Raw genomic sequence first — 57,160 nt, 5'->3', positions numbered from 1 at the left:
CATCGGCTGCTCGCGGATGCTTCGATTCATACGACGCGGATCCAGCTTGGCGCGGGATTCTGGATCATGTGGCTGGCGGCGGCACTGCTGTTGCTCGATCGTCTGCGTGGGGCGCGTCGTGTCGTGCAGTTGGCGATATGGACCGGCGTTGTCGTCGCGTTTGTCGTGGCTGGCTGGAGCGGTGCGTTCGCCGATCTGGCCCTCGTGCGCGAATACGTCGCGCAGCGCGACGTCTTCGCTACCGCGTTGCGCATCCATCTCCTGCTGACCCTGGGGACGCTGGGACTCGCGCTGGCGATCGGTCTGCCGCTCGGCTGGATCGCGTGGCGGCGCCGGCGGGCAGGCAACGGCATCCTGGGCGTGCTGTCGCTGGTGCAGACGGTGCCGTCGATCGCGCTGTTCGCGCTGCTGATCGGCCCGCTGGCCTGGCTTGCGCAACACATGCCCTCGCTTCAGGCCATGGGATTCGGTGGCACGGGCGCGGCGCCGGCGGTCATCGCGCTATGTCTTTACGCCTTGCTGCCGGTGGTGCGATATACCCTCGCGGGTCTGGATGGCGTGCCGCGCGATGCGGTCGAGGCCGCCCGCGGCATGGGCATGACGCGCTGGCAGGTGCTGGCACGCGTGCAATGGCCGCTGGCGTGGCCCGTTCTGCTGGCGGGTCTGCGTATCGTCAGCGTACAGGCGATCGGCATGGTTGCCGTGGCCGCGCTGATCGGCGCGGGCGGTCTGGGGCGATTCGTATTCCTCGGCGTGGGCCAGGGTGCCATCGATATGGTGTTGCTCGGTACGCTGGCGATCATTGCGCTGGCCTTGCTGGCGGACCTCGTGTTTCAGGCGGCACTGATGTTGACGGAGCGGCACGGATGATCGAACTCGACCATGTGACCAAGCGCTACGGCGAGACGGCGGTTATCGACGATCTTTCGCTGCGCATCGAAGGCGGCGAACTCTTCGTGCTGGTGGGGCCGTCGGGGTCTGGCAAGTCGACCCTGTTGCGCACGATCAACCGGTTGGTTTCCATCGACGACGGGGCGATCCGCATCGACGGACGCGATGTGCGCGAGGTTCCGGTGGCATCGCTTCGCCGCGGGATCGGATACGCCATCCAGTCGGTCGGCCTGTTTCCGCATCGAACAGTGGCGGAGAACATCGCGACGGTACCGCGCCTGCTCGGCTGGCCGGCGGCGCGTATCCGTGCACGAGTGGACGAACTGATTGCTATGCTCCAGCTCGATGGGGAAAGCGTTCTCGATCGCTATCCGCATGCCTTGTCGGGAGGTCAGCAGCAGCGTGTCGGGGTGGCGCGCGCGTTGGCGGCGGAGCCCGCGATCATGTTGATGGACGAACCTTTCGGTGCGCTGGACCCGCTGACCCGCGATGCCTTGCAGTCCAGTATCCAGGCGATCCATGCGCAGACGGGAACGACGATTGTCTTTGTTACCCACGACATGGACGAAGCGCTTCGCCTGGGCGAGCGCATCGGTCTGATGGAGAGCGGCCGGTTGCTCCAGGTCGGTACGCCGCTGGAACTGCTGCGCGATCCCGCCTGCGAGCGCGTGCGCGCTTTCGTGGGTGGTGAAAATCCGGGGTTGCGCGAGCTTTCCGTGCGTCGTGTTCGTTCGGTGCTGCGTCATGGCGAGGCATCCGCCGCTCCCGCGGTCGATGCCGATGCGACGTTGCAACAGGCTCTGGCAACGATGCTGGAACACGGACGCGATGTCTTGCGTGTGCGCGATGCGAAGGGTGCAACGCTGGGCGTGCTGCATCTCACCGATTTGCTGGCGCGCAAACCGTGACGATCGCCGGACGCGGCGCGTGGCGCATCGCATGGCCGTGTCTCGCGCTTGCCGTGTTGCTTGTCGCGCTGCCGCGGATGGCGCCGGTCTTCCATGCCTGGATGCCCGAACTGCGTGCGCCGGTTTATACGCGTACGAGTTTCGTCGCGTTGACGGCCGCGCATGTCGGCCTGGTCGGTCTGGCTACGCTGATCGCGGTGGTGCTTGGACTGGGTATCGGGATCCTCGCGACGCGTCCGGCCACGCGGTCGCTGTTGCCGACGGTACGCGCGGTCGCGGTGATCGGGCAGACGTTTCCGCCGGTGGCCGTTCTGGCGATCGCGGTGCCGCTGCTTGGCTTCGGCGCGGCACCGACGTTGCTCGCTTTATGTCTGTACGGGGTGCTCCCGGTACTGGGGCAGACGGTGGCGGGAATCGAGAATGTCTCGCGCCCCGCGCTGGATGCCGCCGACGGCATGGGCTACGGACGATGGCGAAAATTATGGGAGGTCGAGCTGCCTCTGGCTGCTGGGCCGATCATGGCGGGTGTCAGGCTTTCGGCGATCGTCAGCGTCGGCACGGCGACCATCGGCTCGGCGGTCGGTGCATCGACGCTGGGCGCACCGATTATCGAGGGACTGGTTTCCAACAACACCGCATATGTCGTACAGGGTGCGCTGCTTGTCGCGGCGCTGGCCATGTCGATCGATGCCGTGCTGGCATGGATCGAGCGGTACGTGCGCAGAGGGCTTGTGTAGGAGTGCTCGAGAGCGCTCCTGCAACAGCGGGTTACAACGGAGGCGCGGGCAGCCCGTGCCGGCTTTTCCATGCCGCCAGGCGCTCGCGATAACGCTCCATGGCCTCGTCGTAGACGTCGTAAACGCAGCGCACGCAGCCTTCGCCGCAGCATGCTTCCGCGTCGGGTTCCGGCGGCGGCTGGGGTTCGGGATCGTCGGTCGAAGTCATGGCGATATAGCTTACGTCCTGCGAAGATCGGTGGTTTCACCGGAAGGGGCTGGAACATGCGTCGTCGTTGGATTTACCTGCGCATTGTCGCGCTTTCGCTGGTTGCCGTGCTGCTTGCCGCGTGCGCGAGCGTGTCGCCGCAACCGGCGGCTTCTTATCGCATCGTGGGCTATATCGCGCGTTTCGATGGGCTGGAAGCGCTGGACGTGAGCCATATCGATACGTTGATTTTCGCCTTCGCCAAGGTGCAGGACGGCGCCGTCACGCTGGATGACGCGGGGCGAGCCAACCTGGCGAAAGTCGTTGCCCTGAAGCGCCGGCAGCCACGGCTTGGCGTGGTGGTGTCCGTCGGTGGCTGGACCGCCGGCGGTTTCTCGGAGGCGGCGATGACGCCCGCGACGCGGCAGCGTTTTGCCGACAGCGCGGCGGCGCTGATCGTTGCGAACGGTGCCGATGGCCTGGACGTGGACTGGGAATATCCCGGGCATAACGAGGGCGGCATCGCATCGAGTCCGCTCGATCGTGCGCACTTTACCGAGCTGCTGCGCGCGATACGTTCCAGCCTCGATCGTGCTGGCGACGGAAAGCACTACACGCTCAGCATCGCGGCCGCGGACGGTCCCTTCGTCGACGGTATCGACATAGCCGCGGTGAATCCGTTGCTGGACTGGTTCAACCTGATGACCTACGACTTCCACAACAGCATGACGCCTACCAGCGGACATCATGCCGGTCTGCATGCGTCGGCGCTTGCCGCAGCCGATTCGCGTACGACCGATCGCGCGGTGCGTCAGTTCGAAGCCGCCGGCGTGCCGGCGCGCAAGCTGTTTATCGGTGCGGCGTTCTATGGCCGCGAGTTCGCGGATGTGCGCGACGCGCATAACGGTCTGTACCAGACCTATGGCCACTATCAGGGCGAGCACGACTGGCCGGAACTGAAACGCGACTTCATCGGCCGCAACGGGTACATCCGCTATTGGGATGCGGAGGCGAAAGCGCCGTACCTGTGGAACTCCACGACGCATCGGTTCGTCAGCTACGACGATCCGGAATCGCTTGCCGCGAAGGCGGCCTATGTGAAGGCCGAGAAGCTGGGTGGGGTGATGTATTGGGAGCAGAGCCATGACGAGCATGGCGAGCTGGTGGATGCGATCTGGAATGGGTTGAAGTAGTCAGCGGTTCCGCGTCGCCGCTTCGTTGGCTTTCGCCGACGAAGTCGGCTCCCACCGATCGATACCTGGTGGGAGCCGATTCCGTCGGCGAGAGCCTGTGCAATGATGAAGCCGAATCCTCTTACCAGATTTTCACCCGCTGCTTCGGATCGAGATAAAGCTTCTGTCCGGCCTTGGGCGAAAACGCGTCATACCACGCATCGATATTGCGCACCGTCTGGGCGCGGAAGCGACCCGGCGCATGCCCGTCGCCGATGATCTGCGCACGGAGCGCCGCGTCGCGGGTCTTCGAGCGCCAGGACTGCGCGAAGGCCAGGAAGAAGCGCTGGTCGCCGCTCAGGCCGTCGATCACCGGTGCTTCCTTGCCGCCCAGCGACTTGCGATAGGCCGCATAAGCGATAGCCAGGCCCGATACGTCCGCGATGTTCTCGCCCAGTGTCTGCTGGCCGTTGACGTGCAGGCCCGGCAGGGCTTCGTACTGGTTGTACTGCTCGACCAGACGCTGACCCGCTGCCTTGAAATGCTGTTGATCGGCGTCGGTCCACCAGTTGGCCAGACGGCCCTGGGCATCGAATTCGGCACCCGTGTTGTCGAAGCTGTGGCTGATCTCGTGACCGATGACGGCGCCGATCGATCCGTAGTTCGCGGCGGCATCGGCCTTCGGGTCGAAGAACGGCGCTTCGAGAATCGCCGCCGGGAAGTTCAGCGCGTTCTGTAGCGGCAGGTTCACCGCGTTGACCGTCTGCGGCGTCATCCACCATTCGTTGCGATCCACCGGCTGGCTGAGCTTGGCGACCTGGTGGTGGTATTCGAATGCCTCGGCGCGCAGGTGATTGCCGAGCGCGTCGTCGGGACGGATATCCAGCGACCCGTAATCGCGCCACGTATCGGGATAGCCCACACCGACCTTGACGGTTGCGATCTTGGCCTTGGCCTTCTGCTTGGTCGCGGGAGTCATCCAGTCGATCGTGTCGACGCGGTCGTCGAACGCTTTGAGGATGTTGTCCACCATCGTCTGGACTTCCGCGCGGGACGATGCCGGGAAGTACTTCTTGACGTAGATCTGGCCTACCGCATCGCCGAGATCGTTGTTGGTGCGGGCAAGACCGCGCTTCCAGCGATCGCGTTGCTTCGGCGTGCCTTGCAGCGTATGGCCGAAGAAGTCGAACGAAAGATCGTCGTAAGCCTTGGGCAGCAGTCCGGCGTTTTCGCTGATCGCGTGGAAACGCAGGTAAGCCTTCCAGGTGGCGACTGGCTCGCTGGCGACGAGGGCGGAAAGCCTGGTCACCGTGTCCGGCTGCCAGACGATGAAGGTTTTCTGGGTATCGAGGCCAGCGGCCTTGAAGTAAGCGGACCAGTCGATACCGGGGGCCTTCGTGGCGAATGCGCCGATCGGCCACGGGTTGTTCGCCTTATGGATGTCTTCGCTTTCGACGATGCTCTGCTGTGCTTTAGCGATCTTCGTTTCCAGCGCGAAGATGTCGCGTGCCTTGCCTTCCGGGTCGGGCGTGCCGGCCTGCTTCAGGATCGCGACGATATAGGCCTGGTACTTCTCGCGCGCCGCAACCATGTCCTTGCCGCTTTCAAGGTAGTAGTCGCGATTGGGCATGCCGAGGCCGCCCTGCAGCAGGTAGGGCAGGTTGTGCGACGGATCTTCCAGGCCCTGTGCGACGAACAGGCCGAACAGATGATCGGTGTGCAGGTTGGTGGCGTTGATCGGATCGACGTCGGCGCGCAACTGGTCGCCGAGTACGCGCGAGAGGTCGGCCGGCGTGCCGATGGCGTCGATGGCGCCCAGCTCCGCGGACAGCGGCTTCAGGCCGGCCTTCTCGATGGTGGCTTCGTCCATGAACGCCTTGTAGTAGTCGGCGATCAGTCGCGCCTGGCTGCCCTTGGCCGGATTGCCTTCGCCCGCGGCTTTCACCAGTTCGGCGTTGCGCTTCTCGGCCTTCTCGAACACCTGCAGAAAGATGCCGGTGCTGGAGCGGTCGGCGGGGATGACCGCCGTTTTCTGCCAGTGGCCGTTGGCGTAGGCATCGAAATCGTCGCCGGGCTGGACGGCGCGGTCGATACCGGCCAGGTCGACGCCGCCGGGCTCGGGGGCTGGCGAGGGCGCGGGACTGGCCGCGAGGGCGGACGCGCCGCAGGCGACGGCGGTAGCGAAGATCCAGCGATAACGGGCCATGGGCGCGCACCTTCTTAAAAGGTCGGATTGGGGCGCCCACGATAGTCCCCGCCGGGCCCGTTGTGACTATGACCAATGGCCCAGAAGCGATTTTCGGCACGATTTTTCTGAAAAACGCGCCATTAACCGCGTCGCGCCGCCCGTTGGCGAGCTGTTGTGCAGTAATGACCGTCCGGCGCCCATCCCGCGCCGGAAGGGTGCCGGCCACGGGTCGCCCGGGCCGGCTTCCGCGTCACATCTCACTAAGCAGATAACAGACCTGGAGATCTATATGAACGCTCGTTTCGAACTCACCGGCCCCCTGATGGACATCTCAAGCTATCCCATCTGGGCACAGGATATGGTGTCGTCCTGTTCGGATGCGCGTCGTGGCATCGTGGAACACGAGATGTGGGACGCCATGCGCGCCGCTCGTCTCGACCCGGTATCGACCCGCAACTTCATGGTGGGCGTGTGGCCCGTCATCGAACGTTTTCCCGCCTATATGTCGCATAGCCTCCTGAAAACCCGCTATGGCCGCAGTCAGGGCGACGACATGGCCCGCCGCTGGCTGGTCCGCAACATCCGCGTCGAGCAGAACCACGCCGACTACTGGCTCAACTGGGCCGAAGGCGCGGGTGTAGCGCGCGAGGAGGTGCTCAATGGAGCGGCACCGACGGGATCCCAGGCGCTGGCCCATTGGTGCGAGGAGGTCAGCAGTCGCGACTCGCTGGCTGCGAGCATCGCCGCGACCAACTATGCCGTGGAAGGGGCGACCGGGGACTGGTCCCAGTTGATCTGGGAAAGCAAGGCCTACGCCGAAAGTTTGCCGATTATCGGCCGTAAAGCCAGCCTGCGGTGGCTACAGTTACACGCAGCTTATGACGATACCCATCCGTGGGAGGCTCTGGAAATCGTCTGCGCGTTGCTTGGAAACAATCCACCGATCGACGAGGTGGAGCACATTCAGGAGTGTGTCCGCCGTAGTTACGTCAGTATGAGCATTACCCTCGACAGGTGCGTGGATGCAGCGGCAACGTTCGACAATATGAACGAAGTTGCGGCATAACGGGGCGTCGCCTTGGCAAAGTGGCGCATTATTGACGTGAGCTTTGGTTGAGCGAGGGCCGCGATGCGCAGAACCCATGCTGGCATGCAACAGCCCCTGTTGCGGCGCCTCAGGCCCCTGGCCTATGCGCTCGTGGCCGTCGTTGCCCTGATTCTCCTGCTCACGTGGGGTGCTTTGCAGACTCAGGTCATTCTCGCCGGTTTTCTCAACGGCGAGAGTGTCTGGGCCAAAGCGCAAAAGCAGGCCGTGATCGACCTGGACGACTACGCGGCCACCGGCGACGCGATGCATCTCCAGGGCTTCCACACCAATTACTCCATCCTTATTGCCGACCGCTGGGCGCGCGATGCCATCGCCACCGGCGATTTCGACCGGAAGGAAGTGGAAGACTCCTTCGCCCGTGGCGATGTCATTCCCGTGGCTATTCCCGGCATGGTGTTCATGTTCGAACACTTTTCCAGCCTTCCTTACATGAAGGAAGCCAATGTCGCGTGGCGTTCCGTGGACGGCAGTCTGGAGGAACTGAACCAGATCGCCGACCGGCTTCAGCACGACTATGCGAAGGGGGCGCCTCCGCCAGCGGATATTCGCGCCGTACGCGCGAGGATCTCCGCGCTCAACCGTTATATCGAACCGCGAGCGAAGCTGTTTTCCCTGCAGATCGCCAATGGCGCCGTGTGGCTGGGACAGGTGTTGTTCTTCGCCGTCCTCGGCGTGGCCGCGCTGGCGTCGTTGCTGTGGCTGCGCATGGCCGGCCGGATTCTTTCCAGCATTCGCGGTACGGAAGAGCGTTACAGCCTACTCTTCGACAGTGCGGCGGACGCGATCTTCATCGCAGACGAGGCCACGGGGCGTATTCTCGACGTCAATCAGCGGGCCGCTTCGTGGATAGGCTGCACCCGCGCGGAATTATTGGGGATCGACCTCGGCAGTCTGTTCGCCGAAGGATCGCCGCAGTCGGGCGTCGGCTCGCTGCGCATGCCCGAGGGCGGCACGCTGCCCGTGGAAACGCAGAGCAGTCTGGTCGTATGGGGCGATCGCCGCGTCTGTCAGGCGATCGTGCGCGATATCTCCGAGCGTGTGGCCATCGAGCAGGAACGCCGCATCGCCGCCGAGGCACTGGCCAGCATCGCCGAGGGCGTCATCATCGCCGACGCCGACCGTCGTGTGACGACCGCGAACGAGGCCCATACACGCCTGACCGGTATCCCGGCCGAGGCGCTCCGGCATACGCGCTTCGATGCCACGCGCACGTTGCCCGACGGGCGTCCGTTGCCGCAGATCATCTGGGACGATGTCGCCGAAGGCGCGAACTGGGTGGGCGAAGTGGAAAGCCGTCGCTCCGACGGTACGACCTATCCGGAAATGCTCAGCATCAGCGCCATCCGCGACGGCATGGGACGGCCCCAACATTATGTCGCCGTGTTCACCGACGTCACCGCGCGCAAGGCGGACCGGCAACGTCTGCAACACCTGGCGACGCACGATCCGCTGACCGGTCTGGTTACCCGGTCGGAATTCGAGCGCCTGTGCAGCGAAGCGATAACGCGCGCCACGCATAGTCGGGGTGCGATCGCCGTGATGTTCGTCGACCTCGATGCCTTTAAGGTCGTCAACGACAGTTATAGCCATGCGATCGGCGATACATTGCTGGTCCGCGTGGCCGACCGCATCCGTGCGCAGCTGGCGCGCAAGGATGTCGCGGGACGTATTGGTGGCGACGAGTTCACCATCCTGCTTCCCGATCTGCGGTCCCGCGAGGAAGCATCGGAGGTGGCGCAGGCATTGCTCGGTGCATTGGCCCGTCCGTTCGATCTGGGCGACTACGAAATTTTTCTCAGCGCGAGCATCGGCATCGCGGGTTTTCCGCTGGACGGCGGCGACCCCGTAACGCTGATCGCGAACGCCGACGCAGCGATGTATACGGCCAAGTCCGAAGAGCGCAACGCGCTCAGGTTCTACACACCGAAGATGCATGCCGATGCCCGCAGGCGTCTGCAACTGGCCGCCGATCTTCGGCAGGCGCTGGCACGTAACGAGTTCCATCTGGTGTACCAGCCCAGCGTCGAGCTTCGCACGGGCCGGATCGTCGCCGTCGAGGCGCTGATCCGCTGGAATCATCCCGATCGCGGCAACGTCACGCCGGACGAGTTCATTCCTATCGCCGAAAGCCTCGGACTGATCCGGCTGATCGACCGCTGGGTGCTGGAAACCGCCTGCGCGCAGGTATGCCGCTGGGACGAAGCCCACCTGCCGCCCATCCGCATCGCGGTGAATGTCTCCGCGGGATCGCTGGGTCATCCCGATTTCGTTGCCGGCATCAGTGCGGTGCTTACGGCTACCGGTTTGCCGGCCAAACGTCTGCTGCTGGAAATTACCGAAAGCGCGATTCTTCATTTGGGCGAAGACACTCAGCGCACGATGCTCGCGTTGCATGGACTGGGTATCGGTGTCGCTATCGACGATTTCGGTACGGGTTATTCGTCGCTGGCGTATCTGAAGCTACCTTCCGTCAAATTCCTGAAGATCGACCGTTCGTTTATTACCGGCTTGCCCAATAGTTCCAACGATGCCGCCATCACCGAAGCGATGGTGGCCATCGCGCGCAGCCTCGATCTGAACACGATTGCCGAAGGCATCGAAACCGAGGGGCAGCATGAATTCCTGCTGCGTGCGGGATGCGCCGAGGGGCAAGGGTTTCTCTACTCGCGCCCGCTGCCCACGGAAGAAATCGAGCGGCTGCTCGCGCCGAACGCGAAACAGCCGGCCAAGAAGCTGACGCTGGTGCCGCCGAAGAGGGCGTGAGGCAGGGCCTCTTTTGTAGGAGCTCGCTTGCGGGCGAAAGCCGATGGAGCGGCGATGCGGAGGATTGCATCCGCAGCCAGGACAGCGGGCTCGCGGATGTGAGCACCAGCTTCCTCGCCCTGTCGGCTTTCGCTCGCAAGCGAGCTCCTACAATTAAGAGCGAAACAAGCAAGCCGGTTACGTGCCCGGGCGTTAGAATAGCCGGCAGTCACCCATCGTCAGGCCCCCACCGTGCCGAATACCGACTCCATCGTTTTCCTCTTCGATGTCGATAACACCTTGCTCGACAACGACCGCTTCAGCGCCGACCTTGCCGCACGCCTCGAGCGCGATTTCGGTCCCGAAGGCCGCGACGCCTATAACGCCATCGATCGCGACCTGCGCGACCAGTACGGTTATGCGGATTACCTCACCACGTTGCAGCGCTTCCGTATCGGACGCGAGACACACCCAAAGCTGGCGGAAATGTCGTTCTTCCTGCTCGACTACCCGTTCGACGAACGCGTATTTCCGGGCACGCTCGACGCCATCACCCACCTGCGCGGCATGGGCCGGCCCGTCATTCTTTCCGATGGCGATGTCGTGTTCCAGCCGCGCAAGGTGCGCCGCGCGGGGCTGTGGGATGCGTTTGCCGGCGACGTGCTCATCTACGTGCACAAGGAAGACATGCTGGACGATATGCGCGCCCGGTATCCGGCGATGCACTACGTCATGATCGACGACAAGCCGCGCATCCTGGTCGCGCTGAAGAAAGTCATGGGCGACAGCGTCACGACGGTCTTCGTGCGTCAGGGGCACTACGCGGCGGCGGCGGGCAAGGAACTGGAAGAGACGCCGCCCGATATCGTGCTCGATGCCATCGCCGATCTGCGCGGGCTGGACGCCAGCGCCTTCGGGCCGCGCAACGCTACGGTCTAGGGGGCAGCAGCTTTCCGGGATTGAGGATGCCGTCGGGATCGAAGGCATCCTTCACGTTGTGCATCAGGTGCAGCGTGGCGGGCGACAGCGCCAGTGGCATGAATTCGCGTTTGGCGATGCCGATGCCATGCTCGCCCGACAAGGTGCCATCGAGCGAAATGACGAGCGCGAAGACATCGTGCAGGCAGGCCTCGGCCCGCGTGCGCTCGGCGTCGTTGCGTGGCAGCAGGTTCACGTGCAGGTTGCCGTTGCCGGCATGACCGAAGCACACGATCAGGACATCGTGCGCGGCGGCCAGTCGCTTCACGCCATCGACCAGCTCGGGCAGGCGACTGACGGGTACCACCACGTCCTCATTGATCTTGTGCGGCGAAATCGTGCGCTGCGCGGGAGACAGTGCTTTGCGCGCGGACCATAACAATGCGGTTTCCTCGTCGGTGCGCGCAACGCTGAGTTCGATCAGGCCGTCGCCCCGCGCCGCCGCTGCCACCGCATCGGCGGCAGCGGGCAGGGCATCGGGTTCGCCGTCGACCTCGATCATCAGCATGGCGCCGGCGACGGGCACGGTGTCGCCACCATGCGCCCGCGCAAGCCCGAGTGCGACATCGTCGATGAACTCCAGCGCACACGGCGTCACCGGCTGCGCCATGATGCGCGCGACGGCGCGCGCGGCTGATCCGACGTCTTTATAAGTCGCACGCATCGTGCGCAGGGCCGACGGTTTCGGGGTGAGCTTGAGCGTCGCCTCCGTCACCAGCGCCAGCGTTCCTTCCGAGCCGATCAGCAAGCGCGTGAGGTCGTAGCCCGTAGCGCCCTTCGTCGTATAGGTGCCGCAGCGGAAACCTTCTCCGCTGCCGGCCACTGCGCGCAGGCCCAGTGTGTTGTCGCGCGGGCTGCCGTATTTCACGGCGCGCGGGCCGGCCGAGTTGCACGCCAGATTGCCGCCGATGCTGCACCAGGGCGACGAGGTCGGATCGGGTGGCCAGAAAAATCCCAGCGGCGCCAACGCTTTCTGCAGATCGCCGTTCAGTACGCCGGGTTCGACGACGGCGAGGCGGTTGTCCGGGTCGATTCTGACGATGCGGTTCATGCGCTCGAAACTGACAACCACGCCACCTTCGACGGGCACCGTGGCGCCTGTGGTGTTCGTGCCACGACCCCGGGCGATCACCGGCACGCGATGGCGCCGGCAGGCACGTACAAGCGATTCGACCTGCTCGTGGTTACGAACGAATGCGACCGCGTCGGGCAGCGCCTGCCGCCGCGAATTGTCGTAGGAGTAGCTGAGGCGCTCGGCCTCGGCCATCGAAAAATCGTCGCCGAGGAGATCGCGTAGCTCGGCGCCCAGCGCGGTCGGAAAGGGGGTGGTCATGGGGTGGATGATAGCGCTGCGGTATCGCGGGATGTTTCACGGTTACACAGCGTCGAACGCGCCGCGGTGCCAGTCGGGTGAGGCATCCCCTTCGAACGCCACCACGTCGAATCGGCACGGGCGCTGCGCGTCGCGTGGGTATCCGAGCAGATAAAACGATGCGGCGCGGATAAGCTTTTTCTGTTTCGACGCTGTCACCGAAGCAGCGGCGCCGCCAAAGGCCCGGCCGCTCCGATAACGCACTTCGACGAAGACCAGCGTGTCGCCTTCGCGCATCACCAGATCGATTTCGCCGCAGCGTGTCTGGTAGTTGGCTTGCACGAAGGTCAGGCCCTGGCCTTCGAGAAAAGTCCGGGCGCGTGCCTCGCAGCGGTCGCCGGCGGCACGTCGCGGTGTGACGGGTGGTTTCTGTTTCACGCGGACGTCCCTGTCTGCGATGGGTGAATGGGATCAGCCTTCGCCGGTATCCACGGTGGGCGATGCGGCGGGAGCTTCGAGTTCGAGGCTGCCCGCGATCGGATGGGCCACGCCGTCCTGGAAACGGGCCCAGATCAGCACGCGCCGCACGCGGCCGAACTCATCCGCGACCAGTTGTCCCGTGGCGCCGGGAAAGTAGCTGCCCGGATGCGCACGCAACCACTCCAGGTAGGGCACCAGGCCCCAGGCGTCCATGCCGAACGCGAAGAGCCGTGCCGACACGCCGCGCGTAGGCGGCATGCTGCCCGTAAGATCGCTGCGGCGGGGCAGGCCGGGCTGGGCATCGAACAGCCATGGTGCGTCGCAGAATTCCACGCCGTCCAGATCGCGATCGGATGCCGCATCGTCGACTCCGCCGTACACGTGCGAGGTGGCGAAGATCGGCAGGGTGTTCTTCGCAAGCCGCAACTGGGGGACGAGCAGGCGTGCCTGCTGCGGCTTCATGCTGATGAAGATGCCGTTGGTGACCGGGTCCTTGTCGGTGGACTCGTGCAACTGGGACGCATAGTCGACGGTGGCGGTGTTCAGCGTGATCTGGCTATCGAGAACGCCGCCGCGTGCTTGCCACTCCGCTTTGAATGCGTTGCCCGCGCGTCGCGCGAAGTCGTCCGTGGACACGATGACGCTCGCGTTCTTGATGCCGCGATCCGCCATGTGATCGGCCACCTGCGCGCCCTCGGTTTCGGGAAGCAGGCCGAATTCGTTGGCGCCGGCGGGGGGCAGGTTGCGGTTGTCGTTAGGGTAGTTAAGCGTGAGGATCGGCGCCGGCAGTGCGCCTTTGGCGAAAATCGCCGAGACGCCGTCGCGATTCAGTGGGCCGACCACCAGCCGTGCGCCTTCGGCAACGGCCTTGTCGTAAGCGGCGACGGCGTGCTGGGCGTCGTTGCCCGAATCGTAGACGGCGACGGCCGGACGCGGGGCGTCGTTGCGGCCAGCGTCGATGTAGGACGTGAAGAAGCCGTCGCGGATGGTGGTGCCCGCAGAGGCAAGGGGGCCGCTCAGCGGCAGCAGCAGGGCGACCTTGGTCGGCACCTTATAGCCTTCGCGCACACCCTTTTCGCCGCCGGTGACCGTGCCGACCGCCTGATCGAGAACGGCGGGCGGACGCGACACGCTGACACCCAGTTGGGTCTGTGCTTCGTTGATCCACGGCAACATGCGATCGCCGGGGGGCAGGCCTGCCGCGCGACCGGATAGATCGGCGGCGCCGAGGCCCGATAGCAGGGTGACGATCTGCCGGCGGTTCTGCTCGCGGTCGAGGCCTTGCAGCTGACCGTCCATGTCCACGCGCGTACCGGCCGCCTTCCAGGGATCGCCCGCGGCAGCCTGCGCACGGGCGCGAAGTTCCGTCAGTCGGAGCATCAGGGCGGGCGATACGCGGGACGTGGGCTGTCCCGTCAGGGAGAGCGCGGTGGCGGGATCGTTGTTCTTGAGGGCGATTTCGGCACGCAACGCGTCGAAGTGCAGGGCATCCTCGCCTTCCAGTTTCGAGCGCCGGATGTCGGCGAGCAGCGGCGCGCCGCGTTCGATCGTGCCTTCTTGCCGGTAGGACTCCGCCGCGAGCAGCTTGTAGTAGTCGCGGTGGCTGGGGTCCTGACTGGCCAGGTCGAGATAAGCCTGCGCTGCCTCGCCGAACTGACCCCGGGTATACAGCGCCTGCGCCGCCTGTGTCGCCGCGCCGGATGGCGCGCTCGTGGTGCGCTGGGCGCCCGGCGTGACGCAGCCGGCGAGTCCGGCGGTGAGCAGAAGGCCACAGGCCATGGTGCGAAACGGACGCATGGGGGAATTCCATTGAAGGCAGCGCCCGGGATCATAGCCGATCGGTTTGAATGGTCGCTGTGAGGTACGCCCGCTACGGCTGAAGGCGCTCATGGTGGGTAGGCGCCCGCCGGGGCTTGCATCGCTGGCCGTGCCCGTACAATGGCGAGTCGCTTTAAAGGAAATGCCCCATGTCCACGCCCAAGCAAGGCACTCTCTTTGTCGTCGCCACGCCTATCGGCCATCGCGACGACATGACGGTGCGGGCTATCGAGACGCTGAAGCGTGCCGATGTGGTTGCCGCCGAGGACACCCGGCATACGCGGCCGCTCCTGCAGCATTACGCTATCGATACTCCGCTGATGGCCTTGCACGATCACAACGAACGAACCGCTGTCGATGGTCTTGTGACCCGGATGCTTGGCGGGGAAAACGTGGCGCTGGTGTCCGACGCCGGTACGCCGCTGATCAGCGATCCGGGTTTCCGCCTCGTTCGTGCGGCTCGCGCAGCGGGTATCCGCGTCAGTCCGATCCCCGGTGCGTGCGCGGCGATTGCCGCCCTGTCGGTGGCGGGTCTGCCCAGCGACCGGTTCGTATTCGAGGGATTTCTTTCCGCGAAAGCGGGCGCGCGACGGTCGCGCCTGCAGGAACTCGTCGGCGAGACGCGTACCGTTATCTATTACGAATCGTCGCATCGCGTCCTCGAATGCCTTGAAGACATGCGCGAGATCTTCGGCGCGGAACGCGAGGTCGTGCTGGCGCGCGAGCTGACGAAGATGTTCGAGACGGTACTGGGCGAGCCGCTGGGTACGCTGGTGGAACGCGTCGCCGCCGATCCCAATCAGCAGAAGGGTGAGTTCGTGCTGATGGTGGCTGGGCACACGATGGACGAAGACGCCCGCGTGGGCGAAGGACTGCGGGTATTCGCGATTCTCCGCGAGGACATGCCGCCGGCGAAGGCGGCCAAGCTGGCGGCGGCAATCACGGGTGCGCCGAGGAAGGCGCTGTACGGGGCGGGCTGATCGAAACGTGGGCGCGGGTTCCTACAAATATCCGTGGACCCATCCCGCGACGTGTACAATTCGCGGTGGAGTCGGCCGGGCAGTCGCGTCGCGCGCAAGCGCATCGAGGAAAGTCCGGGCTCCATAGGGCAGGGTGCCAGGTAACTCCTGGGCAGCGTGAGCTGACGGCCAGTGCAACAGAGAGCAGACCGCCGATGGCCCCGCAAGGGGATCAGGTAAGGGTGAAAGGGTGCGGTAAGAGCGCACCGCGTGCGGGGCTAACGCCGCATGGCACGGTAAACCCCACCCGGAGCAAGACCAAATAAGGGGACTATGACGCGGCCCGTGTCGTCCCCGGGTAGGTTGCTGGAGCCTGACGGTGACGTCAGGCCGAGAAGAATGACTGTCGCGTCGCAAGACGTACAGAACCCGGCTTATAGGCCGACTCCTTTCATTCGCAACAACGGGATGCGCCCGACGTCGATCATGACGTCGGGCGTTCTTGCGTTCGGGTATTGCGATTGTCTGAACACCCGCTTCAGTTCCGCCCGATTCTGCCCGAGACACAGCTCACAGTTCGTCGTCGGTGCGCACAAAAAAACCCACTGATTCAAGCACCTTGCGGCCCTTCCTCATAAACGGCTGGAAATACGCATGAACCGCAGCTTTCTCTTTGATTCTCAAGAAAAATTTCTTGACAGTCTCAGGGGGCGAGACTATCGTGGGCTCCGGTGTCAAATCGTGGGATTTGGTGGGGTAATCAGCGAATGTTCCAAGGCGAAACAGCCATCACGGTCGACGACAAAGGTCGTCTGACGATTCCGACGTCATATCGGGATCTGGTCGTGAGTGCGTGCGCCAATCGTCTGGTCATTACCTACAACCCCTTCGACATCGGTTGCCTCTGGATATTCCCTCACGACGAGTGGGAGAAGGTCCGGGATCAGGTGAACGCATTGCCCAGTGTAAAAGCCGTCCACCGCGCCCTGCAGATGAAGCTGGTGGGTGCCGCGGCGATGGTCGAACCCGACGGTGCCGCGCGAGTCCTGCTTCCCGCAAGTCAACGCGCGGCGGCGGGCATAGAGAAAAAAGCGGTACTGCTGGGCATGGGTAACAAATTCGAACTCTGGAGCGAGCAGGCCCACCTCGCGAAGATTCGCCAGACCATCGGCGAAGACGATATCAGCGACGACATGACCGAACTGCGTTTGTAATGACTTGAGGTGACAGTGAAACGGGAGCGGGGTGCAGCGATGGCGGGGCGCGAATTGCGGCACATCCCGGTGATGCTCGATGAAGTACTGGAGGGACTCGCCTTGCAGTCTTGCGGGCGCTATCTGGATGGGACCTTCGGTCGCGGTGGGCATGCCCGCGCGATTCTTTCCCGTCTCTCCGAGTCGGGCCGCCTGTTCCTGATGGACCGCGATCCCACGGCTATCGCCGAGGCAGAAGCCAGCTTCGCCGCCGATCCGCGCGTCGCCATCCGTCACGACAACTTCGCCACCATGGGCGACTGGTCCGAGCTTGCCGGCGGCCTCGACGGCATCCTGCTCGACCTGGGCGTGTCCTCGCCCCAGCTCGACGACACCACGCGCGGCTTCAGCTTCATGGGCGACGCTCCGCTCGACATGCGGATGGACACGACGCGTGGCGAAAGCGCCGCCGACTTCCTCGCGACCGCCGAAGAGCGCGAGATCGCGGACGTCCTTTGGCAGTACGGCGAAGAGCGCTTCAGCCGCCGTATCGCGAAGGCGATCGTCGAACGCCGCGCCGAGCAGCCGATTACGCGCACCTCCGAACTCGCCGACCTGGTCGCCGGTTGCGTGGGCCGTCGCGAGCCGGGCAAGAATCCGGCGACACGCAGCTTTCAGGCGCTGCGTATCCGCGTGAATGCCGAACTCGAATCCGTCGAACATGGCCTCAACGCCGCGCTCGAACTGCTGAAGCCCGGCGGTCGGCTTGCCGTAATCAGTTTCCATTCGCTGGAAGACCGCGCGGTGAAGCAGTTCATCCGCAAACACGAAGGTCGCGTGCAGGGCAGCCGTCGCGCGCCGCCGCCGACCGAGACCCGGGTTGCCACGCTGGCGCCTGTCGGCAAGGCCCGCTTTCCTTCCGATGCCGAGATCGCGGCCAATCCGCGTTCGCGTTCCGCCGTGCTGCGCATCGCGGAGAAGCTCGGATGAAAACGTTCGGCGCCATCTGCCTCACGCTGCTCCTCCTCGCCGTGCTCGGTAGCGCGATCGGCGTGGTGTGGACGCGGCACGAGAGCCGGGTGCTGTTCATGGAAATGTCCCGTCTGCAGAACCAGAAGGACGAACTGGGCGTCGAATACGGCCGCCTCGAGCTGGAGCAGGCGACCTATGCCGAACCGGCCCGTATCGATGCGGATGCGCGCGGCAAGCTCGGTATGCTCAATCCGCGTCCGCAGGACATCCAGTTGGTGCGTCGATGAAGGGTCGCTTCGCCAACGCCACCGTGCCCAGCCGCCGTCGCGGCCAGGGTCCCAGCCCGCGCAAGCGCATGACTGTCGTCGTCGTGTTGCTGGGCGTGTGCTCGATGGGACTGGTGGTGCGTGCGTTCGATCTTCAGGTCGTGCGCAAGCAGTTCTATCAGGATCAGGGCGACGCGCGCTTCCTGCGCGAAATGCCGATCGCCGTGTCGCGCGGCACGATTTTCGATCGCAACGGCGAGCCGCTGGCCGTATCGACGCCTGTCGCGTCGATCTGGGCCAACCCGCCGGAACTGCTGGAGAACGAAGACCGCATTCCCGAACTGGCGAAGGCGCTGCACGTTGACGCCGAAGATCTGAAGCAGAAGATCGTCCAGCGCAGCGACAAGGAATTCATGTACATCACGCGCCAGATGCGTCCGGAAGATGCGCAGGCGATCATGGACCTGAAAATTCCGGGCATCAATTCGCAGCGCGAATACCGTCGTTACTATCCGTCGGGTGCAGTGAACAGCCATATCCTCGGCTTCACCAGCATCGACGACCGCGGTCAGGAAGGTCTGGAACTCGCTTTCGACGAATGGCTGGCCGGCAAGCCGGGCGCCAAGCGCGTGATCCGCGACCGCATGGGCCACGTCGTCGAAGACGTGGAGCTGGTGCGCGAACCGCAGGCCGGTCGCGACATTACGCTCAGCATCGACCGTCGCATTCAGTACCTGGCCTATAGCGCGCTCAGTCAGGCGCTGGAAAAGAACAAAGCCGATTCCGGTTCCATCGTCGTGATGGACGTGCACTCGGGCGAAGTGCTGGCGATGGCGAACCTGCCGTCGTTCAATCCGAACGCCGTGCGCGGCAGCACGCCGCAGGAGCGCCGCAACCGTGCACTGACCGACGTCGTCGAGCCGGGCTCGACGATGAAGGCCTTCACCATGGCCGCGGCGCTTACCAGCGGCAAATACACGCCGACCAGTCCGCTGATCGAAACCTCGCCCGGCACGTGGATGATGGGCGGTCACCCGGTGCGCGATACGCATAACTGGGGCACGCTGACGCCGACGGGTGTGATCACCAAGTCGAGCAACGTCGGTGCGGCGAAGATTGCCATGACGCTGGACACCGACTTCCTCTACGGGATGTTCAAGTCGTTCGGTATCGGTAACAGCACGGGCAGCGGTTTTCCTGGCGAGGCCGCGGGTTACCTGCCGGTCGGCCGCACCTGGAAGCCGATCGAAAAGTCGCGCATGGCGTACGGCTATAACCTCAACGTCACGCCGTTGCAGCTGGCCGTAGGTTATTCCGCGATCGCCAACGGCGGTCAGCTGCGCGCGCCGAGCTTCATCAAGGGAGCCGACAATCCGCCGACCCAGGTTATTACCCCGGACGTCGCGCATGAACTCGTGCGCATGCTCGAAACCGTGGTGAGCCCCGGTGGTACCGGTTTCGGTTTTGCTTCGGTCGCCAATTACAGCGTTGCCGGTAAGACCGGTACGTCGCACAAAGCGTCGGTCGGCGGTTACTCCGCGAAGAACTACATCTCCCTGTTCGTCGGCATGATTCCGGCGAGCGACCCGCGCCTCGTCACCGTCGTTGTCATTAACGACCCACAGAATGGGCGCTACTACGGCGGTTCGGTGGCTGGTCCGGCTTTCGTCCAGGTCATGGAGGGTGCGGTGCGACTGCTGGATATCGCGCCGGACAATGTCGGGCGCTGGTATGCGGGCGGCCCGAGCCAGGGTGGTCTGATCGGTACCACCAGCGCGCCGCCACAGGTTGACGACAGCGCCGCCGAAGAGGTGGTGCCGTGACGCGCAGCATGACGCTCGACACGCTGCTCGACGGATTCGCCGGTGCCCAGGGCTCCGGCGATATCGTCGTTTCGGGTCTCAGTCTCGACTCGCGTGCCGTCACTGCGGGCGATGCGTTCGTGGCGCTGCGCGGCGGCAAGAATCACGGTCTCGAATTCGCCGCGTCCGCCATCGAGCATGGTGCGATCGTCGTGCTGGCCGAGACACCGTTCGACGCCGTGGAGCTGGCCGTGCCGACGATCGCCGTCGACAAGCTGCGCGACAGGGTCGGCGACATCGCCGCGCGTTTTTACGGCAATCCGTCCGAAGCGCTCGACGTGATCGGTGTCACCGGCACCAACGGCAAGACCTCCATCGTGCAGCTGATCGCGCAGGCACTGGCCTTCCTCGGCAAGCGTCCGGCCACGGTCGGTACGCTGGGTACCGGCATGCACGGTGCCGTTGTCGAAGGTGAACGCACCACACCCGATGCCATCAGCATGCAGGCGGTCCTCGCGGATTTTCGCGAGGCGGGCGCCACGCATGTCGCGATGGAAGTGTCCTCGCATGCTCTCGATCAGGGCCGCGTCAACGCGATTGCGTTCGACGTGGCGGTGTTCACCAATCTCACCCGCGACCATCTGGACTATCACGGCACGATGGAAGCGTACGGCGAGGCCAAGGCGCGCCTGTTCGCGTGGCCGGGCCTGAAGAGCGCGATCGTCAATATCGACGATCCGTTCGGCGCGAAGCTGTCCAAGCACCTCGGCGAAGGCATCAAGCGCTTCCGTACCAGCATGGTCGCGGACAACGATGCCGACATCAAAGCGGATATCGTCGTGACGTCGGCCAGGGGCCTCTCGTTCAACCTCGTGACGCCGTGGGGTATGCGCACGGTGCGCAGCCACCTGATCGGCCGCTTCAACATCGCCAATCTCCTGGCCGTGGCCGCGACGCTGGGCGCGCTGGGCGAGTCGTTCGACCGCATCCATGCGGCACTCGAAGCGCTGGAGCCGGTCAACGGTCGCATGAGCCGGCTGGGCGGCGAGGGCAAGAAACCGCTCGTCGTCGTCGACTATGCGCATACGCCCGACGCGTTGAAGCAGGCACTGCTATCGGTGCGTTCGCACACGAAGGGGCGGCTGATCTGCGTCTTCGGCTGCGGCGGCGAACGCGATCAGGGTAAGCGTCCATTGATGGCGCAGATTGCCGAGCGCCTCGCCGATACCGTCATCGTGACCGACGACAATCCGCGCGGCGAAGACGGCGATCTGATCGTCAACCAGATTCTCGAAGGCTTCGCGCACCGCGACGCGGTGATCGTCGAACGGGACCGCGCGCAGGCCATCGCACTTGCCATTGCCGACGCGAAGGCCGACGACGTCGTCCTCGTGGCCGGCAAGGGCCATGAAACTTATCAGGAAGGTCCGGAGGGCAAGCGTCCCTTCGACGACCTCGCCATCGCCCGCGAGGCGATGGGCACCGGCACTAAAGGAGTGCGCGCATGATGCGCCTGTCCGCCGTTGCGCTCTGGACCCGCGGCCGCCTTGTTGGCGCCGACGTCGAGATCGCCGGCTTTTCCATCGACACCCGGACATTGCAGGCCGGCGATCTGTTCGTCGCGTTGCCCGGCGAGCATCACGATGCGCACGATTTCGTCGCCGATGCCGCCGCGCGCGGTGCCGTTGCCGCGTTGGTTACCCGTCCCGTCGATGTACCGATCCCACAGGTCGTCGTGGACGATACGCAGCTGGCGCTGGGCGATCTGGCCAGCGCCGTCCGCGCCCAGGGCACCGTTCGCGTGATCGGCATCACCGGTTCCAATGGCAAGACGACGGTCAAGACGCTGACCGCGTCGATCCTGTCGCGCCACGGCCGCACGCACGTCAATTCGGGCAACTACAACAACGAGATCGGCATGCCGCTGACGGTACTGGCGATGCCCGAATTCACGGAATACGCGGTACTCGAAATGGGCGCCGGCAAGCCGGGCGACATCGACTATCTTGCCGCCATCGCGCGGCCCGATATCGGCCTCGTGAATTCCATCGCTCCCGCTCATCTTGAGCGGATGGGTAGCGTGGAAGGCGTGGCGGAAACGAAGGGTGCGCTCTATCAATCGCTGCCACCCGACGGCATCGCCATCATCAACGCCGACGATGCATTTGCCGGATATTTCGCCAATCTGGCCGGCGCGCGTCGCGTGCTTCGCTATGCCCTCGACCATAAAGCGGACATCGGCGCGGATATCGTCGAACTGCGCATGGACGGTACGCACTTCGTACTGAGCACGCCGCATGGCGACGCGGATGTCGAACTGCCGCTGGCCGGTCGTCACAACGTATCGAACGCTCTCGCCGCCGCCGCGATCGCCTGTGCGCTGGACGTCCCGATGGAGACCATCGTCGCGGGCCTGGAGAACGTTCCCCGCGTGACGGGACGCCTGAACCCGGAACGCATGGCGGGCAGTTGGACGCTGATCGACGACAGCTATAACGCGAATCCCGGTTCGACCGCCGCTGCGATCGACACGCTGTCGCTGGCGAGCGGCGAGCGCTGGCTCGTGATGGGCGATATGGCCGAACTCGGGCCGGATGCCGCCACGCTGCATTCCGCCATCGGAGAAATGGCCCGCGAGCGTGGCATCGATCGTCTGTTGGCAACGGGACCGCTCAGTGCGGCGGCCGTCGCGGCGTTCGGCCATGGCGGCCAGCATTTCGCCAATCAGGCCGAACTGATCGGCGCGGTGTGCGCACAGATCCACGAAGGGGTGACCTGCCTGGTCAAGGGCTCGCGTTCGGCGGGTATGGAACGGGTGGTTGCCGCGCTTAAGAAACACGCTGAAGGAGCATCCGATGCTGCTTGAACTGGCGGAATGGATGGGCCGGCACTTCACGTCGCTGCATCTTTTCCAGTACATCACGTTCCGCGCGATCATGGCCGCCCTGACGGCGCTGGCTGTGTCGCTGCTGCTCGGCCCGGCGCTTATCCGCAAGCTTGCCGCCCTGAAGGCGGGGCAGGTCGTGCGCAGCGACGGTCCGCAGACGCATCTGTCCAAGGCGGGCACGCCGACGATGGGCGGTACGCTGATCCTGTTCGCCATCGGCGTTTCCACGCTGCTCTGGGCCGATCTCGGCAACCGTTATGTCTGGGTCGTGTTGCTGGTGACCTTCGCGTTCGGCGTCATCGGTTTCTACGACGATTACCGCAAGCTGGTACTCAAGGACAGCCGCGGGCTGGCCAGCCGCTGGAAGTATTTCTGGCAGTCGGTGTTCGGCCTCGCCGCCGCGTTGTTCCTGTACTACACGCACCAGCTGCCGGCCGAGACGGCGCTGTACGTACCGCTGTTCAAGCAGGTCGCTCTGCCGCTGGGCGGGTTCTTCGTCGTGATCGGCTATTTCATCATCGTCGGCTTCTCCAACGCGGTGAACCTGACCGACGGCCTGGATGGCCTGGCAATCATGCCGAGCGTGCTGGTGTCGGGTGCACTGGGCATCTTCGCTTACCTCGCGGGCAACAAGCTGTTCTCCGAATACCTTGGCATCCCGGCGATTCCGGGTGCCGGCGAACTGGCGATCTTCTGTAGTGCGCTGGCGGGCGCGGGCCTTGGCTTCCTCTGGTTCAACACGTATCCGGCGCAGGTTTTCATGGGCGACGTCGGCGCGCTGGCCATCGGCGCCGCGCTGGGCTGCGTCGCGCTGATCGTGCGTCAGGAAATCGTGCTGCTGGTGATGGGTGGCGTGTTCGTGATGGAAACGGCGTCGGTGATGCTGCAGGTCGCGAGCTTCAAGCTGCGTGGCAAGCGCATTTTCCGCATGGCCCCCATCCACCATCACTTCGAATTGAAAGGCTGGCCCGAACCGCGGGTCATCGTGCGCTTCTGGATCATCAGCGTGGTGCTGGTGCTTATCGGTCTTGCAACGTTGAAGGTGCGCTGAGAATCATGTTCGGCTTCGGTAACAGCCAGGCAAAACGTCGGCAAGGGCCGCGGGGGAGTTTCGACCTCCTGCTGCTGCTGGCCGCGTTGTCGCTTGCGAGTCTGGGCGTCGTGATGGTCGCCTCCAGCTCGATCGCCGTGGCCGACGGTCAGCATATCGGTCCGTTCTATTTCCTGAAGCGTCACCTGGTTTTCCTCGTGCTGGGCAGTTGCCTCGCCGGTGCCGCGATGCGCACGGAACTGAAGACGCTGGAGAAGTACAGCGTGCCGTTGCTGCTCTTCGGTATCGCCATGCTGCTGGCTGTTTTCCTGCCGGTGTTCGGCATGCGCATCAATGGTGCGCGCCGATGGCTCAACCTGATCGTGACCAGCTTCCAGCCTGTCGAGGCGGTGAAGCTGATCCTCGTTATCTATCTGTCGAGTTATCTGGTCCGTCATCGCGAAGGCGTCGAATACCACCTGTTCGGCGTGGTGAAGCCGGTGGCGGTCGCGGGCATGATCGTGCTGCTGCTGCTCGCGCAGCCCGACTTCGGTTCCGCCGCGCTGGTCGTCGCCACGACGGTCGGCATGGTCTGGCTGGCCGGCGCGCGCATGCGCAACCTGCTTCTGCTGGGTACGCCGCTGGTGCCGCTGCTGATCTACGCGGCGACCGCCGAGGACTACCGCATCAAGCGCCTGACCTCGTTCCTCGATCCCTGGAAAGATCCGTTCAACGACGGCTTCCAGCTGACCCAGGCATTGATCGCCGTGGGTCGCGGCGAATGGCTGGGCGTGGGTCTGGGTTCCAGCGTGCAGAAGCTGTTCTACCTGCCCGAGGCGCATACCGACTTCATCCTGGCCGTGCTTGCCGAGGAACTGGGTCTGGCCGGCATCTGTCTGGTCATCGGTCTTTATATGCTGTTGGTCGGGCGTGGCCTTTACCTGGGTCTGAAGGGCGTGGAACTGGGGCAGCGTTTCTCCGGCTACGTCGCCTTCGGTATCTCGCTGATGCTGGGATTCCAGGCGATGGTGTCCATCGGCGTGAATCTCGGTGTGCTGCCGACGAAGGGCCTGACCCTTCCGCTGATCAGCTCGGGCGGTTCGAGCGTGTTGCTGACCTGCGCGATGGTCGGCGTGCTGCTGCGCGCGACGTTCGAAATCAACCGCGCCGAGGATGCCCGCCAGATGGCGACGCGCATGCCGGCGATGGGCGTTCCCAACGCAGCGGCTCCGATGGAGGCCACCGCATGAGCGCGCCTGTCCTCATCATGGCTGGCGGTACCGGCGGTCACATTTTTCCGGGGCTTGCCGTGGCCGATGTGCTGCGCGCCCAGTACGTGCCGGTCGTCTGGCTCGGTGCCGATGGCGGTATGGAAACGCGCGTGGTGCCGGAACACGGCATCGAACTGCATACGATCGCCGTGGGCGGTTTGCGCGGAAAGGGCTTGAAGACGCGCGCGCTTGCGCCGCTGATGCTCGCCCGCTCGCTCGGCGAGTCCATGGCGCTGTTGCGCCGGGTGCGGCCGCGTTGCGTGCTGTCGATGGGCGGTTATGTCGCCGGTCCGGCGGGTATCGCCGCGTGGATCGGTCGCGTGCCATTGCTCGTACACGAGCAGAACGGCGTGGCCGGTTTCACGAATCGCATGCTAGCCAGGATTGCGGGCACGGTGCTGACCGGATTCGCCGGCGCGCTTCCTCACGCCGAGTGGGTCGGCAATCCGGTGCGCGCAAGCATCGCCGGACTGCCCGCGCCCGCCGAGCGTTTTGCCGGCCGCGACGGCAAGCCGCGCGTGCTGGTGCTGGGCGGCAGTCTGGGCGCACGCGCGCTGAATCTTCGTTTGCCCGAAGCGCTGGCCATCCTGCCGCCCGATCTGCGGCCCGACGTGCTGCATCAGTGCGGCGCCCGCGGTGTCGACGAAGCACGTAAAGCGTATGCCGACGCGGGTGTCGAGGCGCGCATCGAGCCATTCATCGACGACATGGCCGCGGCGTATGCATGGGCCGACCTCGTGGTCTGCCGCGCTGGCGCGTTGACGATCGCCGAACTGACCGCCGTGGGTATCGGCGCGATCCTCGTGCCGTTTCCGCACGCGGTCGACGATCACCAGACGCGTAACGCGCAGACGTTGCTTGCCGCGGGTGCCGCCGAACTGATCCAGGAACGCGATCTGGACGCCAGCGCGCTGGCGGGCCGTATCCGCGAACTCACCGGCGACCGCGGTCGCCTTCTTTCCATGGCCAATGCGTCCCGCACGCTGGCCAAGCCCGACGCCGCAGCAACGATTGCACGTCATTGCATGGAGGTTTCCGCATGACGCCCAGTCGTTTGCGTGCCCACGACGATTTCATGACCACGTTCCGTCGTGTCCACTTCATCGGCGTCGGCGGCGTTGGTATGAGTGGTATCGCCGAAGTGCTGAACAACCTCGGCTATAGCGTGTCCGGTTCGGATCGCGCGCCGTCGCCGACCGCGCAGCGCCTCGCGCAGCTGGGTATCGAAGTGCACATCGGCCATGATGCGGCGAACGTCGCCGGAGCGGATGTGGTGGTCACGTCCAGTGCGATCCGTCAGGACAACGCCGAACTGGTCGCCGCGCGTGCCGGTCGCATTCCCGTGGTCCCGCGTGCCGAAATGCTCGGCGAACTGATGCGCTTCCGTCGCGGTATCGCGATCGCCGGCACGCATGGCAAGACAACCACGACGAGCCTCGTCGCGAGCGTGCTGGCCGAGGCCGACTACGATCCGACCTTCGTCATCGGCGGACAGTTGAATGCCGCTGGCGCGAACGCGCGTCTTGGTACGGGTCAGTATCTGGTGGCCGAGGCGGATGAATCGGATGGTTCGTTCCTCATGTTGTCGCCGGTCATGGCTGTTGTAACCAATATCGACGCCGACCATCTTGAGAACTACAACGGCGATTTCGCGCAGGTAAAAAAAGCTTTCGGCGATTTCCTGCATCGTCTGCCGTTCTACGGCATGGCGGTACTGTGCATCGACGACGAGGAAGTAGCGAAGCTGGCGCAGGACACGTCGCGCAGCATGCTCACCTACGGGATCGATGCGCAGGACGCCGACGTACGTGCGACCAACGTTCGTCAGCACGGCTTCGAAATGCATTTCGACCTGCACCTGCCAGGCATGGATGGGACGTTGCCGGTGACGCTGAATTTACCGGGACGTCACAACGTGCAGAACGCGCTTGCCGCGGCTGCGGTGGGCTGGCAGCTCGGCGTCGAGGCGGAAGCCATCGCGACGGCGCTCCAGCGTTTCGAGGGTGTGGGTCGCCGCTTCCATCGTCGCGGCGAAATCGCGCTGGACAAGGGCAGCGTGCTGCTGGTGGACGACTACGGTCATCATCCCCGCGAGCTGGCCGCCGTGTTTGCGGCCGCGCGTGGCGGCTGGCCCGAGCGCCGTCTGGTCGTGGCGTTCCAGCCGCACCGTTACAGCCGTACCCGCGACCTGCTGGACGATTTCGCGAACGTACTCGCCGAAGTGGACGTGCTGGTGCTGACCGAAATATATCCGGCCGGCGAAGCGCCGATCCCGGGTGCCGACGGTCGCGCGCTGGCGCGGGCGATTCGTGCGCGCGGCAAGACCGATCCGGTACTGATCGACCATCCGCGCGACCTGCGCGATGCGTTGCCGTCGCTGCTACGCGATGGCGACCTCCTGATGCTGCTGGGCGCGGGCGATATCGGCACGGCCGCTGTCGATCTTGCGACCGCTGGAAACCTGAGGACCCATAAGTAATGAGCACGCAACTCACCGGCCACAACACGTTCGGCCGTACGGTGACCGATCCCGCGCAGTTCGGCCGCGTCGCGGTCGTCATGGGCGGCAGTTCGGCGGAACGCGAGGTGTCGCTGGATTCCGGTCGCAATGTGCTGGAGGCCTTGCGCTCGAGCGGCGTGGACGCGCATGTGATCGACGGCATTCCCGCGTTGCTCGATGCGGTACGCGCCGGTCATTTCGCGCGCGTGTTCAACATCCTGCACGGTGGCGGTGGCGAGAACGGCGAGCTTCAGGGCGCCTTGCAATCGCTGGGCGTTCCTTTCACCGGTTCGGGCGTGCTCGGTTCGGCACTATCGCTGGACAAGATCCGCGCCAAGCAGGTGTGGACTGCCCTCGGCCTGCCGACCCCGCGATTCAAGGCGTTGCCGCGCGGGGCCGACGTGCATGCGGCGGCTCGGGAGATCGGCTTCCCGCTGATCGTAAAGCCGGCGTGGGAAGGTTCCAGCGTCGGTATCACGCGGGTTTTCTCGGAGAGCGAACTGGACGCCGCCGTCGCGCTGGCGCTGCGCTATCCGGGCGACCTGCTGATGGAAACCCTGATCGAAGGCGATGCTTCCGAGGGTGGCGAGTTCACCGTGGGGATCCTCGGTCGCGAAGTGTTGCCGACCATCAAGATCGTGCCCAAGGGCGAGTACTACGATTACAACGCCAAGTACGTCGCCGAGGATACGCAGTACATCGTGCCCGGTCTGTCCGGCGAGGCGGAGAGCGAAATGCGCGCGCTGGCACTGGCGGCATTCGACGCACTGGCCTGCTCGGGCTGGGGTCGCGTCGACGTGATGCGCGATCGTCACGGACGCAACTGGCTCCTCGAGGTGAATACCGCGCCGGGCATGACCTCGCATTCGCTGGTGCCGAAAGCGGCAGCCACCGCCGGCCTCGATTTCGCGGCCGTCTGCTGGCGCGTACTCGAATCGTCGTTCCATCCGGACGTCCGTACGAACGGAGGGCAGGCATGAAGGGAGCCGCCGCCACGCGGATCGTCGCCTGGGCTATCGCCATTTCGTTGGTGGTGTTGCCCGTGGTCGGCGTGATGCAGGGCTGGTTCGCCGCCACACGGTGGCCGGTGACGCAGCTGAAGGTCGAAGCGGAGTTCGCGCACATCAGTGCCGAACAGCTCCGCGGCGCCGTGCTGCCTCACCTGGGTAAAGGTTTCTTCGCCACGAATCTGGAAGACGTTCGTCACGCCATCGGCGGCCTGCCGTGGGTGGAGTCGGTGGAAGTGCGCAAGCGCTGGCCCGATACGCTGTTGGTGCGCATCTACGAACGGCAGCCTTTCGCGCGCTGGAACGACGACAAGCTGATCAGCCGCCAGGGTCTGGTGTTCGTGGCGACTGGCGCCGACCAGATGGAAGGGCTGCCGCAGTTGCGCGGTCCCGATGCGCGGCTGGCCGAAGTAGTGAGTTTTTACGCGCAGGCACAAAAAGCCTTCGCGGGTCGCGCGCAGCTGCAGGTGACCGGTGTGTCGCTCAGCGACCGCGGCAGCTGGAGCGTCACCACGGAAAGCGGGGCGGACATCGTGATCGGCGATCGCGATCAGGCCGACCGCCGTCTGGCGCGCTTCCTCGATGTATATCCGCAACTGATCGCCGGTCGGCAGGGCTCGTTCGCTTACGCCGATCTTCGCTACACCAATGGATTCGCCGTCAAGTGGCCGCAGCCGGAAGCGCCGGCCGCCGCCAAGTCGGGAGCTAGGGCCGGAACATGAGAAATAAGAGCGATAAACAACTCGTCGTCGGCCTCGATATCGGCACCTCGAAGGTCGTCGCGATTGTCGGTGAATACGAACCGGGCGAACCGATCGAGATTATCGGCATCGGCACGCACGTGTCGCGTGGCATGAAGCGCGGTTCGGTGGTGGATATCGAATCGACCGTGCACTCGATCCAGCGCGCCGTCGAAGAAGCCGAGCTGATGGCCGGTTGCGATATCCGCTCGGTCTACGCGTCGATTTCGGGTAGCCACCTGGAGACCAAGAACTCGCACGGTACCGCCGCGATCCGCGACCGCGAAGTGATGGCCGCCGACCTGGAGCAGGTGCTGGAAGCGGCGAGCGCCGTCGCGATTCCCGCCGATCGCAAGGTGCTCTACAAAGAATCGCAGGAATATCGCATCGACGGCCAGGACGGCATCCGCCACCCGGTCGGCATGAGCGGCGTGCGCCTGGAAGCGAGCGTGCACCTGGTGACCGGCGCGGCCAGCGCGGTGCAAAACATCAGCAAGTGCATCCAGCGTTGTGGCCTGTCGGTCGACGAACTCGTGCCAGCCGCAGTGGCCAGCGCGAAAGCGGTATTGACCGAAGACGAACTCGAGCTGGGCGTGTGCCTGGTCGATATCGGCGCGGGCACAACGGATATCGCTATCTATACGCAGGGTTCGATCCGTTACACGAAGTCGCTGCCGGTCGGTGGCGATCAGGTGACGAACGACATCGCGTATGGCGTGCACACGCCGACGGCCCACGCCGAAGAAATCAAGATCAAGTACGCATGCGCACTTGCCCAGCTGGCGCATGCCGAGGAAACGATCCAGGTGCCCAGCGTCGGCGATCGTCCGCCGCGCCGTCTGGCGCGTCAGGCTCTGGCGCAGTCGGTGCAGGCGCGTTACGAAGAAATCTTCGAGATGGTGCAGGATGAACTGCGCCGCTCCGGTTACGAGAGTCTGGTCGCGGCGGGCATCGTCCTGACCGGGGGCGCGTCGCGCATGGAAGGCGCGCTCGAACTGGCCGAGGAAATTTTCCACAAGATGGTTCGTATCGGCGTGCCCCAGCACGTTTCCGGTCTGGGCGATGTCGTGTCCAGCGAGCTGCATTCGACGGGCGTCGGCCTGTTGCTGCATGGCTCGCGTTCGGGCGGCGGCATGCGCAGCGCGGGAACGTCCGGTGGCAGCGTCGGCGGCATGGTCGAGAAGTTCCGTAGCTGGTTTACGAAGAACTTCTGACCGGAAAAGTTTTTATCGGCGCCCGAAGGAGTTGGGCGCCGGGGCGATAGGAATGCCCGCAACCCGCGCCCGACAGGAGTCGGGAACGGGACATAACTAAAAATCACAAAAGTTCTGCGGAGGACGGGAAATGTTTGAACTCATCGAAAAACTGGCACCGAATGCGGTCATCAAAGTCATCGGCGTGGGCGGTGGCGGCGGTAACGCCGTGGCGCACATGGTCAACTCCAGCATCGAAGGCGTGGAATTCGTCGTTGCGAATACCGACGCGCAGGCGATGAAGAGCTGCAACTCGCGTACGCACCTCCAGCTCGGCAGCAATGTCACCAAGGGCCTGGGTGCCGGCGCGAATCCGGAAGTGGGCCGTCAGGCCGCTCTGGAAGATCGCGAGCGCATCGAGGAAATGCTCGAAGGCGCGGACATGGTCTTCATCACCGCCGGTATGGGCGGCGGTACGGGTACGGGTGCGGCTCCGGTCGTTGCCCAGCTGGCGAAAGAGAAGGGCATCCTCACGGTGGCCGTGGTCACCAAGCCGTTCCCGTTCGAAGGCCGTCGCCGCATGCAGGTCGCCCTGAAGGGTATCGAAGACCTGTCGCAGCACGTCGATTCGCTGATCACCGTGCCGAACGAGAAGCTGCTTTCGGTGCTGGGTCGCGAAGTGACACTGCTTAATGCGTTCAAGGCAGCCAACGACGTCCTCCAGGGCGCCGTGCAGGGTATTGCCGACCTCATCACCAGCCCCGGCCTGATCAACGTCGACTTTGCCGACGTTCGTACGGTCATGAGCGAAATGGGCATGGCCATGATGGGATCGGGCACCGCCCGTGGCGACGATCGTGCCCAGGCCGCCGCCGAAGCCGCGATCAACAACCCGTTGCTCGAAGACGTCAACCTCAACGGCGCATGCGGCATCCTGGTCAACGTGACCGCGGGTCCGAACCTGACGATGCGCGAGTTCGACGAGATCGGCCGCGTGATCCACGACTTCGCCAGCGAAGACGCCACGGTGGTCATCGGCACTTCGCTCGACCCGGAAATGCAGGACGACGTCCGCGTGACGGTCGTGGCCACGGGCCTGAACCGTGCCGCCGCCGCCAAGCAGCCTGTCCGTCAGGCGGTCCAGCAGCACGTCGAAATGCGTCAGCGGCCGCGTCCGGTCGTGCTGCGCACGGGTACCGGCAACGAAGTCGTCGACTACGCCCAGCCGGAAACCATCGCGATGACGCGTTCGGAACCGGTACAGGCCAAGTCGGCCGAGCCCGCGATCGATTACCTGGACATTCCGGCGTTCCTGCGCCGCCAGGCCGATTGATCGCACGGACCGGCAGCACCCCATGACACGTCACGGATGACGTGAGGCGACGCCGGGCAGGAGCCCGGACGCCGCCGCGCTCCGCCGCCGACCCGTCCGGGCGGCGGAGCGCGGTTCGCTGTCGCCAGGTTATTGATTCGCAATAACTTTCGATGTGGACGTGGACGAGAATGACTCGCAATAATTGCTGAAGGAACAGTGAAGGATATCTAGACTGTACCGTCTGGTTTGTTTATTCCGAGGTTAAGACTGTGTTAGCATTTCCGCCACTTCAGGCTGCTGCCAGACAGGTTTGACCAAAAATGATTAAGCAGCGCACGCTCAAGAACATCATTCGCGCCACTGGCGTCGGTCTTCATACCGGCGACAAGGTGTACATGACGCTTCGTCCCGCGGCGCCGAACACCGGTATCGTGTTTCGACGCACCGACCTCACTCCGCCAGTCGATCTTCGGTCGCATCCGGAAAACGTCGGCGACACGCGTCTCTCCACGACCCTGGTCAACGGCGACGTACGCGTATCCACGGTCGAGCATCTGCTCTCGGCCATGGCCGGTCTTGGCATCGACAACGCTTATGTCGACCTGTCCGCACCGGAAGTGCCGATCATGGACGGCAGCGCCGGTCCGTTCGTCTTCCTGATCCAGTCCGCTGGTATCGAGGAGCAGGACGCACCGAAGCGCTTCATCCGTATCAAGAAGCCGGTCAAGGTACAGGACGGCGACAAGTGGGCCCGCTTCGAGCCGTTCGACGGCTTCAAGGTCGGTTTCTCCGTCGAGTTCAACCATCCGCTCTTCAACAAGCGCAATTCGCAGGCCGAGATGGATTTCTCGACGACGTCGTTCGTCAAGGAAGTCAGCCGTGCCCGCACGTTCGGTTTCATGCGCGACATCGAAATGCTGCGCGAGCGTAACCTCACGCTCGGCGGTTCGATGGACAACGCCGTGGTGCTCGACGATTACCGCGTCCTCAACGAAGACGGTCTGCGCTACGACGACGAGTTCGTGAAGCACAAGATCCTCGACGCGATCGGCGACATCTATATGCTGGGCCATAGCCTGATCGGTGCGTACTACGCGCATAAGTCCGGCCACGAGCTCAACAACAAGCTGCTGCGCACGCTGATGGCCGATGCCACCGCGTGGGAAGAAGTCAGCTTCAAGGATCCGGCCCAGGCGCCGATTTCCTACGCCCATCCCGCTGCGGCGGTCTGATCGGCGGGCGCCGCGAGGCGCTGTCCGGTAACGAAAAAGCCGCGGCCCTGCCGCGGCTTTCTCGTTTCCGGAGCGGCCATTGTAGGAGCCCGCTTGCGGGCGAAAGCCAACGGAGCGAGGAAGATGGATGCTCACCTCCGCGAGCCCGATCTATGGGCTGCGGATGTCACGCACATCTTCACCGCTCCGTTGGCTTTCGCCCGCAAACGGGCTCCTACAAGTCGCGAATGCGGCTCTCGGCACGCAGGAACGAGCGATGTTTGCCCTTGGTCATATCCCTGCCATCCCCATCACAAAACCGTGAAGCTGTCGTGCAGGTCTTGTGTTCGTATTGACGGATCGTGCTATAAATCTGGCCACCCCGGTTTCGCCGGGGGCAGGGAACGGGGGTTCTCGTACGCGTTAAGTGTCGGATTCGCCTGGATTTTCGGCGTGGGACGCCAGTTCGAGGAACAGACTCTTCAATACGGGGTCTGAGAGTGAGGCCGCGGCGGCCGTGAGATGTCTGGCTGCCGAGGTCGAAAGCGGTTTGTGCCGGTCGGGGATGATTTCCTCGGGCGGCAGAGGGGCCACTTTCACGGTTACCGAACCTGCCGGCGCGCCGAGGGCGCGAGCGGACGAGAGGATTTGCGCCTGGTACATGCGCAGCTTCGCGGCCCAGGCGGAGGAGGGCGCCAGAAAAACGAGGCGGCCATCGCGCAGATCGGCAAAACGGACCTGATCGCGCAATGGTGTCGGCAGCGTTTGGCGCAGTTTGCGGTCCAGCTCGTCGAGCTCGCGCGCCTTTTTGGCGAGCGAGGCGACAGGCCCGGCCTCGGCGACGGACGTCAGTCCGCGCGTCGTGCGGCGAGGTGGCTGGATCGGAGATTGCATGGGCCGGTACAAAGTCTTCGATGTGGATGTTATGCAAATCATACTCGTGTCACGTGGCCAGAAAGGGCCGAAAACGCTGGACCTTTCCTGCAGGCGCATGCGCCGTAAGATTGTGGTCTGCGCCTCGGCGGCCGTTCTGGGCGTCGCCGCGCTGGGTGGGGCACTGGCCCTGTCGCTGGCCAACCCGCACGACCGGGCGTTGTCGGATATCCGTACGCTCCGACAGCAGGTCGCCAGCCAGAACGATCAGCTTGCCGGTGTCCGTAAGAGTGCGCAGCGCGATCTCGACGCGTTGGCTGTGAAGCTCGGTCAGTTGCAAGCCCAGTCCGTCCGGCTGAACGCTCTGGGCGAACGCCTGACCCAGGTCGGCAAACTGGACGATGGCGAGTTCGACTTCGACGAAACACCGCCGGTCGGCGGTCCCGAAGGCGGGTCCAGCGATACGGCTTACGCGCTTCCGCAGACGCTGGATCGCAGCATCGACGACCTCGCCGGTCAGTTCGACAGCCAGCAGGCCCAGCTCCAGGCCCTGCAGAGCATGCTGCTCGACCGCAGCATCGAGTCCAGCCTGCGTCCGACCGGCATGCCGGTCCAGGGCTATATCTCATCCTATTTCGGCGGTCGCCCCGACCCGTTCAGCGGTCACAGCGCGCGGCATACCGGTATCGATATCGCCGCGCCTACAGGGACGCCCGTAACCGCCGTGGCCGAAGGCATGATCACGTTCGCAGGGGTTCGTAACGGCTATGGCGACGTAGTGGAAATCGACCACGGCAACGGTTATATGACCCGCTACGCCCATAACAGCAGCATCCTGGCCCATCCCGGTCAGCGCGTGCATGTCGGCGACGTTATCGCCAAGGCCGGCTCCACCGGTCGTTCGACGGGCTCGCACGTTCATTTCGAGGTCTGGTACCACGATCGGGTCGTCAACCCGCTGGCATTCGCTCGCAGCCATCGCTGACATCGCCATGGGGTTGAATCCTGCCCCGGCCGCCGCCAATCCGAGGAAAGCGCGGGCGCCCCGTAGTATCATCGCCCTTCTGTCCCGTCCGGTTATGCCGGATGGGAACCCTTAAGTCTCAGATCCGGATGATCGATGTTCAATCGTGCACTGACGAGTATTTTCGGCAGCCGTAACGAGCGTGTGTTGCGCGACCTGTCCAAGAACGTACGCCGCATCAACGCGCTCGAGCCGGAGTTCGAAAAACTTACCGACGACCAGCTGCGAGCCAAAACCGACGAGTTCCGTCAGCGTCTCGCTGCTGGCGAGACGCTGGATGCCCTGCTTCCCGAGGCTTTCGCCACCACGCGCGAGACGGCGAAACGCGTCCTCGGCATGCGCCACTACGACGTCCAGATGATCGGCGGCATGGTGTTGCACGGCGGTCGTATCGCCGAAATGCGCACCGGTGAGGGTAAAACCCTTGTCGGTACGCTGCCGGTGTACCTCAATGCGCTGGAAGGTAAGGGCGTGCACGTCGTTACGGTCAACGACTACCTGGCGCGTCGCGACTCGGCGCAGATGGGCAAGCTTTACAACTTCCTCGGCCTCAGTGTCGGTGTCGTCTATCCGGGCATGGAGCAGGGCGACAAGCATGCCGCCTATGCCGCGGATATCACCTACGGCACCAACAACGAATTCGGCTTCGACTACCTGCGCGACAACATGGCGCTCAGCAAGGATCAGCGCAATCAGCGCGGTCTGAACTACGCCATCGTCGACGAGGTCGACTCGATCCTGATCGACGAGGCCCGCACCCCGCTGATCATCTCCGGTCCGGCCGAGGATTCCCCGCAGCTGTACATCGCGGTGAACAAAGTCGTGCCGCGTCTGATCCGTCAGGAAGCCGAAGACGGCGCGGGCGATTACTGGGTCGACGAAAAGCAGAAACAGGTCCACATGTCCGAAGAGGGCATGACTCACGCGGAAGAACTGCTGCGCGAGACCGGCGTGATCGAGGCCGATAGCGGCCTTTACGACTCGAAGAACCTCGCGGTCGTGCATCACATGAATGCGGCGCTGCGCGCCAACGCCATTTACCATCGCGACGTCGATTACATCGTGCGCGACGGCGAAGTCATCATTGTCGACGAGTTCACCGGCCGTACGCTGGCGGGCCGTCGCTGGTCCGAAGGCCTGCACCAGGCTGTCGAAGCGAAGGAAGGCGTGCCCATCCAGCGCGAGAACCAGACCCTCGCCACGATCACCTTCCAGAATCTCTTCCGCATGTACTCGAAGCTGGCCGGCATGACCGGTACGGCCGATACGGAGGCGTACGAATTCCAGACGGTCTATGGCCTGGAAGTCGTCGTGATCCCGACGCACAAGCCGATGATCCGTATCGACAACCCGGACTCGGTATTCCTCGGGCCCGAGGCCAAGTTCAAGGCTGTCATCCGCGACATCAAGGCCTGTAACGAGCGCGGTCAGCCCGTGCTGGTGGGTACGGCGTCCATCGACGTGTCCGAACTGGTGTCGTCGCTGCTGAAGCAGGAAAAAATCACGCACGAAGTGCTGAACGCCAAACAGCACGAGCGCGAAGCACACATCGTCGCGCAGGCGGGCGCCCCCGGCTCGGTCACGATCGCCACCAACATGGCCGGTCGCGGTACCGATATCGTGCTCGGCGGCAGCCTCGAAGCCGCCCTGGCGGCGTTGCCCGAAGACGCTTCCGATGCCGACCGCGCTATCGCGCGTTCGGCATGGAAGAAGCGTCACGAGCAGGTGCTTGCGTCCGGCGGTCTGCACATCATCGGCACCGAGCGCCACGAATCGCGTCGTATCGACAACCAGCTGCGTGGCCGTTCGGGCCGTCAGGGCGATCCGGGTTCGTCCCGTTTCTACCTGTCGCTTCAGGACAACCTGATGCGTATCTTCGGTGGCGAGCGTATCGGTCGCTGGATGCGTATGTTCGGTATGACGGAAGACGAGCCGCTCGAGGATCGTCTGATCACGCGTCAGATCGAGAAGGTCCAGCGCAAGGTCGAACAGCACAACTTCGATATCCGTAAGAACCTGCTCGAATTCGACGACGTTGCCAACGATCAGCGTAAGGTCATCTACGCGCAGCGCGACGAGCTGCTCGAAGCGGACGATATCTCCGACATGGTCGGCGACATCCGCGAGGACGTCGCCACGGCGCTCGTACGTCGTTACGTGCCGGCCGACAGCATCGACGATCAGTGGGACGTCGCCGGACTCGATCGCGAGTTGCAGAGCGAGCTGAACCTGCATCTCGATCTCACCGCGTGGGTGGCCCAGCAATCCGAGGTCGATGCCGACGGCATCCTCGAGCATGTGCGTACGGCCGTCGATGCGCTGTTCGCCGAAAAGGAAGCGCAGATCGGTTCCGACACCATGCGTTCGCTCGAGAAGCACGTCATGCTTTCGGTGGTGGACAACGCGTGGAAAGAGCATCTGGCCAGCATGGATTACCTGCGTCAGGGCATCTATCTGCGAGGCTATGCGCAGAAGCAGCCGAAGCAGGAGTTCAAGCGCGAGTCGTTCGAACTGTTCTCCGAGATGCTCGATCGCATCAAGGCCGAGGTCATCCAGATGCTGGCGCGTATCCGCGTCCGCAGCGAAGACGAAGTCGCCGAGATGGAAGCGCAGCAGCAGCGTGCCGCGGAAGGCCAGCGCCTGCAGTTCCAGCATGCGGATGCCGGTTCGATGGGGCAGGAGCCGGAACAGGCAGTCGCCACTGCACCGACGCCGGTATTGAACGACGGCCCGAAGGTCGGTCGTAACGATCCGTGTCCCTGTGGCTCAGGCAAGAAATTCAAGCATTGCCACGGTCAGCTGTCTTAAGAAAAAACCCGCCGAAAGGCGGGTTTTTTTGTTGAGGGAACGCTCCTGCACAGGCACACCTGCAGGCATACCCGGTGCACCCGAACTTAGTCCCCGCCGCCTTTCGGCTTCTGCCTGTACGGCTCCGCTTCGACCGTCACGTACTCCGGCTCCGGCGTATCGAGTCGCATCGCAGTGAGCTGCCCACCCCACACGCAGCCTGTGTCGATGGCATACACGCCAAGTCCGGCAAAGCGGCCCAGTGCCGACCAGTGACCGCAAACGATCTTCGTTTCGCGACGGCGCATGCCAGGCACTTCGAACCACGGATACATACCGGGCTTCTGCGTGCCGGGCGTTCCCTTGCCTTCGAAGTCGATGCGTCCGTTGACGTCGCAGTAGCGCATGCGGGTAAGCGTATTGATCGTGGCACGATGGCGTTCGACGCCTTGCAGACGATTGGTCCAGCCCGGCGGGCGATTTCCGAACAGGTTCTTCAGCAACCGCGGGTGGCGCGGACCGCCAAGTTCCCGCTCGACTTCCAGTGCGGCGCGCTGTGCCTGGCGTAGCGTCCACGAGGGAGCCATGCCGGCATGGATCATCGTCCAGCCCAGGGCCTCATCGGTGTGCAATAACTTCTGGTTGCGAAGCCATTCGATCAGTACGGGAGCGTCGTCGGCGAACAGGACTTCCCGCAATTCGGCGTTGACACGCGACTGCGCGTCCTCACGCCGCTGCGAAATGGCGAGCAAGCTGAGATCGTGGTTGCCGAGCGTGACGATGCAGTTGTCGCGCAACGAATGAATCAGGCGCAGCGTGTCGAGCGACTGACCGCCGCGGTTGACGAGATCGCCGCAGAACCACAGCCGGTCGGCGGCGGGATCGAAACGGATTTTTTCAAGCAGACGCTGAAGCTCGGGGAGGCAGCCCTGGACGTCGCCGATCGCATAGACGGCCATCAGTCGGGTCGCTTCGCCGCGCCAGGGTTGGCGTGCACGCTATCCATGTGTTGCTTCCTAATGCAGCGTGCGGGGAATGGAGAGAACAAAGGCAGGAATCGGCGCATCGAAATGCGTGCCGTCATCCGCGACCATGCTGTAGCTGCCCTGCATGGTTCCGACAGCGGTCTCAAGTACCGCGCCCGATGTGTATTCGTACGATTCGCCAGGTCGCATCCACGGCTGTTCACCTACCACGCCTTCGCCACGCACCTCCTCGACTTTGCCATTGGCGTCCGTGATGACCCAGTGACGGGTCATCAGTTGCGCACCCGTGGTGCCCGCGTTGCGCAGGGTGATGGTGTAAGCGAAGACGTAGCGATTGTCGGCCGGTTGCGATTGATCGGTAACGAAGCGGCTTTCAACCTCCACGGCGATCGTGTAAGGAGATTTCTCGGTCATGCGGGGATTGTCGGGGACAGGGAGGGGTGGGGCAAGTACGAGGTGCGCTGAAGTTACCCTGCGCTGGCCAATGTCTGCGCGAGACGGACGAAATCGCCCGGAGACAGCGTTTCGGCACGGGCCCGTGGATCGATGTCCAGCGAGCGTATGGTCGCCTCGTCGATCAGCCCCTTCAGGGTATTCGACAGTGTTTTGCGGCGCATGGCGAATGCCGCCTTGACCACGGCGTGGATCTTCGCAGGATCGCCCTTGGGAAGCTGGTCGGGCGCCAGCGGCACCAGTCTCACGACCGCCGAATCCACCTTTGGCGGCGGCCGGAACGCTCCGGGCGGTACGTTGAACAGCGGAATCACCTTGCAGGCCAGCTGCAGCATGACGCTGAGGCGTCCGTAGACCTTGCTGCCGGGTTCGGCGGCCATGCGGTCGACGACTTCCTTCTGCAGCATGAAATGCATATCCGCGATGGCGGCGGCATGGTCCACGCAGTGGAAAAGGATGGGACTGGAAATGTAGTACGGCAGATTGCCGGCGATGCGTAGTTTTTCCACGCCGAGATCGCGTGCGAGCTGGCTGAAATCGACCTTGAGCACATCCGCGTGAATGACGGTAAGTTCGCCGACCGCCGCCGCGCGTTCGCGCAGGCCGGGAATGAGGTCGGTATCCAGCTCGATGGCGGTCATACGCTTCGCGGCGGCCAGCAGCGGCAGCGTCAGTGCGCCTTCGCCGGGGCCGATCTCCACGACGACGTCGCCATCGCGCGGCGAGATAGACGAAACGATGCGTTCGATGTAGCGCTTCTCGTGCAGGAAGTGCTGGCCGAAACTTTTCTTGGGACGTGCGTTCATGCGGAAGCTCGGCGGGAGGCCAGTTCGATGGCCATGATCGCGGCCGCGATCAGGCTCGACGGGTCGGCGCGGCCGGTACCGGCCAGGTCGAGCGCCGTACCGTGATCGACCGACGTGCGGATGAAGGGCAGGCCCAGGGTAATGTTGACGGTGCGGTCGAATGCTTCGCTCTTGAGCACCGGCAGCGCCTGATCGTGATACATGGCCAGCACCGCGTCGTAACGCCCGCGCATGGCCGGCACGAACGCGGTGTCGGCGGGAAGGGGGCCAAGCAGGCTCATGCCGCTATTTCGCAGGCGATCGAGCAGCGGTTCGATCGTGTCGATTTCCTCGCGCCCCAGGTGCCCGGCTTCGCCCGCGTGCGGATTGAGTCCCAGCACAGCGATGCGCGGTTCGGCGATGCCGAACAGGCTGACGAGCGAGCGATGCACGATACGCAGACAGCGTTCGAGCAAGGGCGCGGTAATGGCGGCGGGGACGGCGGACAGCGGAAGGTGGGTGGTCGCGAGCGTGACGCGCAGATCGGGGCTGGCGAGCATCATCACGACATCGGCGCCCACGCGATCGGCGAAAAATTCGGTGTGACCGCTGAAGGCGATGCCGCCTTCGTTGATCGTGGACTTCTGTACGGGCGCCGTCACTACGGCATCGAAATCGCCGGCGATGCATCCATCGGCAGCCAGGGCGAGCGTGGTCAGCACGTGTGCGGCATTGCGCGAATCGGGCTGGCCGAAGACGGCCGGTACGCCAAGCGGAACGTGACGGATGCGTAGTCGACCGGGTGCGCGGCTGGCGACACGGCTACCGTCGTCGTCGACGAGGGTGAGCTGGATGCCGCAGGCATGGGCCGCACGCAACAGGTGTTCGCGATCGGTAACGGCGACGATATCCGCCGCCAGATCGGTGGCGGCGAGACGTGCGATAAGCTCGGGCCCCACCCCTGCCGGCTCACCGGCGGTAACGGCGAGCCGCGGAAGGGTGGTAGCGGTCACGGGCGACTCACTTCTCGGCGGAGGCCTGGCTATCGGCCGTATCGCGGAGTTCGGGCACGCGGATGTCCACGTAGGACGATGAGCGCATTTCGCGCAGGTAGTTTTCGTACGCCTGGTCGGCCTTGCGGTTGCCGATGGACTGGCGTGCCTGATCGCGCTGGAGCTGGTCGGTGAGATCGCTGTCACGCGCGCCGAGGCGCTGCATGATGATCCAGCCGGCGTCGGTCTGGATGGGGTGGGAGATTTCGTTGTCTTTCAGGCTGGCGATCTGTTGACCGATGGCCGAACCCCAAGCTTCCTTCGGGAACCAGCCCATGTCGCCGCCGGCGTTGGCGGTGGTGTTGTCCTTCGATTCGTCCTTCGCGAGCTTCGCGAAGTCTTCTTTCTTGTCGACGAGGCGGGTGTAGAGGTCCTGGGCTTTCTTTTCGGCTTGTTCCGGCGTCACGATTTCGGACGGCTTGATGAGGATCTGGCGGGCGTGATATTCGGTGACGATCTGCTTGCCCGGGGCGCGCGTGTCGACCAGCTTCAGGATATGGAAGCCGGTAGGGCCACGCAGTGCGGGAGTCGTTTCGCCCGGCTTGAGCGAGGTCACGGCATCGGCGAACGCCGGCGGGACTTCGTCCAGACGACGCCAGCCCAGGTCGCCACCTTCGAGCGCGTCCGGCGCGTCGGAGAAACGGATGGCCGCGGCATTGAAGTCCATACCGCCCTTGACGGCATTGATAGCGTCTTCGGCCTTTTTCTGGGCCTGCGCGATGTCGTCGGCGCCGCCGCCGCTGGGCGTGCTGATCTGGATATGCGCCAGATGCACTTCGCCTGCCTTGTACGCAGGACTGTTGAGCATGTTGTTCACTTCGGCGTCGGTCACGGTGACCGAGTCGCGCACCACGCTCTCGTGCAGCTTCTGGGCGGTGATCTGCTCCGACAACTGCTGGCGGAAGGCGGCGTAGCTGTAGCCGTCGTGTTCGACGGCGGCGCGCAGCTGGTCGGGTGTCATCTTGTTCTGCTGCGCAACGTTGGCGGCGGCGGCGTCGATGTCGGCGTCCGAGACGCGGATGCCCTGGTCGCTGGCTTTCGCGACCTGGAGCTTCATGAGGATCAGGCGATCGAGCACCTGGCGCGCCAGCACGTTCTGCGGCGGCAGCTGGCCCGGGTTGCTGGCGTACTGACGGACGATGGCGTTCATCGCGTTGTCGAGTTCGCTTTGCAGGATGACTTCCTCGTCGACGACAGCCACGATCCGGTCGAGCGAGCCGTTGCCGCCGGGTGTGCCGCTGGCAGCGACGCCGGTGGCGGCCGCGGGCGTGGCCGGCTGGATCAGCTGGGCACGGGCGGCGGGCGCAACGGCAGCCGCCAGGGCGGCGGCGAGCAGGGAGTAAGCGAGGATCTGCTTCATCGAATCGAGCCTGGAGCCCAAGTGGGCGTGTCGGTGAGTCATCTTGGAGGCGCGATGCGCCGCCTCGTCGTATCGAAAACCGGGCGGGCCGCCGCAGTTCGCGACGACCTTGTCCGGAGTCTCAAAGGGATGCGAAATCCCCTTTACTGATAGCCAAGGATAGCACGCCGCAGATAGGTCCCCGTCTGCGGGCTGAGCGAGCCCAAGCCCTTGAATTCAACCTCGAACATGATCGCGTTGGTGGTGCTCCGCGTGTAGTCGCGCACGTAGTGGCGACCCAGCAGGCGAAACGCCACGCAGCAGCTGTCGTACTCGACGCCCACGGCCGCTTCCAGCGTCCGGTTGGAGAATGTGAACACCTGGTTGCCAGCCACGTTCGGCACGATATCCCGGCGGGCAAAGACCCAACGGGCCAGCGCGCGCCAGCGCTCCGAGACCGGATAGACCACCGAGGTGTCGAATTGTTCCATGACGTTGCGGCGATAGCGGTAGGAGAAATTGAGAATGCCGTCGCCCTTGATCCGGCGCTGGACCTGGACGGTCGCCAGATCGGTGTCGTGACCTTCGTAGATGATCTGGTTCTGCTCGTTGAGGACGCCCTGTTTCGACGTATTCGGATTCCACTGGTACGAGCTGTTGACACGCCAGAGGTCGTTCAGCTGTACGGCGAACTGGGCGATGTAGTCGGACCCGCTGTAGTCGGTGGGAAGCACCCCCGGCATCTGCACGCGCTGATTGGTCAGATAGCGAATCTGGCCGATGCTGGCCGACACGCGCTCCACGCCGCCGTCGTCGAGCAGGCGTGTGGTCAGCGCCGCGGTGATGTTGTTCGCGTCCATCTGGCGATCGGCGCCCGAGAACCGGTTCGGGCTGAACAGCTGCCAGAAGTCGAACGACATCGCATTCGTATCGAAGATGGGCTGGTTCGACTGATCCCGGTAAGGCACATACAGGTAGTACAGACGCGGCTCGAGCGTCTGCGTGTAGGTGGTGCCGAACAGGTTGGTTTGCTTATCGAAGATCAGGCCCGCGTCGACGCTGGCGATAGGCACCGAACGGCTGGGTTTCCGTTCGTTGAAGCCAAATTGCTGGTAATCGCTCGTGAGCTGATAACCCGTATAGCGGTAGGCGAGCTTCGGACGGACGAACCAGGACGCGCCCTGGAAATCGGCGGCCAGGAAGGGGTAGAGATCGAGGCGGTCGCCGTCGACCTGGCGATCGGACGCGTCGCTCTTGCGGAAGGCTACGGCCTCGGTCGCGATCCCCGTCGTCAGCCACCGGTTGATCGGATAGTCGACGTTGAAGGTGGCGCGCGGCCAACGTTTATATGGTGCGACAGAGTTGGGCAGGCCCGCATCCACATTCTGGTAGGAATCGGCGCCGAACGACGTGTTCCAGTATTTCCCGTTGCCGTAAATATAGGCGTTCGACGAAAGCAGCCCCGTCGCGGCACCGAAGATGTCGTTATTGAAGTCGCGGAAATACTGATTGTCCGATGCGCGGTTGATGCTCGTTGCGAAGGTCCAGCCCGGTGCGATCACCGTCGAGTTGGCGAACTTGATCAGGTAGCGCTGTTTGCTGCCACCGCGATCGCTGGTGCCGCTGATGTCGTCGTCCGGGCCTTTATCGTGCGGCATGTATTCCAGATTGATGGTGCCGTTGGTCCGCGCGAACAGATAACGAAACTCGCCGGCGGCCATGAAGCCGCGATCGGAGTAGTAGCGCGGTTCGACGGTGGCATCGTAGTTCGGTGCCAGGTTCAGGTAATAAGGCACGCCCAAATACAGGCCCGAATGGCTCGAACTGCCAAAGGTCGGGTACAGGAAGCCGCTCTTCCGGCGGTCGTCCAGCGGGAAGGTGAAGTAGGGCAGGTACATGAAGGGAATGTTCTTGAAGCGCATGACGCCGCTTCGCGCGGTACCGACGCCCGTGTCCTTGTTGAGCGTAATTTCTTTCGCCCTGAACTCCCACATGTGGCTGCCGACATCGCACGTGGAATAGCTGGCCAGATGCATGCGGCTGTGCATCGGGTCCAGCAGCGTGCCATGGGCCGCGACGCCGTTGCCGCGCGATTGCAGCATCTGATAGCGGACGTTGTCGGCTTCGCCCTGGTTCGGATTGGTGGTGCCGGTCAGGTGGTCGGCCGACATCAACATGCCGGCTTCCTGGTAACGCACGTTGCCCTGCGCGTCGTAAGCCGTGGTGTCCGCGTTGTAATGGACGTCGTCGGCGCGCAGCAACTGATCGGCGCGCTCGAGTCGTACGCCGCCCATCATGTGATAGACGTTCGGTTCGGTGCTTTCGACCGAGATGGAGTTCGTGTTCGTGACCGCGGTATCGCGAAGCGTGGTGTCCTTCGTGATCGTCGGATCGTAGAAGTCCAGCATCGCATTCGGGCGACACATGTTGTAGTTGATCGGCCGCGGCGTACACACGAAGGAACCGAGGGGGCAGTACGCGACGGGTGCTTCCCGCTTTGCCGCGGTGGGCGCGGGCGTGTCTTCGGCGCGAACCGCATCGGCGGCGATACCCGAGACGAAAAGGGCGGCGGCAACCGCGAGCAGGCGGCGTTGAGGCAGGATGCTTTTGCGTGACGTCACTGGCGCGGTCTGTTCCGTTCGAAAGGCAGCTAACCTAGCAGAATCCTTGTCCCCACGGCGCGTCGAAACATTCCCCATGACACACGTTCCTTATAGATAAAGACGAATGCCCAGCGGCGGGCCGAGCTTACACCCGGGCAGTATGCCGTCTGTCGCCGTCCGGTTGCCGAACGGCCGTTCATGGTTTCGCTTCCTGAAGCCGATCGAGCCGCCCAAGGGCGAATCAGGTGCGCGGGCGGCGCTCGTGCTGCCAGAGCACTTCGCCATGTCCGCTGCGGCGGGCCAGTACCCGCGCGATGACGAAGAGCAGGTCCGACAGGCGGTTCAGGTAACGCTGGGCCTGCGGCCTGACCTCTTCCACGCGACCGAGCGCGACCACATCGCGTTCGGCGCGGCGGCAGACGGTCCGGGCCAGATGACAGCAGGATGCGGCCATGCCGCCGCCGGGCAGGATGAAGTCCTTGAGCGCCGGCAGGTCGGCATTGAAGCCGTCCAGCACGTTTTCCAGCCGGTCGATATCGGCGTCCTGCACCATGGCCATGCCGGGAATGCAGAGTTCGCCGCCCAGATCGAACAATTCATGCTGGACCTGGGCAAGCGTCTCGCGGACGTCGTCGTCGACGCCATCGGCGGCCAGCACCATGCCGATCGTGCTGTTCAGTTCGTCGACGGTGCCATAGGCCGCGACCCGCAAGGAGTCCTTGCCGGTCCGGCTGCCATCGCCGAGGCCGGTGCTGCCGTCGTCCCCGGTCCGGGTGTAGATCTTCGAAAGACGATTGCCCACGGAACGCCCGTCAGTGGATCGGGCGGCCCGCGCCCTGGTCATGGCGCAGGGTGGCGGTGAGTTTCACGACCAGCACATGCATGACGGCGCCGATGGCGACATAGATAGCGGAAGTGCGCAGGTAAGGCAGATACCAGTCGGCCAGGTTTTCCATCCAGGCGCCCATGCCGCGTGGCTGGGGAACGCTGTTGCTCAGCCAGTAGAAGCTGCCGTTGGAAATCAGGTAGCAGACGCTGACGGCTGCCACGAGGCTGCCGGCCAGCAAGCCGAAGGCCCTGGCATCCAGGGGACGGACGTGGCGAGCCAGCCAGCCGCCGCCAAGCCACATGCTGAAATAGGCCGGAACCAGGAACCAATAGGCCACCGAGACGCAGTAATGGCTCCAGAAATCCATTCCCTGGTTCGTGATGACGATGAAGTCGACCAGCACGGCTTCGGCCATCAGCAGTGGGAAGGCCCAGCGCGCGGAACCACGCAGCCAGAAGCCGCCCAGGAAGAAGACGGCCCACGAGGCATCGGGCAACGCGCCGAAGTGGTTCATGCGCGTGGCGGCCATCACGGCGGCCAGCGCGAGGAAAATGCCGACGCGGTGCTTTTGCGTCAATGCCATGGGTCGAACTCCGGAAGCGACAGACGCCTAGTCTACAGCGGCTCGCTGACCTTTGTAGGAGCGCTCTCAAGCGCGATCCCCGCGGAGCGTGCCGTACGAGGTAGCGAGGGACGCGGGATGCCGGGTGGCCGACAGCGGAGATCGTTCGTACCCCGCATTCGGGGATTGCGCTCGAGAGCGCTCCTACAAAGAGCCGGTGCCGGTATCATGACGATCATGACCGCGAACGATCCCATCATCATCGTCGGCGGCGGCCTCGTCGGCGCCAGTCTTGCCATCGCGCTGGATGCCGCGGGCCGCGAGGCCGTGCTTATCGAGGCGGCCGCGCCACGTACCAGCGCTCAGCCCAGCTACGACGAACGCAATCTCGCCCTTGCCCGCGCGACCGTGAACGGCCTGACCGCTATCGGCGTCTGGGAACTGGCGGCGCCACGGGCGACCCCCATCGTCGATATTCATGTCAGCCGCGCGGGCGATTTCGGTAGCGTCAGGATGAATGCCGCCGCGGAAGGCGTCGATGCACTGGGCTGGACACTGCCCGCCCGCGAGCTCGGCGAAGCCTTGCTTCGCCGGCTGGACACCTGCCGCCACCTGACGCGTATCGCTCCCGGACGTGTCGGTGCCATCGAGGCCTTTGAAGGCGGATGGTCCGTCGCCGTGGAAACGCCCGATGGCCCACGCCGCCTTTCGACACCCCTGCTGGTCGCCGCCGACGGTACGCAGTCCGAGGTACGGGCCCAGCTCGGCATCGGTACGCGTGTCCACGACTACGAACAGACGCTGTTTGTCTGCACGATGACGGCGGAGCGCGATCATCGCGGGCGCGCCTTCGAACGATTCACGGATCGAGGGCCCATCGCCGTCCTCCCGCTGGCGGAGCGCAGGCTAGGGCTTGTCCTTACCGTGGACGCGCACGAAGCCGGCGACGTCGCCGCGATGGACGACGCGGCTTTCGGCGCACTTGCTCAGGATCGTTTCGGATGGCGCCTGGGCCGGCTTTCGCGCCCGGGCAAGCGCCATCCGTACGATATCCGCCGCGTCGCCGCCGAATCGCTGACCGGGCCGCGCGCCGTGGTGATTGGCAACGCTGCGCAAACGGTTCACCCGATCGGGGCGCAGGGTTTCAATCTGGGCCTGCGCGATGCACTGACGCTGTCCGAGCTGGTCGCCAGCGCGTCCGACCCGGGCGATCCGCGTCTGCTTGCCGACTACGCGTCGCGTCGCGAGAGCGATCGCGAGGGCACCATGGCGATGAGTCACGGTCTGGTCCGGCTCGCCTGTCTCGAACAGCCGTTCCTCGGCCCGCTGCGCTCGCTGGCGATGTTGGCCTTCGACCGCGTGCCGCCCCTGCGTCGGGCCATGGCACGGCGTGGCATGGGTTTTCGCGAGTACGCTCCGGCAGCGGTCAGAGAGCCGACGCCATGAACGTGTCTATAAGCAACGAATCGTCGCGTCGTCGCGGCGGTCTTCTGGATATCGCTGTCGTGGGCGGCGGTATGGTGGGCGCCGCCGCCGCGCTGTCGCTCGCACGCGCAGGCTTTTCGACCGCGTTGATCGACGTGCGCGAACCCCCGCCCTGGACCGCCTCGGCTGAAGTCGACCTGCGCGTGGTCGGCCTTGCGCCCTCGTCGGTCCGACTGCTCGATGAACTGGGCGTCTGGTCCGCGATACGCGAGGCCCGTGCTTCGGCTTACGCGCGTATGTGCGTATGGGATAGCGAGAACGGCGCCACGATCCATTTCGACGCCGCCGACGAAGGTCGCGATGTCCTCGGATTCATCGTCGAAAACAGTCTCGTGCAAACCGCGTTGTGGCGCGCACTCGACGCCGCCGGCGTACGCCGGATCGTCCCCGCCGAAGTTTCCGGCTACGCCATGCGGGAAGATCGTGCGCAACTGGAACTGGTGGACGGTCAATGCGTTTCGGCGCGTGTGGTCGTCGCCGCCGATGGCAGTCAGTCGCCTCTGCGCGGGATGGTGGGTATCGGTACGCGCGGCCGCGACTATGCACAGCGCGGCATCGTCGCTCATGTGCGCACGGCACGTCCGCATGACGCGACCGCATGGCAACGTTTCCTGCCCGGCGGTCCGCTGGCGTTCCTGCCTCTGTCCGACGGACGCAGTTCCATCGTCTGGTCGCTGCCGGAAGTGGAGGCCGCACGCGTCCTCGCCATGGACGACCGGACGTTTTGCGAAGCCCTGGGCGTGGCCAGCGATTTCCGGCTGGGGCCCATCGAAGCGACGACGGCCCGAGCCGCCTTTCCGCTCCGGCTGCAGCTTGCCGATCGCTACGAAATTGGCCGGCTCGTGCTTCTGGGCGATGCGGCCCATGCGGTGCATCCGCTGGCGGGGCAGGGTGTGAACCTCGGTTTTCGCGATGTGACGGAACTGCGCGACGTGCTGGTTGCCGCGCGCGACGCCGGCAGCGACATCGCGGCGTCGCACGTACTGCGCCGTTATGCCCGGCGCCGGCGCAGCGCCGACACGCTCGATGCGCTGTCTTTCGATGTGCTCGGACGGGTTTATGGATGGCAGGCCGCACCACTGGTCGCGGCACGTGGCATGGGTGTGCGGTTGCTTGAAAAAACCGGACCCCTGAAACGCCTGCTCGGGCGGCATGCCGCGGGTTTGTAGTGCGCTGAGTTCTTTCCCGGATTTCGCTTCACCGTGTTCGTTGGTTCCCGCGCGCTGGCGCGCTTCTATACGTTGCCCTGGAGAAGTCGATGCGTCGTCTTGCCTTATTCCTACTGCTTGGATTTACGGGGGCGGCGCAGGCCGCAATGGTCAGCCGGCCGGTCGAGTGGACCGAGAACGGCACCACCTTCAAGAGCGTGCTCGTCTATGACGATGCGGTCACGGCCAAACGTCCCGGTCTGGTGATGGTGCCCAACTGGTACGGTGTGAACGACATGGCCGTAGCCAAGGCGAAAATGATCGCCGGCAAGGACTATGTGATTCTGTTGACCGATATGTACGGCGGTACGGTGCGTCCGACCTCAGACGATACGGCGCTGGCGGCGGTGAAGCCGCTTTACGCCGATCGTGGGCTTATGCGCCATCGTATCGTTCGCGCGCTGGACGAGCTGAAGGCGCAGGCGGGCAACGCGCCCATCGATACCGGCCGTCTCGCGGCTATCGGTTTCTGCTTCGGTGGTTCAGCTGTCCTGGATCTCGCGCGCAGCGGTGCGAACATCGCGGGCGTGGTGTCGTTCCACGGTCTGCTGAGCACCGACGATCCGGCGCTGGCGAAACAGATCAAGGCGAAGGTGCTGGCGCTGAACGGTGCCGACGATACGAACGTGCCCGCCGAGCAGAAGGCCGCGTTCGAGTCGGAGATGCGCGATGCGAAGGTTGACTGGCGTCTGGTCGATTACGGCGGTGCGGTCCACTGCTTCACGGAGAAAGAAGCGGCGAACAAGCCGGGTAATTGCCGTTACGACGAACGCACCGCAACGCGCGCCTATGCGGCGATGCACACGTTCCTGAATGAGGTTTTCGCGAAGTAACGGCATTTGCAGGAGCCCGCAAGCGGACTCCTGCAAGAGTCGCGATCAGAAGCGGCGTTCGACCGAATAGTCGGCCAGTGTCGCCAGCGCATCGCGATATTCCGAAGGTGGCAGCGCGTCCAGTGCGGCGCGTGCCGCGTCGGCGTGCTGGACGGCTCGTTCGTGCGTGCGGTCGAGTGCGCCCGAGTCGCGGATGGCCGCGATGATACGGTCCAGCGAATCCAGCCCGCCATGCTCGATCGCGTGGCGCAGCGACTGGACTTCTTCCGCGCTTGCCTTCTGCATGGCGTAAATCAGCGGCAGCGTGGGCTTACCCTCGGCCAGATCGTCGCCGATATTCTTGCCCAGCGTGTCCGCGTCGGAAACATAATCCAGCAGATCGTCGGCGATCTGGAAGGCGTAACCCAGCTCCATGCCGTAGCGGCGCAGGGCGGCGATCTGATCTTCGGGCAGGCCGCCCAGTACGCCGCCGAGTTCGGTCGCGGCGGCGAACAGTACCGCTGTCTTGCGTTCGATGACGGCGAGATAGGCGGCTTCGTCGACATCGGCGTTACCGATGTTCAGCAACTGGAGCACCTCGCCTTCGGCGATGGTGTTCGTGGTGTCGGCCAGGATGCGCATGATGCGCATGTCGTCCAGTTCGACCATCAGCTGGAACGAACGGGAATACAGAAAATCGCCGACCAGCACGCTGGCGGCATTGCCCCACAGGGCGTTGGCCGTTTTGCGTCCGCGCCGAAGGTCCGACTCGTCCACCACGTCGTCGTGGAGCAGGGTGGACGTATGGATGAATTCGATAATGGCCGCGAGCTTCGCGTGTTCGCCCCCGTTGTATCCGGCTGCCCGCGCGGCCAGCGTATGCAGCATCGGCCGCAGGCGTTTTCCGCCGCTGGCGATGATGTGGTCGGCGATCTGGTTGATCAGCACCACGTCGGACGAGAGCCGGTGGCGGATCAGGGCATCGACCTCGGCCATGTCCCCGGCGGCAAGGGCGCGCACGCGGGCGAAATCGACTGGCTGACGGCTTACGGCGAGAGAATCCATGGAGAGCGTTCGTATGCGGCGAATCAGCGCAGATTATAGGGTCTGGGCCGTCATGTCGCCGTTGACGGCGGCGTCATCCGTATAATCGTGGCTCGATCCCTTCCGTTCCGGCGCCCGATCCCAAGCGTGAGCAAACTCAGTTCCCTCGAACTCCGCAGCGCACTGACCCTTGCCTGCGTGATCAGCCTGCGCCTGTTCGGACTGTTCCTTATCCTTCCGGTGTTCTCGCTTTATGCCCGGCACATGCCGGGGGCCACGCCGTTGCTTATCGGGCTGGCACTCGGCGTTTACGGCATCGGGCAGATGCTGCTGCAGATTCCCCTGGGCCTGTTGTCCGACCGGATCGGCCGTAAACCCGCGATCACGCTGGGGCTGGCGGTATTCGCCATCGGTGGCGTCGTCGCGGCACTGGCCCAGACGCTGGACGGCATCGTGCTCGGCCGAGCGCTCCAGGGCATGGGCGCCGTGGCGGGCGCGGGCACCGCACTGGCGGCCGATCTGACCGCCGAGGACAACCGCGGCAAGGTGATGGGAATCATCGGCGTATCCATCGGCCTGTCCTTTCTGCTGGCGTTGATTCTCGGTCCCCCGCTGGAGGCGGTAGCCGGGCTGGGGGGGCTGTTCGGCGCGACGTCGATCCTGGCGGTGCTGGCTATCGCCATGCTCTGGCTGCTCGTTCCGACGCCCGAGCGTGTCCGGGCACCGGCCGCTGCGACGGCACGGGTCGTCCTGAGCATGCTCGGCGATGGCCGCATGCTGGTCCTCAATGGTTCGGTGTTCTTCCTGCATGCCCTGCTGACGGCGAGCTTCGTCGGCCTCCCATTGCTGTTGGGCGATGTGCTGCACCTGCCGGTCGCGCGGCACTGGGAGCTCTACCTCCCGGTGATGGTCATCGCGGCGCTGGTCATGGGGGCGGTGCTTCCGCGCATGCGCGACGTCCGGCAGAGCCTGCGTATTGTCGTCGGATGCATCGCCGCGCTTGGACTGGCGTTGCTGGGTATGTCGATGGTGGGTACGCAGGTCCTTGCGTTGGGCGTGGCCGCGACCGTGTTCTTTTCCGCGTTCAACCTGCTCGAAGCGGCACTGCCCAGCCTCGTGTCGCGACTCGCGCCCGGGCATCTGCGTGGTGCGGCTATGGGTGCCTATTCCACGAGTCAGTTCTTCGGCGCGTTCGTCGGTGGTGCGGTGGGTGGCATTGCGCTGGGACATCTCGGCGTCGCCGGCGTGTTCGTGACGGCGGCGATGCTTACGCTCGTATGGTTGCCACTGACTCTGCTAGGTGCGCGACGCATCGCTGGTGTCGTATAGGCACGTTGTCGCCTGCCACGCGTCGTCGCCGCGAATTCCGGCGTACGCCGGATCCGCGGCTTCGGTCCACATCGCCAGTCCGGGCGCAGGTCAGTACGGCTTTTTACGCTGCGTTTACGCAGCTGCCTGACCCGCACGTAGAGCCTTTACACCACCCGCGACCACACTTTGCTCCGTGATCCCTTCCGGAGTTTCAAGCGTCATGACCGTGATCGATATCGTGCTGCTGGGTGCCGTTCTGGCGCTCGGTGGTTACCTGCTTGTCGCCCTGCTGCATCCCGAGAAGTTCTGAGCATGGAAATTCTCATCGCATTCGGTCTGGCGGTGCTTCTGGCATGGCCGCTCGGTCGCTATATGGCCGTCGTCATGCAAGGGCGCGCCAGTCGCCTGGACGTCGTGTTCGCTCCCGTCGAACGGCTTATCTATCGGTGGCTGCGCGTCGATCCAGCCCGTGGCATGGACTGGCGCGGTTACGCCGCCGCGTTCCTGGGCAGCAACGTCGCGTTGTTCGTGCTGGCATTCACGGTATTCATGACGCAGGCGTGGTTGCCGCTGAATCCGGACGGCATACCCAATATGTCGTGGCATACGGCGTTGCATACGACGATGTCGTTCCTGACCAATACCGATCAGCAGCACTATTCGGGGCAGGCGCAGTTGTCGTACCTGGCGCAGATGACCGGCATCGTGACGTTGCAGATGCTTAGTCCCGTTATGGGACTGGCTGCGTTGGTCGCCGTGTTGCGTGGCATCGTCGGCGGCCTTGACGCCGCGCGGGCACGCGAAGGCGAGCCACGCGACCTTGGCAATTACTGGGTCGACATGACGCGCGCAACGCTGCGCATCCTTCTTCCACTTTGTCTGATCCTGTCGCTGGCGCTTACCTGGCAAGGTGTCCCGGCCACGTTCGGTGGCGCACATCACGCCGTGCCCGTCGACAGTGCGGCAGGCATGGCGTCGCAGACCATTCCGGTCGGCCCGGTATCGCCGATGGTCGCGATCAAACAGCTGGGTACGAATGGTGGCGGCTGGTACGGTCCGAACAGTGCCGTGCCGTTGGAAAATCCGACGCCGCTTTCGAACATGCTCGAAGTGGTCGCTATTCCGTTGCTGCCCATGGCATGCATCTTCATGGCGGGCGCGTTCGTGGGCAGGCGTCGGTTCACGGCGCTGATCTTCGCGGTGATGGGTACGTTGTGCATTGCCCTGACAACGCTTGCCGTGACTTCCGAGCAACATCCGAACGCGGCGGCGCACGGCATCGTGGCCGACGCGCCGAACATGGAAGGAAAAGAGCAGCGCCTCGGCCCGGTCGATTCCGCGCTGTGGGCGGCGTTGACCACGCAGGTCAACAACGGCTCGGTCAATGCGATGCACGACTCGATGAACCCGGGTACGGGCCTGGCGACGATGTCCGCGATGCTGATCAACATGGTATGGGGTGGCATCGGTTGTGGCTTGCTGGGTTTCATCATCTATATGTGGATCACGGCGTTCGTCTGCGGACTGATGACGGGACGCACGCCGGAAGTATTCGGGCGAAAACTCGAAACGCGCGAGATCAAGCTGCTGTCGGCGTTGCTGGTCCTGCAACCGATCGTGTTGCTGGGGCTTACGGCCATCGCCTTGTCGGTTCCATCGATTACCGGCAATTCGAATCCCGCGTTCCATGGACTGTCGCAGGTGTTCTACGAGTACACCTCCGCTTATGCGAACAACGGATCGGGATTCGCGGGACTGAGTAGCGGTACGGCCTGGTGGGATATGTCGTGTTTCTTCGTGCTTGCCCTTGGCCGCTTCCCGGCGATTCTGATTCCGCTGGCTGTCGCAGGAAGCCTTGCTTCAAAACGTGCGGCGCCTGCCGGCAACGGCACGCTGCGTGTCGAAACGCCAACCTTCGGCTTCGCGATGCTCGCGGTGATCGTGCTGTTCGCGCTTCTTTCCTTTATGCCTGTCCTGGTCCTCGGCCCTATTGGCGAGTGGCTGAGTCTGGCAGCTCCTTCGATCCGGTGAACCCATGAATAGCTCCGTCTCCCAATCCACCGCTACGCGGGGAACACTGGACGCGACCGCCCTGCGCGAAGCCGTTATCGGCAGTGTCGCGAAACTGGCGCCGCGTGCCGCGGCGCGCAATCCGGTCATGTTTACCGTGTCGGTCGGTACGGTGATCTGTGCCGCGTTCACCTTACATGCGGCCTTTACTGCTCAGCCTTTTGGATTTTCCGCCGCTGTAACGTTCATTCTTCTGTTGACCGTACTGTTCGCGAATTTTGCGGAAGCGGTCGCTGAAGCACGAGGGCGCGGACAGGCGCAGAGTCTGCGTTCGACGCGCGCCGAACTGAGTGCGCGACGTGTTCGTGCCGATGGCGGCGAGGACATCGTTCCGGCGACCCAGCTGCGTCGCGGCGATCGCGTCCGTGTCTCGGCGGGCGAAGCCATTCCCGCCGATGGCGATGTGGTCGAAGGCGTCGCAAGCATCAACGAGGCGGCCGTTACCGGCGAATCCGCCCCCGTGCTGCGCGAAGCTGGCACCGACCGGTCGGGTGTGATCGGTGGCACCTGGGTACTTTCCGATGTCATCGTCGTCGAGGTCGCGACCGATCCCGGCGACAGCTTCCTCGATCGCATGATTGCGCTCGTGGAAGGTGCTAGCCGGCAGAAGACACCGAACGAACTTGCGCTGACCGTGCTTTTGTCCGCGTTGACGATCGTGTTCCTCGCCGTCGTGGCAACGCTGCCCGGACAGGCCGCCTTCGTCGGCGCGAAAGCCGATGTCGTGCTGCTGATCGCTCTGCTGGTCTGCCTGATTCCTACGACGATCGGCGGTCTGCTGCCGGCCATCGGCATCGCGGGCATGAATCGCGCGCTGAAGGCGAACATCATCGCCAAGTCGGGCAAGGCGGTCGAAGTGGCTGGCGATATCGACGTTCTGCTGCTCGACAAGACAGGCACGATTACGCACGGCGATCGCCGCGCGACCGTTTTCGTTCCGGTCGGCGATGTGCGCGACGTGGAACTGCGCGACGCCGCGTTGCTCGCCTCGCTGGCCGACCCGACACCCGAAGGCAAGTCGATCGTCCATCTGGCCCGCGAACGCGGTTCGGTCATCGAAGGGCGCGGCGGCGAATTCGTGCCGTTCACCGCGCAGACGCGCATGTCCGGCGTCGATTTCCCCGATGGCCGCGTCCTTCGCAAGGGCTCCAGCGACGCGATGCATACATGGGCGAGTGCGCGCGCCATGGTCATTCCCGGCGACCTGTCGACGGCCGTGGAGCGTATCGCTCGCGCCGGCGGCACGCCGCTCGTGGTGGCGGACGATCGCCGTCTGCTTGGCGTGATCGCGTTGTCCGACGTCGTGAAACACGGTGTGCGCGAACGCTTCGCCCAGCTGCGTGCCATGGGTGTGCGCACGATCATGATCACGGGCGACAATCCACTCACCGCCGCGGCCATTGCCGCCGAAGCGGGCGTCGACGATTTCATGGCAGAGGCGCGGCCGGAGGACAAACTCCAGCGCATCCGCGACGAGCAGACCGGCGGCCGTATGGTCGCGATGGTCGGCGACGGTACCAACGATGCGCCGGCGCTGGCACAGGCCGATATCGGCCTTGCCATGAACTCGGGCACGCAGGCGGCGCGCGAAGCCGGCAACATGGTCGACCTGGATTCCGATCCGACCAAGCTGCTCGCGGTGGTGGAGATCGGCAAGCAGTTGCTGATCACCCGTGGCGCGCTGACGACGTTTTCGCTGGCCAACGACGTGGCGAAATACTTCGCCATCATTCCGGCCATTTTCGCGGGAAGTATTCCCGCACTCGGTGCCCTGAACCTGATGCACCTGGCCAGTCCGACCAGCGCGGTTCTCTCCGCACTGGTGTTCAATGCGCTGATCATTCCCGCGTTGATTCCACTCGCACTGCGCGGCGTGCGCGTGCGGCCGATGAGCGCGGAAGCGTTGCTGCGCCGGAACCTGCTGATCTACGGAGCGGGCGGTGTCGTGCTGCCCTTCATCGCGATCAAGGCCATCGATCTACTGCTGTCGCCCCTGCTGGGCGCGTGAGGTTTTCCATGAATTCCCGTAACTACTACCTCGAAGACGACGGCATCGACGTCGAGCCCTCGGTGCATGGTGCTCCCGGCACGTTGAGCGGCGACAGCGCGACGCGACGTCCCTCCGTGGTCTGGCCGAGCATCGCGTTCGCCGTGGTTTTCGTCGTTATCTGCGGACTGCTCTATCCGTTGGTCGCCACGCTGGCCGGTCACGCGCTGTTTCCGGCGCAAGCCGAAGGCAGCCTGCTGCGTAGCCAGGGTCGCGTCGTCGGAAGCGCGCTGGTCGCGCAGCCGTTCGTCAGCGACCGCTATCTGTCGCCGCGCCCTTCGGCGGCGGGTTACGACACGCTGACCATGGCCGGCAGCAATCTCGCGCCCAGCAATCCGGATCTCCGCAAGGCGATCTCGGAACGCGCCGCGGCAGTGGCTCTGCGCGAAGGTATCGCGCCGTCGGCCGTGCCGGTCGATCTGGTGACGGTTTCGGGCTCGTCCATCGACCCGGATATCTCGCCCGCCGCGGCCGATGTGCAGGTGGCGCGTATCGCCCGGGCACGCGGCATCGGCCAGGACCGGGTACGCGCTGCTGTTGCCGCCAGCACGCGTCAGCCGACGTTCGGCGTCCTCGGCCAGGCACGTGTCAACGTACTGGAAGCGAACCTGGCACTGGATCGGGCGACGCCATGAAGGCAACCGGTGTGGGCTACCATGCCGGCATGCCATCCCGGGACGCCATCGCATGACGGGTAACGATCGAAGCGCTCGCGCGGACGCCTTGCTGGATGTCGTGGACGACGCGCGTGGTGGCGGCCTCAAGGTCTTCCTGGGTGCGGCGCCCGGCGTGGGGAAAACCTACGCCATGCTCTCGGCGGCAATCGAGCTGAAGCGGCAGGGCATCGACGTCGTGGTGGGGTTGGTGGAAACCCATGGCCGCGTCGATACGGAAGCGTTGCTGGCTGGTCTCGAGGTGCTTCCGCGCCTTGCCGTGGACTATCAGGGTCGTCGATTCGGCGAGTTCGACCTGGACGCCGCGCTCGCGCGGAAACCGGCCGTCATCCTCGTCGACGAACTGGCC

49 protein-coding genes and 1 other RNA gene (2 of these 50 cut by a window edge) are annotated in these 57,160 nt (G+C 64.4%); 35 read left to right on the top strand and 15 right to left on the bottom strand.

Translation table 11 applies throughout. The features are described from left to right. The 3 genes in view from AC3IR3_RS17245 to AC3IR3_RS17235 are tightly spaced (each overlapping or abutting the next) and all read left to right on the top strand, a layout consistent with a single transcriptional unit that may run on beyond the window. Nucleotides 1-870 carry the 3' portion of an ABC transporter permease gene (locus AC3IR3_RS17245; RefSeq protein WP_489193924.1) on the top strand. It extends 270 nt beyond the left edge of the window, so 870 of the gene's 1,140 nt are visible here — the last part of the coding sequence; the start codon falls outside the window, past its left edge; its stop codon occupies nucleotides 868-870. Then, a complete protein-coding gene (locus AC3IR3_RS17240) occupies nucleotides 867-1,799 on the top strand; it encodes an ABC transporter ATP-binding protein (RefSeq protein WP_489193922.1) in 933 nt (310 codons plus the stop codon). Before AC3IR3_RS17245 ends, AC3IR3_RS17240 begins: the two co-directional genes overlap by 4 nt. Further along, nucleotides 1,796-2,536 carry an ABC transporter permease gene (locus tag AC3IR3_RS17235; RefSeq protein WP_489193920.1) on the top strand — a complete coding sequence of 247 codons (741 nt, stop codon included), beginning with the start codon at nucleotides 1,796-1,798 and terminating at the stop codon, nucleotides 2,534-2,536. The genes AC3IR3_RS17240 and AC3IR3_RS17235 overlap by 4 nt, the downstream gene beginning before the upstream one ends. Before the next feature lie 31 nt (nucleotides 2,537-2,567). Here AC3IR3_RS17235 and AC3IR3_RS17230 read toward each other — a convergent pair whose 3' ends face one another. Further along, entirely contained in the window at nucleotides 2,568-2,744 is a 177-nt protein-coding gene (locus tag AC3IR3_RS17230; RefSeq protein WP_489193918.1) for an oxidoreductase-like domain-containing protein, read from the bottom strand. 56 nt (nucleotides 2,745-2,800) lie between these two features. On the opposite strand from AC3IR3_RS17230, the gene AC3IR3_RS17225 reads away from it, so the two are divergent. After that, nucleotides 2,801-3,916, top strand: a complete 1,116-nt coding sequence (locus AC3IR3_RS17225; RefSeq protein WP_489193916.1) for a glycoside hydrolase family 18 protein — start codon at nucleotides 2,801-2,803, stop codon at nucleotides 3,914-3,916. Nucleotides 3,917-4,037: 121 nt separating this feature from the next. On the opposite strand, the gene AC3IR3_RS17220 is transcribed toward AC3IR3_RS17225, so the two are convergent. Next, the gene (locus AC3IR3_RS17220) at nucleotides 4,038-6,101 is read right to left on the bottom strand and encodes a M13 family metallopeptidase (protein ID WP_489193914.1); all 2,064 of its coding nucleotides are present in this window, start codon (nucleotides 6,099-6,101) and stop codon (nucleotides 4,038-4,040) included. A 271-nt stretch (nucleotides 6,102-6,372) separates the two neighbouring features. On the opposite strand from AC3IR3_RS17220, the gene AC3IR3_RS17215 reads away from it, so the two are divergent. The 3 genes from AC3IR3_RS17215 to AC3IR3_RS17205 all read left to right on the top strand — a co-directional run bounded on the left by AC3IR3_RS17215 (nucleotide 6,373) and on the right by AC3IR3_RS17205 (nucleotide 10,872). Further along, nucleotides 6,373-7,149 (top strand): iron-containing redox enzyme family protein, encoded by a 777-nt coding sequence (locus tag AC3IR3_RS17215; RefSeq protein ID WP_489193912.1) that lies wholly within the window; start codon nucleotides 6,373-6,375, stop codon nucleotides 7,147-7,149. Nucleotides 7,150-7,233: 84 nt separating this feature from the next. Next, nucleotides 7,234-9,954: a putative bifunctional diguanylate cyclase/phosphodiesterase gene (locus AC3IR3_RS17210; RefSeq protein ID WP_489225028.1), complete on the top strand. Its 2,721-nt coding sequence runs from the start codon at nucleotides 7,234-7,236 to the stop codon at nucleotides 9,952-9,954. Between the two features lie 231 nt (nucleotides 9,955-10,185). Continuing rightward, the gene (locus tag AC3IR3_RS17205; protein WP_489193910.1) at nucleotides 10,186-10,872 is read left to right on the top strand and encodes an HAD family hydrolase; all 687 of its coding nucleotides are present in this window, start codon (nucleotides 10,186-10,188) and stop codon (nucleotides 10,870-10,872) included. On the opposite strand, the gene AC3IR3_RS17200 is transcribed toward AC3IR3_RS17205, so the two are convergent. Genes AC3IR3_RS17200 through AC3IR3_RS17190 form a run of 3 tightly spaced genes read right to left on the bottom strand, consistent with a single transcriptional unit; the run spans nucleotide 10,862 to nucleotide 14,500 of the window. After that, nucleotides 10,862-12,244, bottom strand: coding sequence for an FAD-binding oxidoreductase (locus AC3IR3_RS17200; protein ID WP_489193908.1), 1,383 nt, complete (start codon nucleotides 12,242-12,244; stop codon nucleotides 10,862-10,864). The genes AC3IR3_RS17205 and AC3IR3_RS17200 overlap by 11 nt on opposite strands. A gap of 42 nt (nucleotides 12,245-12,286) precedes the next feature. After that, nucleotides 12,287-12,661, bottom strand: a complete 375-nt coding sequence (locus AC3IR3_RS17195) for a YraN family protein (protein ID WP_489193906.1) — start codon at nucleotides 12,659-12,661, stop codon at nucleotides 12,287-12,289. A gap of 33 nt (nucleotides 12,662-12,694) precedes the next feature. Continuing rightward, nucleotides 12,695-14,500 (bottom strand): penicillin-binding protein activator, encoded by a 1,806-nt coding sequence (locus tag AC3IR3_RS17190; protein WP_489193904.1) that lies wholly within the window; start codon nucleotides 14,498-14,500, stop codon nucleotides 12,695-12,697. Nucleotides 14,501-14,670: 170 nt separating this feature from the next. Between AC3IR3_RS17190 and rsmI the strand changes: the two genes are divergently transcribed. The 17 genes from rsmI (at nucleotide 14,671) to lpxC (ending at nucleotide 32,888) form a co-directional block, all read left to right on the top strand. Further along, entirely contained in the window at nucleotides 14,671-15,501 is an 831-nt protein-coding gene (rsmI, locus tag AC3IR3_RS17185) for a 16S rRNA (cytidine(1402)-2'-O)-methyltransferase (protein ID WP_489193903.1), read from the top strand. 67 nt (nucleotides 15,502-15,568) lie between these two features. Beyond that, an RNA gene (gene rnpB, locus AC3IR3_RS17180) (RNase P RNA component class A) lies at nucleotides 15,569-15,933 on the top strand. Nucleotides 15,934-16,247: 314 nt separating this feature from the next. After that, nucleotides 16,248-16,694 carry a division/cell wall cluster transcriptional repressor MraZ gene (gene mraZ, locus AC3IR3_RS17175; RefSeq protein ID WP_489193902.1) on the top strand — a complete coding sequence of 149 codons (447 nt, stop codon included), beginning with the start codon at nucleotides 16,248-16,250 and terminating at the stop codon, nucleotides 16,692-16,694. Between the two features lie 39 nt (nucleotides 16,695-16,733). Then, on the top strand, nucleotides 16,734-17,663 hold the full coding sequence (rsmH, locus tag AC3IR3_RS17170; protein WP_489196957.1) for a 16S rRNA (cytosine(1402)-N(4))-methyltransferase RsmH: 930 nt from the start codon (nucleotides 16,734-16,736) through the stop codon (nucleotides 17,661-17,663). Continuing rightward, nucleotides 17,660-17,932, top strand: a complete 273-nt coding sequence (ftsL, locus tag AC3IR3_RS17165; protein ID WP_132143938.1) for a cell division protein FtsL — start codon at nucleotides 17,660-17,662, stop codon at nucleotides 17,930-17,932. The genes rsmH and ftsL overlap by 4 nt, the downstream gene beginning before the upstream one ends. Further along, nucleotides 17,929-19,734, top strand: coding sequence for a peptidoglycan D,D-transpeptidase FtsI family protein (locus AC3IR3_RS17160; RefSeq protein WP_489193899.1), 1,806 nt, complete (start codon nucleotides 17,929-17,931; stop codon nucleotides 19,732-19,734). The genes ftsL and AC3IR3_RS17160 overlap by 4 nt, the downstream gene beginning before the upstream one ends. Nucleotides 19,735-19,742: 8 nt before the next feature. Further along, entirely contained in the window at nucleotides 19,743-21,221 is a 1,479-nt protein-coding gene (locus AC3IR3_RS17155; protein ID WP_489196956.1) for a UDP-N-acetylmuramoyl-L-alanyl-D-glutamate--2,6-diaminopimelate ligase, read from the top strand. Then, complete coding sequence (locus AC3IR3_RS17150) at nucleotides 21,218-22,579, top strand: UDP-N-acetylmuramoyl-tripeptide--D-alanyl-D-alanine ligase (protein WP_489193898.1); 1,362 nt, start codon at nucleotides 21,218-21,220, stop codon at nucleotides 22,577-22,579. Before AC3IR3_RS17155 ends, AC3IR3_RS17150 begins: the two co-directional genes overlap by 4 nt. Next, on the top strand, nucleotides 22,569-23,651 hold the full coding sequence (gene mraY, locus AC3IR3_RS17145; RefSeq protein ID WP_489193896.1) for a phospho-N-acetylmuramoyl-pentapeptide-transferase: 1,083 nt from the start codon (nucleotides 22,569-22,571) through the stop codon (nucleotides 23,649-23,651). The genes AC3IR3_RS17150 and mraY overlap by 11 nt, the downstream gene beginning before the upstream one ends. 5 nt (nucleotides 23,652-23,656) lie before the next feature. After that, complete coding sequence (gene ftsW / locus AC3IR3_RS17140; protein ID WP_489193894.1) at nucleotides 23,657-24,880, top strand: putative lipid II flippase FtsW; 1,224 nt, start codon at nucleotides 23,657-23,659, stop codon at nucleotides 24,878-24,880. After that, nucleotides 24,877-25,944: an undecaprenyldiphospho-muramoylpentapeptide beta-N-acetylglucosaminyltransferase gene (murG, locus tag AC3IR3_RS17135; RefSeq protein ID WP_489193892.1), complete on the top strand. Its 1,068-nt coding sequence runs from the start codon at nucleotides 24,877-24,879 to the stop codon at nucleotides 25,942-25,944. Before ftsW ends, murG begins: the two co-directional genes overlap by 4 nt. Beyond that, nucleotides 25,941-27,380 (top strand): UDP-N-acetylmuramate--L-alanine ligase, encoded by a 1,440-nt coding sequence (gene murC, locus AC3IR3_RS17130; protein ID WP_489193890.1) that lies wholly within the window; start codon nucleotides 25,941-25,943, stop codon nucleotides 27,378-27,380. Before murG ends, murC begins: the two co-directional genes overlap by 4 nt. Next, entirely contained in the window at nucleotides 27,380-28,381 is a 1,002-nt protein-coding gene (locus AC3IR3_RS17125) for a D-alanine--D-alanine ligase (protein ID WP_489193889.1), read from the top strand. The genes murC and AC3IR3_RS17125 overlap by 1 nt, the downstream gene beginning before the upstream one ends. Next, nucleotides 28,378-29,130 carry a cell division protein FtsQ/DivIB gene (locus tag AC3IR3_RS17120; RefSeq protein ID WP_489193888.1) on the top strand — a complete coding sequence of 251 codons (753 nt, stop codon included), beginning with the start codon at nucleotides 28,378-28,380 and terminating at the stop codon, nucleotides 29,128-29,130. The genes AC3IR3_RS17125 and AC3IR3_RS17120 overlap by 4 nt, the downstream gene beginning before the upstream one ends. Further along, nucleotides 29,127-30,362 carry a cell division protein FtsA gene (ftsA, locus tag AC3IR3_RS17115; protein WP_132143955.1) on the top strand — a complete coding sequence of 412 codons (1,236 nt, stop codon included), beginning with the start codon at nucleotides 29,127-29,129 and terminating at the stop codon, nucleotides 30,360-30,362. The genes AC3IR3_RS17120 and ftsA overlap by 4 nt, the downstream gene beginning before the upstream one ends. Nucleotides 30,363-30,492: 130 nt before the next feature. Beyond that, nucleotides 30,493-31,674: a cell division protein FtsZ gene (gene ftsZ / locus AC3IR3_RS17110; protein WP_489193886.1), complete on the top strand. Its 1,182-nt coding sequence runs from the start codon at nucleotides 30,493-30,495 to the stop codon at nucleotides 31,672-31,674. Nucleotides 31,675-31,976: 302 nt separating this feature from the next. Next, nucleotides 31,977-32,888, top strand: a complete 912-nt coding sequence (gene lpxC / locus AC3IR3_RS17105; protein WP_489193884.1) for a UDP-3-O-acyl-N-acetylglucosamine deacetylase — start codon at nucleotides 31,977-31,979, stop codon at nucleotides 32,886-32,888. Nucleotides 32,889-33,290: 402 nt separating this feature from the next. Here the strand turns inward: lpxC and AC3IR3_RS17100 are convergent, their stop codons facing one another. Continuing rightward, complete coding sequence (locus AC3IR3_RS17100) at nucleotides 33,291-33,761, bottom strand: DciA family protein (protein WP_489193883.1); 471 nt, start codon at nucleotides 33,759-33,761, stop codon at nucleotides 33,291-33,293. Between the two features lie 31 nt (nucleotides 33,762-33,792). On the opposite strand from AC3IR3_RS17100, the gene AC3IR3_RS17095 reads away from it, so the two are divergent. Both AC3IR3_RS17095 and secA read left to right on the top strand, forming a co-directional pair. Then, a complete protein-coding gene (locus tag AC3IR3_RS17095; protein WP_489193881.1) occupies nucleotides 33,793-34,725 on the top strand; it encodes a M23 family metallopeptidase in 933 nt (310 codons plus the stop codon). A 135-nt stretch (nucleotides 34,726-34,860) separates the two neighbouring features. Then, a complete protein-coding gene (gene secA, locus AC3IR3_RS17090) occupies nucleotides 34,861-37,572 on the top strand; it encodes a preprotein translocase subunit SecA (RefSeq protein ID WP_489193880.1) in 2,712 nt (903 codons plus the stop codon). Between the two features lie 86 nt (nucleotides 37,573-37,658). On the opposite strand, the gene AC3IR3_RS17085 is transcribed toward secA, so the two are convergent. The 8 genes from AC3IR3_RS17085 to AC3IR3_RS17050 all read right to left on the bottom strand — a co-directional run bounded on the left by AC3IR3_RS17085 (nucleotide 37,659) and on the right by AC3IR3_RS17050 (nucleotide 46,181). Continuing rightward, nucleotides 37,659-38,510: a symmetrical bis(5'-nucleosyl)-tetraphosphatase gene (locus AC3IR3_RS17085; RefSeq protein ID WP_489193879.1), complete on the bottom strand. Its 852-nt coding sequence runs from the start codon at nucleotides 38,508-38,510 to the stop codon at nucleotides 37,659-37,661. 57 nt (nucleotides 38,511-38,567) lie between these two features. Beyond that, entirely contained in the window at nucleotides 38,568-38,951 is a 384-nt protein-coding gene (gene apaG / locus AC3IR3_RS17080) for a Co2+/Mg2+ efflux protein ApaG (protein ID WP_132143967.1), read from the bottom strand. Nucleotides 38,952-39,004: 53 nt separating this feature from the next. Continuing rightward, on the bottom strand, nucleotides 39,005-39,796 hold the full coding sequence (rsmA, locus tag AC3IR3_RS17075) for a 16S rRNA (adenine(1518)-N(6)/adenine(1519)-N(6))-dimethyltransferase RsmA (RefSeq protein ID WP_489193876.1): 792 nt from the start codon (nucleotides 39,794-39,796) through the stop codon (nucleotides 39,005-39,007). Beyond that, nucleotides 39,793-40,788, bottom strand: coding sequence for a 4-hydroxythreonine-4-phosphate dehydrogenase PdxA (gene pdxA / locus AC3IR3_RS17070; protein WP_489193874.1), 996 nt, complete (start codon nucleotides 40,786-40,788; stop codon nucleotides 39,793-39,795). The genes rsmA and pdxA overlap by 4 nt, the downstream gene beginning before the upstream one ends. A gap of 7 nt (nucleotides 40,789-40,795) precedes the next feature. Next, nucleotides 40,796-42,187, bottom strand: a complete 1,392-nt coding sequence (locus AC3IR3_RS17065; protein ID WP_489193872.1) for a peptidylprolyl isomerase — start codon at nucleotides 42,185-42,187, stop codon at nucleotides 40,796-40,798. A gap of 143 nt (nucleotides 42,188-42,330) precedes the next feature. Continuing rightward, complete coding sequence (locus AC3IR3_RS17060; protein ID WP_489193870.1) at nucleotides 42,331-44,787, bottom strand: LPS-assembly protein LptD; 2,457 nt, start codon at nucleotides 44,785-44,787, stop codon at nucleotides 42,331-42,333. A gap of 223 nt (nucleotides 44,788-45,010) precedes the next feature. Next, nucleotides 45,011-45,571 carry a cob(I)yrinic acid a,c-diamide adenosyltransferase gene (locus AC3IR3_RS17055; protein ID WP_489193868.1) on the bottom strand — a complete coding sequence of 187 codons (561 nt, stop codon included), beginning with the start codon at nucleotides 45,569-45,571 and terminating at the stop codon, nucleotides 45,011-45,013. A gap of 10 nt (nucleotides 45,572-45,581) precedes the next feature. Further along, nucleotides 45,582-46,181, bottom strand: coding sequence for a hypothetical protein (locus AC3IR3_RS17050; protein WP_489193867.1), 600 nt, complete (start codon nucleotides 46,179-46,181; stop codon nucleotides 45,582-45,584). A 216-nt stretch (nucleotides 46,182-46,397) separates the two neighbouring features. Here AC3IR3_RS17050 and ubiH point away from each other — a divergent pair, with 216 nt between their 5' ends. From ubiH to AC3IR3_RS17035, 3 genes are all read left to right on the top strand, one after another. Then, nucleotides 46,398-47,606 carry a 2-octaprenyl-6-methoxyphenyl hydroxylase gene (ubiH, locus tag AC3IR3_RS17045; protein ID WP_489196955.1) on the top strand — a complete coding sequence of 403 codons (1,209 nt, stop codon included), beginning with the start codon at nucleotides 46,398-46,400 and terminating at the stop codon, nucleotides 47,604-47,606. After that, nucleotides 47,603-48,814, top strand: a complete 1,212-nt coding sequence (locus AC3IR3_RS17040) for an FAD-dependent oxidoreductase (protein WP_489193865.1) — start codon at nucleotides 47,603-47,605, stop codon at nucleotides 48,812-48,814. Before ubiH ends, AC3IR3_RS17040 begins: the two co-directional genes overlap by 4 nt. A gap of 89 nt (nucleotides 48,815-48,903) precedes the next feature. Continuing rightward, nucleotides 48,904-49,686 carry a dienelactone hydrolase family protein gene (locus AC3IR3_RS17035; RefSeq protein WP_489193864.1) on the top strand — a complete coding sequence of 261 codons (783 nt, stop codon included), beginning with the start codon at nucleotides 48,904-48,906 and terminating at the stop codon, nucleotides 49,684-49,686. A gap of 45 nt (nucleotides 49,687-49,731) precedes the next feature. Here the strand turns inward: AC3IR3_RS17035 and AC3IR3_RS17030 are convergent, their stop codons facing one another. After that, nucleotides 49,732-50,730, bottom strand: a complete 999-nt coding sequence (locus tag AC3IR3_RS17030; RefSeq protein ID WP_489193862.1) for a polyprenyl synthetase family protein — start codon at nucleotides 50,728-50,730, stop codon at nucleotides 49,732-49,734. Between the two features lie 126 nt (nucleotides 50,731-50,856). On the opposite strand from AC3IR3_RS17030, the gene AC3IR3_RS17025 reads away from it, so the two are divergent. The 6 genes from AC3IR3_RS17025 to AC3IR3_RS17000 form a co-directional block, all read left to right on the top strand. Further along, a complete protein-coding gene (locus tag AC3IR3_RS17025) occupies nucleotides 50,857-52,038 on the top strand; it encodes an MFS transporter (RefSeq protein ID WP_489193860.1) in 1,182 nt (393 codons plus the stop codon). Between the two features lie 202 nt (nucleotides 52,039-52,240). Then, nucleotides 52,241-52,330 (top strand): K(+)-transporting ATPase subunit F, encoded by a 90-nt coding sequence (kdpF, locus tag AC3IR3_RS17020; protein WP_489193858.1) that lies wholly within the window; start codon nucleotides 52,241-52,243, stop codon nucleotides 52,328-52,330. A gap of 2 nt (nucleotides 52,331-52,332) precedes the next feature. Beyond that, a complete protein-coding gene (gene kdpA / locus AC3IR3_RS17015; protein WP_489193857.1) occupies nucleotides 52,333-54,051 on the top strand; it encodes a potassium-transporting ATPase subunit KdpA in 1,719 nt (572 codons plus the stop codon). Between the two features lie 4 nt (nucleotides 54,052-54,055). Then, nucleotides 54,056-56,098, top strand: coding sequence for a potassium-transporting ATPase subunit KdpB (gene kdpB / locus AC3IR3_RS17010; RefSeq protein ID WP_489193855.1), 2,043 nt, complete (start codon nucleotides 54,056-54,058; stop codon nucleotides 56,096-56,098). Nucleotides 56,099-56,181: 83 nt separating this feature from the next. Further along, nucleotides 56,182-56,772 (top strand): potassium-transporting ATPase subunit KdpC, encoded by a 591-nt coding sequence (gene kdpC, locus AC3IR3_RS17005; RefSeq protein WP_489196954.1) that lies wholly within the window; start codon nucleotides 56,182-56,184, stop codon nucleotides 56,770-56,772. Nucleotides 56,773-56,824: 52 nt separating this feature from the next. After that, on the top strand, nucleotides 56,825-57,160 hold the 5' end (the start) of the coding sequence (locus tag AC3IR3_RS17000; protein ID WP_489193854.1) for a DUF4118 domain-containing protein. Its footprint extends 2,337 nt past the window's final position; the window shows 336 of its 2,673 coding nt (coding positions 1-336); the start codon lies at nucleotides 56,825-56,827; its stop codon lies beyond the right edge, outside the window.

This window comes from Luteibacter sp. GL_149 (assembly GCF_057834065.1).
The sequence above is the reverse complement of the archived record's forward strand: the minus strand, read 5'-3'. Positions and strand labels throughout refer to the sequence as shown.

Excerpts from the sequence above, each read along its gene's own strand:
- AC3IR3_RS17225 (WP_489193916.1), top strand. The coding sequence starts at position 2,801 with ATGCGTCGTCGTTGGATTTACCTGCGCATTGTCGCGCTTTCGCTGGTT.
- AC3IR3_RS17095 (WP_489193881.1), top strand. The coding sequence starts at position 33,793 with ATGCAAATCATACTCGTGTCACGTGGCCAGAAAGGGCCGAAAACGCTG.
- AC3IR3_RS17150 (WP_489193898.1), top strand. The coding sequence starts at position 21,218 with ATGATGCGCCTGTCCGCCGTTGCGCTCTGGACCCGCGGCCGCCTTGTT.
- AC3IR3_RS17125 (WP_489193889.1), top strand. The coding sequence starts at position 27,380 with ATGAGCACGCAACTCACCGGCCACAACACGTTCGGCCGTACGGTGACC.
- AC3IR3_RS17190 (WP_489193904.1), bottom strand. The coding sequence starts at position 14,500 with ATGCGTCCGTTTCGCACCATGGCCTGTGGCCTTCTGCTCACCGCCGGA.
- ftsA (WP_132143955.1), top strand. The coding sequence starts at position 29,127 with ATGAGAAATAAGAGCGATAAACAACTCGTCGTCGGCCTCGATATCGGC.
- AC3IR3_RS17085 (WP_489193879.1), bottom strand. The coding sequence starts at position 38,510 with ATGGCCGTCTATGCGATCGGCGACGTCCAGGGCTGCCTCCCCGAGCTT.
- AC3IR3_RS17240 (WP_489193922.1), top strand. The coding sequence starts at position 867 with ATGATCGAACTCGACCATGTGACCAAGCGCTACGGCGAGACGGCGGTT.
- AC3IR3_RS17155 (WP_489196956.1), top strand. The coding sequence starts at position 19,743 with ATGACGCTCGACACGCTGCTCGACGGATTCGCCGGTGCCCAGGGCTCC.
- ftsW (WP_489193894.1), top strand. The coding sequence starts at position 23,657 with ATGTTCGGCTTCGGTAACAGCCAGGCAAAACGTCGGCAAGGGCCGCGG.
- rsmH (WP_489196957.1), top strand. The coding sequence starts at position 16,734 with ATGGCGGGGCGCGAATTGCGGCACATCCCGGTGATGCTCGATGAAGTA.
- murG (WP_489193892.1), top strand. The coding sequence starts at position 24,877 with ATGAGCGCGCCTGTCCTCATCATGGCTGGCGGTACCGGCGGTCACATT.
- AC3IR3_RS17030 (WP_489193862.1), bottom strand. The coding sequence starts at position 50,730 with ATGGATTCTCTCGCCGTAAGCCGTCAGCCAGTCGATTTCGCCCGCGTG.
- rsmA (WP_489193876.1), bottom strand. The coding sequence starts at position 39,796 with ATGAACGCACGTCCCAAGAAAAGTTTCGGCCAGCACTTCCTGCACGAG.
- AC3IR3_RS17230 (WP_489193918.1), bottom strand. The coding sequence starts at position 2,744 with ATGACTTCGACCGACGATCCCGAACCCCAGCCGCCGCCGGAACCCGAC.
- AC3IR3_RS17160 (WP_489193899.1), top strand. The coding sequence starts at position 17,929 with ATGAAGGGTCGCTTCGCCAACGCCACCGTGCCCAGCCGCCGTCGCGGC.
- AC3IR3_RS17040 (WP_489193865.1), top strand. The coding sequence starts at position 47,603 with ATGAACGTGTCTATAAGCAACGAATCGTCGCGTCGTCGCGGCGGTCTT.
- AC3IR3_RS17065 (WP_489193872.1), bottom strand. The coding sequence starts at position 42,187 with ATGAAGCAGATCCTCGCTTACTCCCTGCTCGCCGCCGCCCTGGCGGCT.
- AC3IR3_RS17100 (WP_489193883.1), bottom strand. The coding sequence starts at position 33,761 with ATGCAATCTCCGATCCAGCCACCTCGCCGCACGACGCGCGGACTGACG.
- apaG (WP_132143967.1), bottom strand. The coding sequence starts at position 38,951 with ATGACCGAGAAATCTCCTTACACGATCGCCGTGGAGGTTGAAAGCCGC.
- lpxC (WP_489193884.1), top strand. The coding sequence starts at position 31,977 with ATGATTAAGCAGCGCACGCTCAAGAACATCATTCGCGCCACTGGCGTC.
- ubiH (WP_489196955.1), top strand. The coding sequence starts at position 46,398 with ATGACCGCGAACGATCCCATCATCATCGTCGGCGGCGGCCTCGTCGGC.
- AC3IR3_RS17210 (WP_489225028.1), top strand. The coding sequence starts at position 7,234 with ATGCAACAGCCCCTGTTGCGGCGCCTCAGGCCCCTGGCCTATGCGCTC.
- secA (WP_489193880.1), top strand. The coding sequence starts at position 34,861 with ATGTTCAATCGTGCACTGACGAGTATTTTCGGCAGCCGTAACGAGCGT.
- kdpF (WP_489193858.1), top strand. The coding sequence starts at position 52,241 with ATGACCGTGATCGATATCGTGCTGCTGGGTGCCGTTCTGGCGCTCGGT.
- kdpA (WP_489193857.1), top strand. The coding sequence starts at position 52,333 with ATGGAAATTCTCATCGCATTCGGTCTGGCGGTGCTTCTGGCATGGCCG.
- rsmI (WP_489193903.1), top strand. The coding sequence starts at position 14,671 with ATGTCCACGCCCAAGCAAGGCACTCTCTTTGTCGTCGCCACGCCTATC.
- AC3IR3_RS17050 (WP_489193867.1), bottom strand. The coding sequence starts at position 46,181 with ATGGCATTGACGCAAAAGCACCGCGTCGGCATTTTCCTCGCGCTGGCC.
- murC (WP_489193890.1), top strand. The coding sequence starts at position 25,941 with ATGACGCCCAGTCGTTTGCGTGCCCACGACGATTTCATGACCACGTTC.
- AC3IR3_RS17200 (WP_489193908.1), bottom strand. The coding sequence starts at position 12,244 with ATGACCACCCCCTTTCCGACCGCGCTGGGCGCCGAGCTACGCGATCTC.
- mraZ (WP_489193902.1), top strand. The coding sequence starts at position 16,248 with ATGTTCCAAGGCGAAACAGCCATCACGGTCGACGACAAAGGTCGTCTG.
- AC3IR3_RS17220 (WP_489193914.1), bottom strand. The coding sequence starts at position 6,101 with ATGGCCCGTTATCGCTGGATCTTCGCTACCGCCGTCGCCTGCGGCGCG.
- AC3IR3_RS17215 (WP_489193912.1), top strand. The coding sequence starts at position 6,373 with ATGAACGCTCGTTTCGAACTCACCGGCCCCCTGATGGACATCTCAAGC.
- AC3IR3_RS17035 (WP_489193864.1), top strand. The coding sequence starts at position 48,904 with ATGCGTCGTCTTGCCTTATTCCTACTGCTTGGATTTACGGGGGCGGCG.
- ftsL (WP_132143938.1), top strand. The coding sequence starts at position 17,660 with ATGAAAACGTTCGGCGCCATCTGCCTCACGCTGCTCCTCCTCGCCGTG.
- mraY (WP_489193896.1), top strand. The coding sequence starts at position 22,569 with ATGCTGCTTGAACTGGCGGAATGGATGGGCCGGCACTTCACGTCGCTG.
- AC3IR3_RS17120 (WP_489193888.1), top strand. The coding sequence starts at position 28,378 with ATGAAGGGAGCCGCCGCCACGCGGATCGTCGCCTGGGCTATCGCCATT.
- kdpB (WP_489193855.1), top strand. The coding sequence starts at position 54,056 with ATGAATAGCTCCGTCTCCCAATCCACCGCTACGCGGGGAACACTGGAC.
- ftsZ (WP_489193886.1), top strand. The coding sequence starts at position 30,493 with ATGTTTGAACTCATCGAAAAACTGGCACCGAATGCGGTCATCAAAGTC.